General features: G+C 67.4%; 49 protein-coding genes and 1 pseudogene (1 of these 50 running past the window's edge). 24 read left to right on the top strand and 26 right to left on the bottom strand.

Annotated elements, in window-relative coordinates:
- The 10 genes from LFM09_RS44025 to LFM09_RS43980 form a co-directional block, all read left to right on the top strand.
- A protein-coding gene (locus LFM09_RS44025; protein ID WP_414102587.1) for a reverse transcriptase domain-containing protein crosses the window boundary here: on the top strand, positions 1–581 show its 3' portion. Its footprint begins 235 nt before the window's first position; the window shows 581 of its 816 coding nt (coding positions 236–816); its start codon lies off the left edge, out of view; the stop codon is at positions 579–581.
- 5 nt (positions 582–586) lie between these two features.
- Positions 587–1,144 (top strand): formylglycine-generating enzyme family protein, encoded by a 558-nt coding sequence (locus LFM09_RS44020; RefSeq protein ID WP_414102586.1) that lies wholly within the window; start codon positions 587–589, stop codon positions 1,142–1,144.
- On the top strand, positions 1,141–1,602 hold the full coding sequence (locus LFM09_RS44015) for a DUF6884 domain-containing protein (RefSeq protein ID WP_414102585.1): 462 nt from the start codon (positions 1,141–1,143) through the stop codon (positions 1,600–1,602). The genes LFM09_RS44020 and LFM09_RS44015 overlap by 4 nt, the downstream gene beginning before the upstream one ends.
- Positions 1,599–2,663 (top strand): glycosyltransferase family 2 protein, encoded by a 1,065-nt coding sequence (locus LFM09_RS44010; RefSeq protein WP_414102584.1) that lies wholly within the window; start codon positions 1,599–1,601, stop codon positions 2,661–2,663. Before LFM09_RS44015 ends, LFM09_RS44010 begins: the two co-directional genes overlap by 4 nt.
- Positions 2,660–3,652, top strand: coding sequence for a radical SAM protein (locus tag LFM09_RS44005; protein ID WP_414102583.1), 993 nt, complete (start codon positions 2,660–2,662; stop codon positions 3,650–3,652). The genes LFM09_RS44010 and LFM09_RS44005 overlap by 4 nt, the downstream gene beginning before the upstream one ends.
- Positions 3,649–4,212, top strand: a complete 564-nt coding sequence (locus tag LFM09_RS44000) for a phosphoribosyltransferase (protein ID WP_414102582.1) — start codon at positions 3,649–3,651, stop codon at positions 4,210–4,212. The genes LFM09_RS44005 and LFM09_RS44000 overlap by 4 nt, the downstream gene beginning before the upstream one ends.
- The gene (locus LFM09_RS43995; RefSeq protein ID WP_414102581.1) at positions 4,205–5,347 is read left to right on the top strand and encodes a glycosyltransferase family 4 protein; all 1,143 of its coding nucleotides are present in this window, start codon (positions 4,205–4,207) and stop codon (positions 5,345–5,347) included. Before LFM09_RS44000 ends, LFM09_RS43995 begins: the two co-directional genes overlap by 8 nt.
- Positions 5,347–6,201: a 5'-3' exonuclease gene (locus LFM09_RS43990; protein WP_414102580.1), complete on the top strand. Its 855-nt coding sequence runs from the start codon at positions 5,347–5,349 to the stop codon at positions 6,199–6,201. The genes LFM09_RS43995 and LFM09_RS43990 overlap by 1 nt, the downstream gene beginning before the upstream one ends.
- Positions 6,195–6,836 (top strand): PIG-L deacetylase family protein, encoded by a 642-nt coding sequence (locus LFM09_RS43985; RefSeq protein ID WP_414102579.1) that lies wholly within the window; start codon positions 6,195–6,197, stop codon positions 6,834–6,836. The genes LFM09_RS43990 and LFM09_RS43985 overlap by 7 nt, the downstream gene beginning before the upstream one ends.
- Positions 6,837–6,981: 145 nt before the next feature.
- Positions 6,982–7,281 carry a PadR family transcriptional regulator gene (locus LFM09_RS43980; protein ID WP_414102578.1) on the top strand — a complete coding sequence of 100 codons (300 nt, stop codon included), beginning with the start codon at positions 6,982–6,984 and terminating at the stop codon, positions 7,279–7,281.
- A gap of 46 nt (positions 7,282–7,327) precedes the next feature.
- Here the strand turns inward: LFM09_RS43980 and LFM09_RS43975 are convergent, their stop codons facing one another.
- From LFM09_RS43975 to LFM09_RS43955, 5 genes are all read right to left on the bottom strand, one after another.
- Entirely contained in the window at positions 7,328–8,713 is a 1,386-nt protein-coding gene (locus tag LFM09_RS43975) for a helix-turn-helix transcriptional regulator (RefSeq protein ID WP_414102577.1), read from the bottom strand.
- A 50-nt stretch (positions 8,714–8,763) separates the two neighbouring features.
- A complete protein-coding gene (locus tag LFM09_RS43970; RefSeq protein ID WP_414102576.1) occupies positions 8,764–9,663 on the bottom strand; it encodes a phosphotransferase enzyme family protein in 900 nt (299 codons plus the stop codon).
- A 1-nt stretch (position 9,664) separates the two neighbouring features.
- Positions 9,665–9,853, bottom strand: coding sequence for a hypothetical protein (locus tag LFM09_RS43965; RefSeq protein ID WP_414102575.1), 189 nt, complete (start codon positions 9,851–9,853; stop codon positions 9,665–9,667).
- 133 nt (positions 9,854–9,986) lie between these two features.
- Entirely contained in the window at positions 9,987–10,346 is a 360-nt protein-coding gene (locus tag LFM09_RS43960; protein WP_414102574.1) for a hypothetical protein, read from the bottom strand.
- Positions 10,347–10,360: 14 nt separating this feature from the next.
- A complete protein-coding gene (locus tag LFM09_RS43955) occupies positions 10,361–11,767 on the bottom strand; it encodes a helix-turn-helix domain-containing protein (protein WP_414102573.1) in 1,407 nt (468 codons plus the stop codon).
- Positions 11,768–12,184: 417 nt separating this feature from the next.
- Between LFM09_RS43955 and LFM09_RS43950 the strand changes: the two genes are divergently transcribed.
- The 6 genes from LFM09_RS43950 (at position 12,185) to LFM09_RS43925 (ending at position 20,779) form a co-directional block, all read left to right on the top strand.
- A complete protein-coding gene (locus LFM09_RS43950) occupies positions 12,185–12,370 on the top strand; it encodes an FxLD family lanthipeptide (RefSeq protein ID WP_414102572.1) in 186 nt (61 codons plus the stop codon).
- A gap of 202 nt (positions 12,371–12,572) precedes the next feature.
- Positions 12,573–15,557: a lantibiotic dehydratase gene (locus LFM09_RS43945; protein WP_414102571.1), complete on the top strand. Its 2,985-nt coding sequence runs from the start codon at positions 12,573–12,575 to the stop codon at positions 15,555–15,557.
- Positions 15,554–16,801 (top strand): lanthionine synthetase C family protein, encoded by a 1,248-nt coding sequence (locus LFM09_RS43940; RefSeq protein WP_414102570.1) that lies wholly within the window; start codon positions 15,554–15,556, stop codon positions 16,799–16,801. The genes LFM09_RS43945 and LFM09_RS43940 overlap by 4 nt, the downstream gene beginning before the upstream one ends.
- 25 nt (positions 16,802–16,826) lie before the next feature.
- Positions 16,827–18,953 (top strand): methyltransferase, FxLD system, encoded by a 2,127-nt coding sequence (fxlM, locus tag LFM09_RS43935; protein WP_414102569.1) that lies wholly within the window; start codon positions 16,827–16,829, stop codon positions 18,951–18,953.
- Between the two features lie 5 nt (positions 18,954–18,958).
- A complete protein-coding gene (locus LFM09_RS43930; protein ID WP_414102568.1) occupies positions 18,959–20,074 on the top strand; it encodes a hypothetical protein in 1,116 nt (371 codons plus the stop codon).
- 63 nt (positions 20,075–20,137) lie between these two features.
- Positions 20,138–20,779 (top strand): HAD family hydrolase, encoded by a 642-nt coding sequence (locus LFM09_RS43925; RefSeq protein ID WP_414102567.1) that lies wholly within the window; start codon positions 20,138–20,140, stop codon positions 20,777–20,779.
- A 74-nt stretch (positions 20,780–20,853) separates the two neighbouring features.
- On the opposite strand, the gene LFM09_RS43920 is transcribed toward LFM09_RS43925, so the two are convergent.
- Both LFM09_RS43920 and LFM09_RS43915 read right to left on the bottom strand, forming a co-directional pair.
- A complete protein-coding gene (locus LFM09_RS43920; protein ID WP_414102566.1) occupies positions 20,854–21,609 on the bottom strand; it encodes an abortive infection system antitoxin AbiGi family protein in 756 nt (251 codons plus the stop codon).
- Between the two features lie 115 nt (positions 21,610–21,724).
- Positions 21,725–23,005, bottom strand: a complete 1,281-nt coding sequence (locus tag LFM09_RS43915; RefSeq protein ID WP_414102565.1) for a helix-turn-helix domain-containing protein — start codon at positions 23,003–23,005, stop codon at positions 21,725–21,727.
- 439 nt (positions 23,006–23,444) lie between these two features.
- Between LFM09_RS43915 and LFM09_RS43910 the strand changes: the two genes are divergently transcribed.
- The 5 genes from LFM09_RS43910 (at position 23,445) to LFM09_RS43890 (ending at position 26,562) form a co-directional block, all read left to right on the top strand.
- Positions 23,445–23,930 carry a 6-pyruvoyl trahydropterin synthase family protein gene (locus LFM09_RS43910; protein WP_414102564.1) on the top strand — a complete coding sequence of 162 codons (486 nt, stop codon included), beginning with the start codon at positions 23,445–23,447 and terminating at the stop codon, positions 23,928–23,930.
- Positions 23,927–24,646, top strand: coding sequence for a 7-carboxy-7-deazaguanine synthase QueE (locus LFM09_RS43905; RefSeq protein ID WP_414102563.1), 720 nt, complete (start codon positions 23,927–23,929; stop codon positions 24,644–24,646). The genes LFM09_RS43910 and LFM09_RS43905 overlap by 4 nt, the downstream gene beginning before the upstream one ends.
- An 87-nt stretch (positions 24,647–24,733) precedes the next feature.
- Positions 24,734–25,258 carry an NUDIX domain-containing protein gene (locus LFM09_RS43900; RefSeq protein ID WP_414102562.1) on the top strand — a complete coding sequence of 175 codons (525 nt, stop codon included), beginning with the start codon at positions 24,734–24,736 and terminating at the stop codon, positions 25,256–25,258.
- Complete coding sequence (locus LFM09_RS43895) at positions 25,242–26,120, top strand: inositol monophosphatase family protein (RefSeq protein ID WP_414102561.1); 879 nt, start codon at positions 25,242–25,244, stop codon at positions 26,118–26,120. The genes LFM09_RS43900 and LFM09_RS43895 overlap by 17 nt, the downstream gene beginning before the upstream one ends.
- 268 nt (positions 26,121–26,388) lie before the next feature.
- Complete coding sequence (locus LFM09_RS43890; RefSeq protein ID WP_414102560.1) at positions 26,389–26,562, top strand: hypothetical protein; 174 nt, start codon at positions 26,389–26,391, stop codon at positions 26,560–26,562.
- A 44-nt stretch (positions 26,563–26,606) separates the two neighbouring features.
- Here LFM09_RS43890 and LFM09_RS43885 read toward each other — a convergent pair whose 3' ends face one another.
- The 14 genes from LFM09_RS43885 to LFM09_RS43820 all read right to left on the bottom strand — a co-directional run bounded on the left by LFM09_RS43885 (position 26,607) and on the right by LFM09_RS43820 (position 46,930).
- A complete protein-coding gene (locus LFM09_RS43885) occupies positions 26,607–27,098 on the bottom strand; it encodes a helix-turn-helix domain-containing protein (RefSeq protein WP_414102559.1) in 492 nt (163 codons plus the stop codon).
- Positions 27,099–27,111: 13 nt separating this feature from the next.
- Positions 27,112–27,591 carry a hypothetical protein gene (locus tag LFM09_RS43880; protein ID WP_414102558.1) on the bottom strand — a complete coding sequence of 160 codons (480 nt, stop codon included), beginning with the start codon at positions 27,589–27,591 and terminating at the stop codon, positions 27,112–27,114.
- A gap of 132 nt (positions 27,592–27,723) precedes the next feature.
- Positions 27,724–28,128: a hypothetical protein gene (locus tag LFM09_RS43875; RefSeq protein WP_414102557.1), complete on the bottom strand. Its 405-nt coding sequence runs from the start codon at positions 28,126–28,128 to the stop codon at positions 27,724–27,726.
- Positions 28,125–28,439: a hypothetical protein gene (locus LFM09_RS43870; protein WP_414102556.1), complete on the bottom strand. Its 315-nt coding sequence runs from the start codon at positions 28,437–28,439 to the stop codon at positions 28,125–28,127. The genes LFM09_RS43875 and LFM09_RS43870 overlap by 4 nt, the downstream gene beginning before the upstream one ends.
- Positions 28,426–28,665 (bottom strand): helix-turn-helix domain-containing protein, encoded by a 240-nt coding sequence (locus LFM09_RS43865; RefSeq protein WP_414102555.1) that lies wholly within the window; start codon positions 28,663–28,665, stop codon positions 28,426–28,428. The genes LFM09_RS43870 and LFM09_RS43865 overlap by 14 nt, the downstream gene beginning before the upstream one ends.
- Positions 28,666–28,687: 22 nt before the next feature.
- Positions 28,688–30,805, bottom strand: a complete 2,118-nt coding sequence (locus tag LFM09_RS43860) for a helix-turn-helix domain-containing protein (protein ID WP_414102554.1) — start codon at positions 30,803–30,805, stop codon at positions 28,688–28,690.
- Positions 30,802–31,671 (bottom strand): SAM-dependent methyltransferase, encoded by an 870-nt coding sequence (locus LFM09_RS43855; protein ID WP_414102609.1) that lies wholly within the window; start codon positions 31,669–31,671, stop codon positions 30,802–30,804. Before LFM09_RS43855 ends, LFM09_RS43860 begins: the two co-directional genes overlap by 4 nt.
- 251 nt (positions 31,672–31,922) lie before the next feature.
- Complete coding sequence (locus LFM09_RS43850) at positions 31,923–33,191, bottom strand: sigma-70 family RNA polymerase sigma factor (RefSeq protein ID WP_414102553.1); 1,269 nt, start codon at positions 33,189–33,191, stop codon at positions 31,923–31,925.
- A 585-nt stretch (positions 33,192–33,776) separates the two neighbouring features.
- A complete protein-coding gene (locus tag LFM09_RS43845) occupies positions 33,777–35,264 on the bottom strand; it encodes an N-6 DNA methylase (protein WP_414102552.1) in 1,488 nt (495 codons plus the stop codon).
- A complete protein-coding gene (locus LFM09_RS43840; protein ID WP_414102551.1) occupies positions 35,257–36,522 on the bottom strand; it encodes a restriction endonuclease subunit S in 1,266 nt (421 codons plus the stop codon). The genes LFM09_RS43845 and LFM09_RS43840 overlap by 8 nt, the downstream gene beginning before the upstream one ends.
- Positions 36,519–39,269 carry a DEAD/DEAH box helicase family protein gene (locus tag LFM09_RS43835; protein ID WP_414102550.1) on the bottom strand — a complete coding sequence of 917 codons (2,751 nt, stop codon included), beginning with the start codon at positions 39,267–39,269 and terminating at the stop codon, positions 36,519–36,521. The genes LFM09_RS43840 and LFM09_RS43835 overlap by 4 nt, the downstream gene beginning before the upstream one ends.
- Before the next feature lie 415 nt (positions 39,270–39,684).
- On the bottom strand, positions 39,685–42,366 hold the full coding sequence (locus LFM09_RS43830; RefSeq protein ID WP_414102549.1) for a pPIWI_RE module domain-containing protein: 2,682 nt from the start codon (positions 42,364–42,366) through the stop codon (positions 39,685–39,687).
- Positions 42,363–45,674 (bottom strand): hypothetical protein, encoded by a 3,312-nt coding sequence (locus LFM09_RS43825; RefSeq protein WP_414102548.1) that lies wholly within the window; start codon positions 45,672–45,674, stop codon positions 42,363–42,365. Before LFM09_RS43825 ends, LFM09_RS43830 begins: the two co-directional genes overlap by 4 nt.
- Positions 45,671–46,930, bottom strand: coding sequence for a hypothetical protein (locus tag LFM09_RS43820; protein WP_414102547.1), 1,260 nt, complete (start codon positions 46,928–46,930; stop codon positions 45,671–45,673). The genes LFM09_RS43825 and LFM09_RS43820 overlap by 4 nt, the downstream gene beginning before the upstream one ends.
- Before the next feature lie 476 nt (positions 46,931–47,406).
- Between LFM09_RS43820 and LFM09_RS43815 the strand changes: the two genes are divergently transcribed.
- Complete coding sequence (locus tag LFM09_RS43815; protein WP_414102546.1) at positions 47,407–47,550, top strand: hypothetical protein; 144 nt, start codon at positions 47,407–47,409, stop codon at positions 47,548–47,550.
- Positions 47,551–47,806: 256 nt separating this feature from the next.
- Here LFM09_RS43815 and LFM09_RS43810 read toward each other — a convergent pair whose 3' ends face one another.
- Positions 47,807–49,138, bottom strand: coding sequence for a hypothetical protein (locus tag LFM09_RS43810; protein ID WP_414102545.1), 1,332 nt, complete (start codon positions 49,136–49,138; stop codon positions 47,807–47,809).
- The gene (locus tag LFM09_RS43805; protein WP_414102544.1) at positions 49,135–50,055 is read right to left on the bottom strand and encodes a hypothetical protein; all 921 of its coding nucleotides are present in this window, start codon (positions 50,053–50,055) and stop codon (positions 49,135–49,137) included. Before LFM09_RS43805 ends, LFM09_RS43810 begins: the two co-directional genes overlap by 4 nt.
- Positions 50,056–50,384: 329 nt before the next feature.
- Between LFM09_RS43805 and LFM09_RS43800 the strand changes: the two genes are divergently transcribed.
- Positions 50,385–50,540 (top strand): hypothetical protein, encoded by a 156-nt coding sequence (locus tag LFM09_RS43800; RefSeq protein WP_414102543.1) that lies wholly within the window; start codon positions 50,385–50,387, stop codon positions 50,538–50,540.
- A 270-nt stretch (positions 50,541–50,810) separates the two neighbouring features.
- Here the strand turns inward: LFM09_RS43800 and LFM09_RS43795 are convergent, their stop codons facing one another.
- The 3 genes from LFM09_RS43795 to LFM09_RS43785 form a co-directional block, all read right to left on the bottom strand.
- The gene (locus tag LFM09_RS43795) at positions 50,811–52,847 is read right to left on the bottom strand and encodes an ATP-binding protein (RefSeq protein ID WP_414102542.1); all 2,037 of its coding nucleotides are present in this window, start codon (positions 52,845–52,847) and stop codon (positions 50,811–50,813) included.
- Between the two features lie 560 nt (positions 52,848–53,407).
- Positions 53,408–54,226: an abortive infection family protein gene (locus LFM09_RS43790; RefSeq protein ID WP_414102541.1), complete on the bottom strand. Its 819-nt coding sequence runs from the start codon at positions 54,224–54,226 to the stop codon at positions 53,408–53,410.
- A gap of 315 nt (positions 54,227–54,541) precedes the next feature.
- Positions 54,542–55,852 (bottom strand): IS4 family transposase, encoded by a 1,311-nt coding sequence (locus tag LFM09_RS43785; RefSeq protein WP_414102540.1) that lies wholly within the window; start codon positions 55,850–55,852, stop codon positions 54,542–54,544.
- A 1,104-nt stretch (positions 55,853–56,956) separates the two neighbouring features.
- Between LFM09_RS43785 and LFM09_RS43780 the strand changes: the two are divergent.
- Positions 56,957–57,671: pseudogene (locus tag LFM09_RS43780) on the top strand (transposase); the annotation flags it as partial.

The following is a 57,671-nucleotide window of genomic DNA, read 5'->3' as shown; positions in this document are numbered from 1 at the left end:
CCGGCAAGCCGATAACGGTGTGCGTGCCCACGATGATCGACCGGCTGGTGCACCGCGCGCTGCGCAATGCGATCGAGCCGATCCTGGAGACGCAGGTGCTGGCCGACTGGGTGTCCGGCTACCGGCCTCGCCGCAACCGCATCACCGCACTGCGCCACGCCGCGGCTCACGTCGCGGCCGGCTTGCGCGCGGTCGCCGACGTCGACGTGGCCTCGGTGTCCGAGGACGCCACGGTCCAGCAGGTCGTCGACTGGTGCGCCCAGCACGTCCACGACGGCAACTTCCTCGACCGGGTGCGCACCGCGCTGGCCGCGATGCCGTACCCGATCGCGCCGGGTTCCGGGCTCGCGCCGCTACTGATCAACCTGCGCCTGTCCCGTTCCGACGCCTTGCTGGGCGGGCTGCGGGTGGTGCGGTTCGCCGACAACTACGCCGCCTTCGCCGCCGACGACACCGAGGCCCACGCCGCCTTCACCGTCATCGCCGAGGCCCTCGCCCGATTCGGGTTGCGCCCCAACGAATCCAAAAGCCGCGTGCGGGCGCGCGCCAACGTCGAAGACCTGTTCCTGATCGGGGGCTGACCACCATGAAGATCGAGTGGGTCGAGGTACCCGGAGGGACCTGCCGGTTCGGCGACGATGCCCGGCCGGTCGAGGTCGGCACGCTGCTGTGGACGCGCACCCCTATTACCTGTGCCCAACTGCGCGGTGAGCGCGGTGTTGACAGCAGGCTGCACCCGGTCACCGGGATGACCCATGCCGAGGCCACCGAGATCGCCCGCGCCCTGAGTGGGCGGCTGCCGACCTCGGCGGAGTGGGAGTGGATGGCGGGCGGAACCGCCCGGCGACGCTGGCCGTGGGGCGACCAGGACTGGACGCCCGAGTTGGCGAACCTGCGCGACTGCGGCCTCGGCACCACCTGCCCGGTCGACGCCCACCCCGACGGGGCGACCCCGGAGGGGCTGCTGGACGTGGCGGGCAACGTCTGGGAGTGGACCGCCCGCGCCACGATGGGCGGCGGCGTCACGCTGCGCGGCGGCTCCTACGCCTCGCCCGCGCTGTACGCGCGCACCACCTTCCTCAACGCCGCGCCCGCCGAGCTGGCCTCGCCGGGCATCGGGATGCGGGTGGTGCGCCAGCCATGACTCCCACCAGCAGGCTCGAGCCCGAGCAGGGACTGATCATCGTCTCCTGCAGCCGGGAGAAGCTGGTCACCACGACCCCGGTCCCGGCCCTGGAGCTGTACCAGGGCGCGCTCACGCCCCGTCTGCGCGACCACGTCTCACCCGCGCATCGGGCACGGCTGCGCATCCTGTCCGGCGCACACGGCCTGCTGCACCCCGGCGACCTCGTGGGCACCTACGACCGCAAGCTCCGCACCCGCGGCGAAGCGCAAGCGCTCCAGGCTCGCGTATCCGAACGCCTGACCACCGACCTGCGGGACGAGGCGTTGCGGCACGTGCTGGTGGTGATGGAGCCGCTGTACCTGACCGCCGCCGAGTGCCTGTTCGACCACGCGCCGCCGCTGACCTTGACGGTGCTGCCCAACCCCCTCGACTGGACTGGGACGAGCGCCGTGTTGTCCGGGTGGGGCTGGCTGTGACCACTTCCGAGTTCGCCCCCGGCCTACTGCCGCTGCGGGAGGAGTTGCTGCGGCACGGCAACAACCACAGCTCCAGCACCCATGCCTGGGAGGCCCTCGCCGACGGGATCGACTGGCACCAGCCCACCTCGTCGGCCTGCTGGCTGGCATCCGCACGCACCGTCTCGGTAGTCATCCCCGCACGCCAGGTCGGCTACAGCCTGCCCACTGCCCTCGACGCCCTGGACGCCCAACACCACAAGCACGAGTTCGAGGTCATCGTCGTCGACGACGCCAGCACCGACGACACCGCCCACGTCGCCGCTCGGCACCGGGTGGTCGACCGACTGGTGCGGCTGCCGCAGCGGATGGGCGCGGCCACCGCCCGCAACGTCGGCACCGCCCTCGCCACAGGGCAGACCGTGCTCTACCTCGACGGCGACATGGTGATCCCACCGCACGTGATCACCGACGTCGCCACCCGCGCCACCGACACCAGCGTGCTGGTCGGCTTCCGCCACAACCTTCGCTACGAGGTGCACTCGCAGGACCCGGCGATCCTGGGCCGCATCCCGAACCTCGCTGCCGACCACCGGGTCGTGTGGCGGCCACCGCCGAACACCACCCTGCCCTACAGCGGGATCACGCTGCCCGAACCGCTCGACGGCCGTCCGCTCGATGACACCCATGACTTCATCGACCTCGGGTACGGCCAGTCCTACTACGACTGGGACCTGCCCCGCATGGTCGTCACCGCCCTGGTCGCCGTACCGCGCGCCGCCGTGCTGGACGTCGGCGGCTTCGACCCGGACTTCGGCCGCCTGGGATGGGGCATGGAGGACACCTACCTCGGCGCGTGCCTGATCGCCGCCGGGCTCCTGGTCATCCCTCTGCGCCAGGCCGTCGGGTTCCACCTCGACCCACCCGATGCCGCCGAACAGTGGCAGCACAAGCTCGCCGGCTGGCCGCACACGCTGGCCCGCTACCGCGACTTGCTGGAGCTGCCCGTGCCGCGAGGCCGCACCCACGCCTTCACCGCATCCATGTCCGAGCTGCTCACCCACTGCGAGGGACGCCCATGACCACGACAACCACGACCACGACAACCACGACCACCGGCCGCGCCTCGGCGCGCCGGATGGTCGGCTCCGGCACGCGCGGCGGGACCGGTGTCGTCTACGACCCGCTCACCGGCCTGACCCACCGAACCGGCCAGCCGATCCTCACCGGACGCACCGCCCTGACCCACGAGGGCATCACCTCGCTACCGGAAGTCCACCCCGGTGAGCTGGGCGACGTGATGCCGGTCAGCGTGTGCTGGTCGCCCATCGTGCGCTGCAACCTGGCCTGCCCGCAGTGCCTTGACGACAAATCTGTCCCGGAGCTCGGCCGCGGCGAGCGCGCCGAGGTCGCCGCCCGGATCGCCTCTTCCGGTGTGCTCGGCGTGGACGTCTCCGGCGGCGAACCGCTGCTCATCCGCGACCTGCCCACCCTGCTCGACGTGCTGGTCGACGGCGGCTGTGCGGTCAGCGTCACCACCAACGGCACCCACCTGCCCCGCCGTGCCGAAGCCCTCGCCCGCCGGGTCGACGCGATCCGGGTCAGCCTCGACGGCCCCGACCCCGAGAGTCACGACCGGTGGCGCGGCGAGGGCAGCTTCGCCAAGGCCGTCTCCGGCATCCGCGCTGCGCTCGCTTACGGCATCCCGACTCAGATCCAGACCGTGCTTATGCGCTCTACCGCTGCCGGGCTACCTGTGCTGGTCGAGCTGGCCGACCGGCTCGGCGTCCACGGGGTAACCGTCCTGCAGTACCTGCCCTTCGGCGAAGGCGCCCCACTCGCCACCGCCGAACAGGTGCCCGACGAAGACGCCCGCCACCTGGTCGCCGCGCTCGGCACGGCCCCGGTCCCGGTGCGGTTGCGCAACCGCGCCGACGCCGCCGGGTTCACGGTCGTGCGCGCCGACGGACAGGTCTGGCGCAACGCCCCGGACACCACCGCCATCGCCGCCCTGCGCCCCCTGACCGGGCCGGTCAGCCTGGCCGTGACCGGACGGGACGGTTCGGCATGACCCGCACCGCACAGCGCGTGTTCGAGCACCAGCGCATCTGGCGGGTCACCCCGGAGGCCCTGAGCGACGCCTGCCTGCTGCTGTTCACCGCCATCAGCCGCGACCACCCGAAGGTCGACTACGTCATCGGCATCGCCAACGGCGGCGTCGCCCCCGCCCGCATCCTCGCCGGCCGACTCGGCGTGAAACCCAGGAGCGTCCAGGCCCGGCACAACGCCGACGACGGCCTCTACCGGCAGGCCACCGGCAGGGTCACCGTCGACTTCGACGCCTTCCGCCGCAGCCTCGGCCACCGCAAGCTCGACGGGACCATCCTCGTGGTCGACGACATCTGCGGCAGCGGCGCCACCCTGCACAAACTCCGCAACGTCCTCACCCCGGTCCTCTCCCCGGACGCCAACGTGATCACCGCGACGTTGTGCCTGAACACCGGGGCGGAGACGTTCCCGGACTACTCGGTTTGGACCGTGTCGGACTGGGTCAGCTTTCCCTGGGAGAAGCGCCCCGACCAGCTGACCACCGAAATGCCCATCCCGCAGCGGGTGACCAGCCATGCCTGATGCCAGCAAACCGCTGACCGTCGCGTTCGTCCTGGCCTCCTACACCCACGACGCCCCTGCCGGGATGGAACGCGCCATCGCCGCCCTCGCCCACGGCCTGCGCCAGCTCGGACACCGCGCCCTGATCATCACCGCCATCGAGCCCGATCAGGCCACCAATGAGGAGATGGACGGGAACCTGGTGGTGCTCGGCTCAGTCGGGGTCACCTTCCCCGCCGACGACGATGAACTGCGCGAGGCAATCAGCACCCACGGCCAGGACGAGATCATTGCCGCCGACCTGCGCGCCCTCTACCGCCGCCACCGCGTAGACATCGCTGTCTACGTCGATGCCTTGTGGGGACTGGGACGCCTTGCCCCAGCTTGCAACGGGATGCGCACGGTGCTCGCGATGCACGTCGTCGGCCACGACCAAGACCTCGTGCCCGCCCTGGAACGCGCCGACGTCGTGGTCGCGCCGTCGACCACGGTCCTCGGACAAGCCCAGGACCGGGGCTACGACAGCACCTGCTGGCGAACCGTGCCCAACGCCCTGCTCGACGAACACAACGCGCCCGACACCCGCCAGCGCGAGGCGCTGAGGCAGGACGGACCGGTGCGGGTACTGGCCCGGCTCGGGCCGGAGAAGAACGTCCGCGCCCTGCTCGACGCCGGCCGCCTCGTCGACCGCGGCATCGAGGTCGTCCTCGCCGAAGCCGGGTTCGAGCACGCCGCTGGCGCACAGGCTGCCGAGTACCGCCGCTGCGCCCACTCCGCCGCCCACTTGCTCATGGGCAGCGTCTGCGACGACGGCCTGCCCTGGGACCAGATCCATCCGTGGCTCGCCAACGCCGCCGTAGTCATCGTGCCCTCGACCAAGGAGACCTTCGGCCTCGTCGCCCTGGAGGCCATGAGCGTCGGCACCCCTGTCGTCGCCTTCGACGTGGACAACCTGCCCGCCCTCATCGGCACCGGCGAAGGAGCGGGCGGAATCGTGGTGCCCCGCGCCCACGGCGAGTTCGGGCTGTGGGGTGCCGCCGAAGTCCTCCTCGACGATCCGCTACGCTACGCAGCGCTATCACGGGCTGCGTACTACCGCTCGCGGGACTATCTGCCCACCACAGTCGCCCATGACTTCCTCAAGGCGGTGCGGTGATGACCGATGTCCCACTTCTGCTGGTCGACGGCCATAATCTGCTCTGGCGCGGAGCCTTCGGCTTCCCCGCCGCGATCCACTCTCGCGACAAGACCCGTGACCTGACTGCCGAGTTCGCCTTCTTCGCACTACTGCGCGTAGCCATTCGCGAGGAGTTCGCCGAGCCGCCCGAGGTGATCGTGGTGTTCGACGGCCAGCACGGCGCTGCCGAACGCCAAGCCACCGACAGCGACTACAAGGCCAACCGCGTCCTCGATGAAGCCGCGCTCAAACCCATCCGCGCCATCCCGCACGTCCAGGAAGCGCTGACCGCCTACGAGCTGGCCTGGATCGAGATCGACACGGCCGAAGCCGACGACGTGATCGCCACCCTCGTCACCCACGTCCGCCGCGACGACCCCGAACGTCGGGTGTGGATCATGTCCGGTGACCGCGACTTCTACCAGCTCATCGATGACCACGTCCGGGTGCTCAACACCGCCATGAAGCGAGGCCGTCGCCACATCGAACCCGACACCGTGTTCGACCGCTACCAGGTCCAGCCGACCCAGTGGGCGGACTTCCGGGCCCTCACCGGCGACCCGGCCGACAACATCCCTGGTGTACGTGGCGTCGGGACGGGCACCGCCGCCAAGCTCCTGGTCGGCGGCCTCACCCTCGACCAGCTCGCCGACGCCGGACGGCTCACCGGCACCAAGGGCAAGGCCGTCGCCGAAGCCTGGGACCAGGTCCTCAGCTGGCGCGACCTGATCAGGATGCGCACTGATCTCGACCTGCCCCTGCTAGCTACCGGCCGAAGCAGCCGGGCGCTGCCCACGCCAGCCGAGGTCATCGACAAGCTCGGGCTGTGGTGATTCCGGTAACCGCGACCGCGTTCATCCCGCCTGGCTCGGTGTTGACCGTGATGGCGCATCCCGACGACGCCGAACTCTGGGCAGGCGGCACGCTTGCCCTCTGCGCCGCCGCCGGAGCCGACGTCACCATCGCCGTCCCACGCCACCCCGAGCCCCGCGCCAGCGAGGCCGCCGCAGGGGCCGCCATACTCGGCGCCGGGCTCCACCAGATCAACGAGCCCACCGCGGCGGCCGTACGCGAACTGCTGCTGGACACCCGCCCCGAGGTCGTCTTCACCCACCCGCTTCGCGACGTGCATCCCGACCACCGACGCATCGCCGAAGCCGTGCTGGAGGCACTTCCCGAGGTCGTCATCACCACCGGATGTCCTCGCCGGGTCTACACCACCGACACCTACAACAGCCTCACCCTCGACGGCCCTGTTCCCGCCCACACCACCGTCGACATCACCACCACCTGGGCGACCAAACAACGCGCCCTGGCCGCACACGCCTCACAGCCCATCGCCGAACACTTCGGGCCGATGGCCGAGAACCTCGCCCGGCTGTGGGGCGCGCGCATCGGCGTCGACCACGCCGAGAACTTCGTCCCGCTTCCCGTCCTCGGACGCCTGCCCGCCGCGGTCACCCTCTGACTCGCGGACCTCAGCTGGCTTGATAGTCGGCCGCCTTTCGGAGCATCAGCATGTCAACGCCCCTTGAGCAATACATCACCGGAACCCGCTGCTGCTTCGCGGCGAAGGTCGCTGACTTCGCAAGGGGCTTGGTTCGGGTGGACCCATGACCGCCCGGCTGAGGGTGACCGTCCACGTCCAGGCAGTGCTGCGGCTGCTGGTATCCGATCCGGACGTGGAGCGGTACGGCCTGGAGATCGCCGAATCGGCTGGCATGATGCCCGGCACCGCTTACCCGATCCTGGCTCGCCTGGTAAGCCTCGGTTGGGTCGAGGACCGGTGGGAGGAGATTGATCCACACACGGCGCGGCGCCCCAAGCGTCGGTTCTACAAACTCACTGACACCGGCCTGACAGCAGCGCGCGCGGCCCTTGCCCGAGCACGACAACCTCGATTGATCAGCTAAATGGCTGCCGCTCACCGAACCTGCCGCGCCGAAATGCGCACGCTCCTCAGCCAAGCAGGAGGCGTCGATCACGCCACGCCAGTCGCAGCAAGGTCAAAGAGCTGGCCGACAGACGCGGCTCAAGTCGGTCAATCGCCTCGCTGGTGAAGGGCATATCGGTTCGACCGCCCTCACCGACAACATGGCCTTCGTCGTTGGTTGCCACCAGCTCCGTGAACAAGCGATCGAAGATCTCGGCGTCCAACACGGCAACCGTACGTTGGCTTGCGCCAAGGGTGAGTGCGTCCATGACCAAGCCGTAGTGCCAGAGCCGAAATCGGCCGTCTGCACGAGCCTGCTCGAAGGAACGGAACGGCTCCTGCTCCGCATAGTCGATGGAGCCGGCCCCGGCCCCATCATGTTCGGGGTTGCCGAGAAATTCCTCGGAGTACTCCCGCATGATGTTGCGCCACAGGGAGAAGTCGTTGTGAACGTCGACCGCGGCGAGCGATGAGGGCTGAAATTCTCCGGAGGGCATGACGGTGCACATGCCGCCACCGTCGGCGACGGCGCGGCCGTCGCGCTGGTGCATCATGAACCGGTGCTCGCCCCGCCGGTCCTTGCGGATCGTCAGAGTGCTGATGCCGGGTGACATCAACATTCGGGCGGGGTCGAACGGGTCGCCGATCGTCGAGCGCAGCGGCAGTGCGCTCCAGTCTGGGACAGACCCACCCGATGCCAGCCAGGCGGCCTTGAACTCGTGAGCGAGGCACTCCTTGATGTCGAAGACGTCGAAGAACGTGGTGGTCCCGAACGTCAGCTCCAGTCCATCGCGCTGGGACACCTCCAGCAGCCGGTAGCTAAGTCGGTTCTCCAGCAGCCGAGGCCGTACGAGGTCCCGCACGGCCCGGCTGTAGCCGGCATAGCGCTCGCCGCGAGCGGTGAGCGGCAAAACGTGGTCCACCGGCTTGAGTTTCGACACCGGACGCGCGGCCTCGGAGAACTTCAGCCGCACCGAGTCCAACTCCACGGGCGTGTCCAGCAGCCAGCCGGGACCGGTCAAAACATGGCCGCCGGGTGCCCGTTGGCTGACCGGGTACAGCCATGCGGCCAGTTCCGCCAGTTCCCGCCCTCGTGCGCCCACAGCGCGACGGACCCGAAGCCACTCCTCCTGACTCCGATGGACATGTTCGGCGATCTCAGGACCAAGTGCGTTGCTCGCGTCAACCTGATTGGCAGACCGCAACGCCTCTCCGGACAGGAGAGCAGCGAGTTCGTCGGCCGATACCTTCAGTGCCTTCGCGATCTTGGGACGCATCCACGGTTGAGGATCCTGCGTCGCTCGTTCCCACCGACCGACCGTGGACAGCTCGACGCCAATCTCACGGGCGAGCGACTCCTGGGTGAACCCCAGCGCTTCACGACGCCTAGCCAGCCGCTCTCGCCGGTCCAACGTCTACCACCTCAGATGTTCGATGTACGAGTAAGTCAGCGGCCGTCGACTCAAAACGCCGACCACGACCAAGGCCGCTCGATTTCGCCACGCAGGCACGCCACCCGGTGTCGTACTTGTTGGGCTGCTTCCGTGCTGGTCTTGGCTTTACCAAGGACGAAGGCTGTCCAACGTAGTTCTCTGATCGTCGCCAGGGTGCGGTAACCAGACCACGCGGTCATGTCATAACCGCCGTAGGCGTCCACGAAAGCCTGGTAATCCGAGTCCGTGAGCCGGACGAAGTCGGTGTAGTCGACCGCCAACGAGACCAGGTCCCACTCGCGAAGTCCGAGCCCGACATGGTCGAGATCCAACAACACGGGGGTGCCACCCGCCGTAGGGACAACGACGTTGCCCTGCCACGCATCGCCGTGGATGACGCACCGCGACAGGCTCGGAACCAGCGCCGAGTACTCATCATGCAGCCGCTTTGCAAGATCTCGAAGCCAGGCTCGGTCATCCTCCGACAAGGAGGTACCGCCGTCGATTGATTCGCGCAGCCCTTCGAAAGGGTCGACAACGGGGAACGAAGGCGATTCCGGCACGGCCAGCGCGTGCAGGCGGCCCAGGACCGCGCCCAGTTCGGCCGGCGTGGCGTGGCGGTGATCAGGCAGCTGTACCCACCACGTCACGGGTCGAGTTCCAACAACCGTGGGCTGGTCGATGTCGTCGACGGCACGTACGACGGCGATCCCGACGTCAGCCAGCCATCGCGACGTCTGGATTTGACGGGCGGCGACTAGCTGCGAGCCTGGAGGGCCCACACGAGCCACGACACCACCAGCCATCTCGTAGATGACGTTCGTGCCGTCACGGATCAAGGTCGCTTCTGCGGTAGGCACACCGGCTTTCCTGGCCGCTACCGTCAGCACGTCACGCGGATCTCCAGACACGACCAGGCCCGTGTCCACATCAGACATCGGTTGCACCGGACTCCACGAGTTCCGAGAATTCGGCCACTTCGGGTATCGCACGATGTTGTTGGCACGCCCGCACCAGCTTGGCGAGTTCCTCGTCCATCCGTCGTGAGTGCAACATCGCGGCGTCGTCGACGGCTTGCCGTCCGAGAAGGACGGCTTCACGCGGATCCCCGATCGCCATGTGCAAGGTAGCCAGTCGCGAGCCGCGAACGCCTCGCATTTGTCGCCCACGCCGCTCACCTCGCTTGCCTGATTCAGACACCAGCCTGCCTGGCGAGTAACCACGCCGCATGTCTGCCGATGCCGTCACATGGTCAGGCGTCCTGTTCGATGCGTTCAAAGATGTCGATGTCCGTGGCCTTCTGCCAATCGGGCAGGTCGTTCCAGTCCGCGACGTAGGACGGCTTCGGGTCGGGGAAGTGCTTGTAGATCTGGCCGATCCAGCACAGCGCGACGAAGCGGCCTTTCTGGTCCGAGGTGAGCTTGGCGGTAGCGCCGTCGGTGGCCTTGATGAAGGCGAGGACTTGGTCGTACACGGCGGTCGCGGCGTCGCGTTCCCAGTCCGGGGTCTCCTCCCACGGAGCGATGTAGCCGGGCTTGGGCTCGCCGAGGTAATGCTTGGTGACTCCGGCGATCCACGCCTCGCGGAACACGCGGCCACGGTCGTTCTGCATCCTGTTGTCCTCCATCATGCGGCGCGGTTGCCGACGAGGTCGGTGATCTCAGCGTCGAGTCGCTGGATCTGCTGATCGGTGAGCAAAGGTGCTAGGTGCGGTTGTAGGCCGCGCAGCTTGCGCCCGATGACCCCAGAGCCGGTCTGGCGAGCGGTGGCCAGGGCAGCGTCGGCGTAGGTGACAACCTGGCCGGGATCGCGCCGATGCACTCCGATCATTGCCAGGTCTGTAAGCACACCGGCCTTCCGGCGAGCGGTCAGGTTGCTGGCCAGCGCATCGGTTAGAGCGGCCTCCGCGAGGTCGTAGCGGCCTAGGTTGACGTAACAGGTGCCGCGTTCCTCCGCCAGGCGTGAGCCGTCGAATCGGAGCCATCCACCGTTATGGACCGGGCCCTGCAGGTGCTGCACCTCGGCAGCTGTGTCAAGTGCGCGCTGGCAGGCGTCCAGGTCACCCAGTCCTGCGAAGGTCTCTGCCTGCACGGCGGCGATCCATTGCCGGGTCGAGAGGGTGGGATTGCCTCGGAGGGCCAGGTTGGCGGCCAGTTCGAGCAGCGGTGCCGCCTCAGCGAACTGACGCTCATATACGGAGATAAAGGCGTGCCGGGTCAGCGCGCACGACCAAAGGTCCGGCGCGTTGGCTTCCTTGCCCGCTGTCGCGGCCAGGGTGTAGCAGTGAGCCGCGTCGGTGTAGCGGTCACCGTCGAAGAAGATCTCACCCGCCAACTGGAACAGGTCGGCGGACAACTCGCAGAGTCGCTGCCGGATGGCCGAGGTCTGCGGGCGTCGCAGGCCCGTGGACAGGACATCGAGCTGTGCGCGGACGAGGGGGAGTACCTGGCCCTTGGCGGGCGCGAGTGTGTAGACCCGCCACAAGTGGCTGTTGAGCTGGGCGAATTCGGCCGCTGCCGCAGAATCCACCGCGCCGGTTCGAGCCACCGCAGCAAGCCTGTCCGCGTCGTGGACAACCGGTTCGACCGCAGGCAACGCCAGTACGGCACCCGTCATGGTGAACAAGCGCAGTAGGTCGCGACGGTTCATGTCGTCTGTCTCCGCGAGGTCGGGCTGGGCAGGGACGGCCTCCCTTCCGGCCAGCCTGCCACCCGCTCGTGGCACTGCTGCTTCGGAACGGGCTCGAGCACCATCGTGCGCGACGAGCTGCGTGTCGGATGTTCCTCCATCGTGTGGGGCAGCATTCGCTACTCGCGTCGGTGCCGCGGTCGTCGTGAGCAACGTACCCAGCTCTTCGAGGCTGATTCCCAGTGCCTTCGCGATACGTGGCCTTCGGTACGGCTGCGGAGTCAGGTCGCCGCGTTCCCAGCGGCCAACGGTGGAGAACTCAACCCCGACGGCTGTCGCAAGGCTTTCCTGGGTATGGCCCATCAGCTCGCGCCGCGCGGCGAAGGCATATCGCCGGTCGCCCATGAACACCACCCCGCCTCGATCAGTCCGCTGCCACGATAACCAGCTAGCGGTCAAGACTGATCACCCGCTCGGCGAGCTGCACCCGTTCGGACTACCGTCCCCGAAGAGGTATTTGTGCAGGTCAGAGGTAGTGACGCCTCATTGCCGCCTCATCGCCGCCCCGTCTCCGCTCTGGTTGTCGTTGATCACCGAGAGTTGACTGGGGTCGCTGCGGTCCGGGCGAGTTTCCGCTTCCGGCGCAGCCCGGGTACCTGGAAGCGCCCTTCACCAGAACGCGCCGCTGGGGATGCGCGGTGGTTGAGCCGCCCTCCACTTCGATGTGGATTCCCGTTTATGGGCGTGCTGGTGGGGTGCTTGATGCACCACGTCGGCCTCGACGCGCGGGACTCGGAGCGTGTAACCCATGAAGGAGGATCTGTGACGGTTCAGATGGAGTGGTCGCCGACCACGGTGACCGTTCCCGCTGCGGCGGGCGCGGCGGGCTCGGAGTTCGACCTCGACATCACGCTGGTCGAGGTGGTGGACCCGGCGCATCTGATCAACATGACGGATGACGGCTGCGGGCACACGTGCGAGAAGTCGACCTGCATCAGCGCCGCCTGATCATCACGAGCGATCGGACGTCGGCCCGCCTGGGTCGACGTCCGATCCCCGTCCACCACCTCCTGAAAGGTTCCCGGTGACAGCGGCCCCGCCCAACCGTGCCGACTTCCGAGCCGCCAGTGGTGCCTTGATTCGAGCAGTTGCCGAAGGTGACTTGCCGCTCCCGGCGTGGCCTGTGTTCCAGGCGTCCGAGGCTGAGGCTGTGACCGGATGGGTGGCCTGGCTGCGTCAGGCGTGGGAGATCGATATCGTCCGCGATGCCGTCGGCCACGCGAGCCCGATACTTGCTGACCGCGTCCGCACCTTGTGCGCTGCTGAAGACCCTGGCGGGCGCGACGTGCGGCGGGCGGTGTTGTCCGTGATGCGCTATCTGCTGCGGTTGACCGGCCGCCCAACGCCCAATGGCTTGTTCGCCGGCGTCGCCGCAGCCCGGTTCGCCTCGGTGCCATTTCAGCGTTCGGGCAGTAGTCACGAAGCCGTGGCGGCAGCTGACGCTGGGTGGCTCGCCGAGGTCATCGGCCGGGTGGAGAGCGAGCCCGCCGTCCTGAGCCGATTGGTCGTCATCGCCAACACGACGCTGATGGTGCGGGGCGGACGCCTCGTCGTGCCGTACCAGCCGAACACCACCAGCCAGGGCACTGGAGCTGTTGAAGTCGAACTCCGGTATTCCGGCCCGGTCCGCGTGGCGGTGGACGGGGCACGCGAACCGCTTCGCTTCGATGCCTTGCACGCCAGGGTCCAGGCGAGCTTTCCGCACGCCGCTGCGAGCACGGTGACCGGCTTGCTGACCGCCCTGGTCGCCCATCGGGTGCTCGTGACCAACCTCCACGCGCCGAGTACTGAGTTCGATCCGCTGGGCCACCTGGTGCGCGAGCTGGCGTCGGTCGGCGAGGCTGCGGCCGAGTACTACGTGGCTTTGAACGACCTCCGCGCTCGGTTGCAGAAGCATCGGCGCAGCGGCGTAGCGGTGCGGCGCACGGTGCGGGCGGATGCCACCGCTTCCATGACGGAACTGGTTCCATTGCGGCGGAACCCTGTCACGGTCGACCTGCGGCTGGATATGGATGTCGCGCTGCCCGAGACGGTCGCCCGCGAAGCCGAACGTGCCTCGCTGCTTCTGGCGCGTCTGACCTCCCGACCTGGGCCCGCAGCGAACTGGGCCGCCTATCACCGGCGCTTCTACCAGCGGTTCGGCACGGGGGCTCAGGTGCCGCTGCTGGAGGTCGTCGCCGACAGCGGGATCGGCTGGCCCGATGGCTACCCCGGCACGACGACGACCGCCGCTCGCCTTCCGCGGACGTCTCGGGACGAGCGGCTGCTAGCCCTCGCCCAAACCGCCGCATTGGACGGGCAGCACGAAATCGTTCTCGACGAGGCGTTGATCGCCGAGCTGGAGCAGGCGCCTCTGCGCTCGGTGCGGCTGCCCTCCGATCTGGAGCTGTGCACCCGTCTCGACTCCACGGACATGTCGGCCCTGAAGGCGGGGAAGTTCCGGCTCGCGGTCACCTCGGTATCCCGATCGGCCGGCGTCGTCACCGGTCGCTTTCTGCACCTGCTCAACCAGCACGAACATCAGACGTTGACATCGCCGCTGCTCGGATCAAGCGAAGACGAGGCGCTATCGGTTCAGTTGTCGTTCCCGCCGCTTGACCCCGCAACCGGGCACGTCGCCCGCAGCATCCAGGTCCTACCGACCGTCGTCAGCCTCGGCGAGCACCGCGATGCCACCTCGGGTTCGGTGCTCACCGCGGCCGACCTGGCGGTCAGTTGTGACAGCAACCGCTTGTACCTGACCGCTCCTGACCTCGGCGTCAGCGTGGAGGCATGGAGCCTGCACGCACTGAACCTGCGCAAGCACACCCCACCGCTGGCCCGCTTCCTGCTCGAACTCACCCGCGCACACTGCGCGGAGGTCACTGACTTCGACTGGGGCGCGGCGGCGACCCTGCCGTTTCTTCCCCGGCTGCGTTCCGGCCGCGTCGTGCTGTCCCCGGCGCGGTGGCGACTGCCTGCCGGTGACCTTCCCGGCCGGACCGCCGACTGGGCAGGCTGGAACGCCGCGCTGGCCCGGTGGCGCGCCCGCCGCCGTCTTCCGCAGGTCGTGCTCCTGGTCGACGGGGACTGGCGGCTACCTCTGGACCTCGCCGAGGACGCGCACCTGACGCTTTTGCGCGAGCACCTGGTCACTCATCCCCATGCGGTGCTGGAGGAAGGCCCCGCCGAGAACGCCTCCGGGTGGCTCGACGGCCGGGCCCACGAAATCGTCGTCCCCCTGGCCGTCCGCCAGCCAAAAGCCACAGGGCGACCGCCACGTCCAACGCGTCACCGCATCGTCCGGCCCAGCGAACACGGCCTGCCTCCTGGTGCGTCCTCATTGCTGTTCGCCAAGCTCTACGGCGACCCTCGACGCCAGAACACCGTGCTCGCCGAGCATCTGCCCGCCCTGATGGGGCAGTGGGGCGAGGACCAGCCGCGGTGGTGGTTCCTGCGGTTCCGCGAGGGCGACGAGCACTACCTGCGCCTGCGCATCACGCTGCGCAACTCCGACCCGACGCTGTTCGGCGAGGCCGCAGGCCGGATCAGTACCTGGACCGAGCGACTCCGCCGGCAAGGGCTGCTCCGTGAGGTGGTCTTCGCGACCTCCTACCCGGAGACCGGCCGCTGGGGCTCCGGTGCGGCGCTGACAGCCGCGGAGGCCGTGTTCACCGCCGACTCCCGCGCTGTGCTCACCCAACTCGCCCAGTCTCGGCGACCTCACCATCACGCCCTGACCGCGGCGAACCTCGCCGCCATCGCCGTCGCATTCACCGGTGGCACCGAGGCAGGGATGCGGTGGCTGGTCGACCACGTCCCGGCCAAGCAGTCCGCCGCCGTTCCCCGCACGGTGTTCGCCGAGGCGCGTCGCCTGGCCGACCCCAGTCAGGACTTCCAGGTCCTGCGTGGTGCGCCGGGCGGAGCAGCGATCGTGGAGACGTGGGCCGAACGAGCCGCGGCGCTGGCCGCCTACCGATCACAGCTGTCCGGGACCGACGCCGAAGGCGTCGACCCGGACGCCGCCTTGGGTTCCTTGCTGCACAGCCACTTTCTGCGGGCCTGCGGCATCGAGCCCGAGGATAAGGCGGTGTGCCTCTACCTGGCCCGGACCGCGGCCTTGGCCTTCGCTGCCCGCACGGGAGGAGCACGATGACCGTCGACCTCGCGGCAGATGCCGCGGTCGAGTTCGCGGTGGAGATCGCCGACCGCCTCGCCCGACCCGACGCCGCCGATCTGCCGACCGATCAGCCGTGGTGGCACCAGTCCCTGGCTCACGGAGCGCCCGGCGTCGCGCTGCTGCACATCGAGCTGGCGGCAGCCGGGATCAGGCCGTTCGACCGCGCCCACGAGTGGCTGACCGTCGTCGCGGGCAAGCCGGTCACCGCCGGGGCGAGCACCGGCGGGTTCTACGGCGCGCCGGCCGTCGCCCGTGCCCTCGCGGGCGCCGCCGCAGTCCACCCTGGCGCGTACCGGTCCGCACTCGCGCCGTTGGCACGGCAGATCGCCGCCGATGCCCATGCCCGCGTCAACACCGCACATACGCGCATGGACGCCGAGAAACGGCCGCAGATGGCGGAGTTCGACACGATCCGCGGCCTCGCCGGGCTCGGCGCCTACCTTCTGCACCACGATCCCAGCGGCAGCGCCCTGCGAGCCGTACTGGGCGCCCTGGTTCGCCTCACCCACCCGATGACGATCGCGGGAGAGGCGCTGCCGGGGTGGTGGACCCTCACCGGTCCCACCGGTCGCGTCGAGGAAGAGTTCCCCGGCGGCCACGGCAACTTCGGCCTCGCGCATGGCATCAGCGGCCCCCTGGCGCTGCTGGCCCAGGCCCTGCACCGAGGCATCACCGTGGACGGGCAGCGCGAAGCCGTCGAGACGATCTGCGCGTGGCTGGACTCCTGGCGCATCGACACCCCCGGCGGGCACCGCTGGCCCTACATGATCACCAGAGACGAGGCGCGAACGAGACCCAAGCAGGTGCGGCACAGCGGAGCCACTCGCCGCCCGAGCTGGTGCTACGGCGCGGCCGGGATCGCCCGCGCCCTGCACCTCGCCGCCCTAGCCCTGGGCGATGACTCGCGCCTCCAAATCGCCGAAGACGTCCTGATCAGCGCGGTGACCGACCCGGCCCAGCATGTGTTGGTCAACGACGCCTCGCTGTGCCACGGCTACGCCGGACTCACCCGCATCACCGCCCGCGCCGCCACCGACGCGACTGGCTCCTCCGCGACTCGACTCAACACGCTGGCCACCGAACTGCTCCGCCGAGCGCGTAGCCACCCCGTCCCCGAAGGCCCCGGCGTGCTGGAGGGCATCGCCGGGGTCGGCTTGGCCGTCCTCGCCGCCGCGACCGAGCCCGCGACGAGCTGGGACACCTGCCTGCTGATCACCTGACCTACCCGAGAGGAGACCCGCGCTGATGCCGCCGGACAGCCGCTGGCGCCACTACCTGGTCGAGTTCGCCGACCCGTCCACCGCCGAGCACACGGCCGCGACCTCGTTGGCGCCCGCGCTCGACCAGGCTCAGCAGGACGGTGAGATCGACACGTGGTGGCACCTGCGCAAGATGCCCGCCTGGCGGCTGCGCTACCAGCCGGCCAACCCTGACACGACCGTGGTCGACACGCTGCTGGCCGACCTGGCGGCCGACGGACAGGTCGCCCGCTGGACCCGCGGCATTTACGAGCCTGAGAACCTCGCCTTCGGCGGCCCTACCGGAATGGACATCGCGCACACGCTGTTCCACCACGACAGCCGCCACTGCCTCGCCCGCGCCCGCGAGCCTGCGCCAGCGGCCTTGGGGCAGCGGGAAACCACCGTCCTGCTGTTCAGCGCGATGCTGCGCGCCGCCGGGCTGGACTGGTTCGAGCAGGGCGACGTCTGGGCCAAAGTCGCGTCACTCCGGCCTGCAGCCCATGTCGATCACATGGATTCCCAGCGCACCAAGCGGTTGGGCCAGGCCGTGCGGCGGCTGATGACCACCAACACGCACCGGTTCTCCGATGTGGCACCCGACCAGGTGCCGCAGACCTGGTGGGCAGCGTTCGACCTCGCCGGCCGCCAGCTCGCCGAGCTCGCCCGCGATGGCCACCTCGAGCGGGGCCTGCGCGCGATCTTGGCGCACCACTTCATCTTCCACGCCAACCGCGCCGGACTCTCCGGGCCCGACCAGGCCACCCTGGCGACGCTGGCCGTCAACGCCGTCTTCCATGCCGATTCACCCAGCACGCCTACCCGGCAGGCACCAGCCGGGACCACCTCCAACACCGTTAGGGCTCCAGTAATGACGAGCACTGCCAGCAACGCCTCCACCGACTCCGCCGACGAACTGCGCGCCCAACTCGCGGACCGCCTCGTCAAAGACGGCACTGTCCGCACCGACGCCGTCGAGGCGGCGTTCCGGCAGGTTCCTCGCCACCTGTTCCTGCCCGAGGTCGGACTGGCCGAGGCGTACGCGGACGAGCCCGTCTACACCAAGCTTGAGGGCGACGGCACCCGCATCAGCGCCGCATCGCAGCCCAAGATCGTCGCCATGATGCTCGAACAGCTCGACATCCAGCCTGGAGAGCGGCTGCTCGAACTCGGCGCGGCCACCGGCTACAACGCCGCCTTGATGGCCACCCTCACCGGCCCGGCCGGACACGTCACCACCATCGACATCGACGAAGACCTCGTCGACGGCGCCCGTAAGCACCTCGCCGCCGCCGACATCAGCAACGTCGCGGCGGTTGCCGCCGACGGCGCACTCGGCCACCCGGAGAACGCGCCCTTCGACCGCGTCATCGCCACCGTCGGCGCCCACGAGATCCCCACCGCCTGGCTCGACCAGCTCAAGCCGGGCGGACGCCTGGTGGCCCCAGTGCGCCTGCGCGGATGCGCCTCGCGCAGCGTCGTCTTCGAACGCGAGCAGGACGGCTGGACCAGCCTCGGTAGCGAGATGGCGATCTTCATGCCGCTGCGGGGCCTCCGCGACGACGCCCGCCGCGTCCTCGACCTCACCGGCACCGGACTCAACCCCGGCGACGTGACGCTGCAAACCCACAAGGACAACAACCAGGCCACCGACGCGGATGCGCTCGCCGGGGTCCTCGACACCCCCGCCCGCGAGGTGTGGACCGGCGTGCACTTCGTCCCGATGGAGTCCTTCGAGTGGCTGGACCTGTGGCTGGCCTGCCACCTGCCCAACCCCCTCATGCGCATGGAGGTCACCCCGGCCGCCAAGGACAGCGGCCTGGTGCGGCCGATGTTCCCCAGCGTGGCAATGGCTACCACCGCCGCCGACGGCAGCCTCGCCTACCTCACCATCCGCGCGGCCGAGCCCGGCCCCGACGGCGGCCGGCGCTACGAAGTCGGCGTCATCGGCCACGGCCCCAGCGACCAGGACCTCGCCGACCAGGTTGCCGCCGAGATCGTCACCTGGAACCAGGGCTTCCGGTCGTCGACCGTCCGCTTCGCCATCCCCGACATCCCGCCCCAGCCGGACAACAACCCGGGCCGCGTCGTGCTGGACCGTCCCATCAAGCCCATGACCGTCATCTGGGAGTAACCGTCATGGACCCCGCCGGCCAGTTCGCCCGCCGCTTCCCTCTCGTCGCCCGCACCCGCCCGGCCTGCGTCCCGCTGGCCCGTCGTGCGGCCGAGCTGTGCGACCGCGCTCGTGAGGCCGCACGCACCGGCGACCTCACCGAGGCAGCCGCGGTGCACAACCAAGCAGCACTCGTCGCCTCCGACTGCGGCCTGCCCGACCTGGCCCGGCAGTGGTGCCACCAGCAGGTGAACCTCTACCTGCGCGCCCGCCCTTTGGGCGCGCAGGTAGCCCGCCTCGCTCTCGAACCGATCACCAACCTCGCCCGCCTCTACACCCGTGAGGGGCACGGCGAGCGGGCATTCACCATCATGGACACCTTGTTCACCGCGGTCTCGGCTCGCACCGAAACCGACGTTGATGGCATCGAGATCCCTGCCGACCTCACCGACTCCACCGAGACGCACCAGCAGATCCGCAGCTGGTTGTGGGCGGTCCTGCTGGCCACCGGCGCACGCGCTCTCGCCGCCGCCGGACGCTGGACGCAAGCACGCGCCCGGCTGGAGGACTACAAGGGCATCGGCCGCCGGATGCTCGACGGCCGCCAGATCGCGGTCATCACACAGGCTGTTTCCGGAGACACCGACGGCGCTCTCGCCGTCCTGGCCGACACGACGCCAGGAGAACCGTGGGAGAACGCCGTGACCGCGTGCCTGACCGTCCAGTGCTATACCGACTCGGACATCCCCGACCTGAACAGCCTCATCGAGAAGTACCGCGCCCTCGACATCTCTTCGCCTGGCCTTGCGGTGTTCCACACCCGCCTGGGCCTGTCCTTCGCGGAGGCGATCGGCTCGGTCGCCGAACCCCACGCGCGGTCCATCGCCCTCGACCTCATCGACCACGCGGTCGACAGCCGCGATGGATACGTCGCGCGCGACATCCTCCGCCACGACGGCTGTCACGAGCTGCTCACCCACTCCCAGGAGAAGAACCTCTCTGCCCTGATCGAAGCCTGCGCGCTGGACAGCGGGACGATGCCCCAGTACGCCCTGACCGCCCTGACCACAGCGCTTGCTCAAGCCGAAGAGGTCATCGCGGGTGCCTGCCCGGTGCGGCACCGGAGCAATGTCACCGGGTAGGCACGTTGCGGCGACGGTCCCCCTGTGTAGCGGCTTACCCGCTGGTGACGTAGGAGTAGGGGCATGGTGACCGCGGTGGTGTTCGACGTGGGCGAGACGTTGTTGGACGACTCGCGCGAGTGGGGTGCGTGGGCCGACTGGGTCGGTGTACCGCGCCACACCTTCTCCACGGTTCTCGGCGCCGTCACCGCCGCTGGACGGGACAACGCCGAGACCTTCCAGTACTTCAAGCCCGGCTTCGACCTAGCCCACGAACGCCAGCTGCGGGAGGAGGCCGGGCTGGGCGAGCGCATCGAGGACAGCGACCTGTACCCCGACGTCCGGCCTGGCCTGGCCGCACTGCGCGAACGTGGCTTGTGGGTGGGCGTGGCCGGCAACCAGACCGCTCGCGCTGCTGTCCTCCTGCGCGAACTGGGGCTCCCCGTGGATGCCCTTGCGACTTCGGGTGAGTGGGGCGTCGCCAAGCCGACACTCGAGTTCTTCGCGCGGGTGGCGGAGATGGTGCCCGACGGCCCCGCCCAGACGCTGTACGTGGGTGACCACCGGGACAACGACGTGGTAGCTGCGAAGGCGGCGGGGTTCAAGGCGGCGTTGATCAAGCGCGGTCCTTGGGGCTACCTCTGGGCGGACGATCCACTGGTGCGCCGCGACGCGGACTGGGTTATCGACTCTTTGTTCGACCTGCCGGACTTGGTCCGCCCCTAGCCCGACGCCGCCCGGCGAAGGATCCCACCGGCGGGCGAACTGTGAGTACCCGGCGAAGAACCGCGGGACGGCGCTTACGTGGGAAAGGGGCCTTTATCACGAACGCGGGCAAGAGCCGCAATCATGCGCTCCAGCCCCCATCGCGCATCAACGATCGCGGGAACGCGAAAGTACTCACCCCAAGATTCGATGGTGCGAAGCAAGTCATTGTGGTCGTCTTCGGGAGCGAATACAACCACGATGTCCTGTGGCGTGAACCCGAAGTGCCCTACGTGTCGCCATTCTCGTTCCCACCAGAACTCCTTCCGCACCCCGCTGGGCGTCCCCATCTGCTCCATGAAGGGCGTCAGCCGCAAGATCGGAGATGCGAGGAGGTCGTCGGTTGCGGGCCCAGGCGCACCAGGTGGAGTGGCATCGGTGACAGCTTGCTGCACGAGTTTGTTGACGGGCGTGGTCAGCCAGTCGTGTCCTGGGCTGATGTCGAGATACCAAACAGGGTTCGCGCCCTGCTTCCGCGTGAACGTCCTCGTGAACGCGAGGCCGTAGCCGTTGAACCTGATCTGGCGATTGTCGATGTCCTGGCACATCATCCACGCGTGTTCAAGCGGGGTTTCGGTGAAACACACCGTCCGCTGCGAATCGGCGACATCAGGATTCGTCTCTGCCAGGCGTTTTGCCATTCCATAGACGGTTCGGGCCTCGATGGTCTGGCTGTGCAAGATCGCTTCGAGGTTGTCCCGCCCGGAAGCTCCTCCGCCGTCCCTCGTGAAGTGGACGACGAACGTCGACAGGTCGGAACGACGATGGAGCAGTTCTTCGATGGCAACCACGTCGGCCACCTTGGCATAGCGCACCGCACGGCCGGCTCTCACCCCGGCAGGCGGTCGCTGGATCGTGATGCGCTTGGCCCGGCATCGTCAAGGAGAGCGTGACCAGTGACCGACCTCAGCTGGCGCGGGCCCAGGCGGCGAGGTCGACCAGTCCGGAGCTCGGAGCGCTGTGGGTGCGCAGCAAAGCCGAGAGGGACTGACGGACCTGGGGATGAGCGCGGGTGTGTTCGGGCGCGGCTTGACGAGCGGCCTGCAGGCACAGGTACGCGTCTTCGTGACGGCCGAGTGTGAGCTGGGCGCGGGCGAGGTCGATGAAGTAGTGGGAGCGGCGTTCCGCAGGCAGGCTGCTGGGCGGCTGCCACGCAGCCGCCCGTTCGATCCCTACCGGATCACGCAGTTCGACGGCAACTGCGAGCTCGTGGATGCGCAGGGAAGCGGGTCCGAATGCGGTGCCCCGGTATACGCCCTCGGGAACGACAGTTGAGGCGCGCCGGGCTTCGCGCAGGTGGTCGGCAGCTCGGTCCGGCTTGCCCGCGCGGCCGGCGACGACTGCGGCGCGCATGTGCAGGGCGCCGAACGCGGCCGAGGCCGAGGCGGTCTCGAGGTCGGGCACGCGGTCGGCGGCGAGTTCGAGGGCGCGGGCGGCGATGTCCAGGTCGCCGGAAGCGAAGAAGGTCTCGGTGCGCACGTACGCCACCGCGGCCAGCAGCAGCGGGTCCTCGGCGAGCTGGGCGGCCGAGCGCATGAGGTCGATCAATCGCGCTGACAAGTCCAGGTAGCCGAACTTGAAGGCCACTCCGTCGGCGGCCCGCAGCGCCAGGGTGAGCAGGGCGGCGGCGTGGCGGCGGTCGGCGCTGCCGCCGAGCTGGCCGACGCGGGCGAGTTCGGTGATGAGATCAGGTAGGCGGCGGACGAGGCTGCCGTAGCGGGACTGCAGCCGGTCGTCGCTGGCGCGAGCGATCTCGCCATACAGGCCGGCCGGGCTCCTGGTCGGCCCATCGTCGGGCAAGTCCAGTCGATCGAGGGCACGGCGCAGGCGCGGGATGGCGGCGTGGATGACGTCAACCTCGGCGGCGGGTTCCCGTTCGCGGCTGTCGCTGGCGGATGGTGTCGGCCCGACCACGTCAACAGCGATCGTTGGCGCATCCAAGATCACAGGCGACGCGGTTCGGCTGGAGCGTCGGACGGTGTGGCGCAGCAGGTCGTCCAGCTCCTCCAGGGAGACCTGCAAGGCGTGAGCCAGGCCGGGTCGCTGCCACGGCTGGGGTGACTGGACGCCGCGTTCCCATCGTCCGATGGTGGTGCGCTCGACCTTCAGCGCGAGAGCAAGGCTTTCCTGGGTGTAGCCGGCGGCTTCGCGAGCAGCGGCGAGCGGAGTGAGTGGTCGTGCTGCCATCGCGCGTCCCTCCTTCCGGTCCCTCCATAGCGCACAGTACTCGCCCGTTTTCGCAGCGTACGACGGGTGTCGCCTCATGCGTGCCTCGCCGACGCCCTGTAACCGACCGACCAGTCCACCCCCGTCGGCCACCACACTGCCGATCCATGCACTCCCTAGGGGCGTTGGAGATCTCGCCGAGGAAACATGCTGGTCAGGCTGGGTGCCGCCCCGTCGACGCCTCGCAACCGCCGCACGGTCGCTCTGGTGATCCAGGTAGTCAGCGCCGTTGACTGGGCCTCGGGGCCTGCGGTGGTCGACCCCCGACCGGCCACCGCAGGTCGTACTCGATCCGGCCGTCTGATACTGCGGAAAGTGAGCTTGGTTCAGTGCAGATGCGCGAGGTGATGCTGCCGCAATCGCCCCGGTCGATCCGCTGGCCGAGCACGGGGGTCTGCTGATGCCGCACAAGATCACCGTCGAGCACTCGTTCGAGACCGGGCACCGACTGCCGCACCTGGGTGGCAAGTGTGTGAGCCTGCACGGCCACTCTTGGTCGGCCGCGGTGACAGTGAGTGCCCCGGAGCTGAGTCCCGAGGTGACCGTTGTGGAGTTCGGCGCGCTCAAGGTGGGGCTTCGGCGGTGGATCGACGAGCACCTTGACCATGCCACGATGCTCGGCGCACGCGACCGGCTGATCGAGCCGTTACTCGCGGAGGGAAGCCGGGTTTTCTGCTTCGGGGTCGAGCGCCCGGCCGACGTCGCCGAACAGTTCGCCTACGGGTTGCCGTGGCCGACGGTGGAGGCGGTCGCGGTCCTGCTGGGCCGGGTCGCCGAGAGCGTTTTGGCTGGCCTTCCTTGCGCCGTCGGCGCCCGAGTCGAGCGAGTTCTGGTCCGCGAGACACGGCTCAACACCGCCGTCTACGAACCTCCGGTGCCGCGATGAGCACCGCCAGGTCGGACACAGCCGTGACGCTGGCGGTTAACGAATTGTTCGGCCCGACCTTCCAAGGCGAAGGCCCCAGCCAGGGCAGGCTGGCTCGTTTCGTGCGCTTGTTCGGCTGCCATCTCACCTGCGGCTGGTGCGACACCCCGCAGACCTGGGACCGGCGTCGCCATGACCTGACCGCCGAACAGCGGCATATCGCTGTCGCCGACATCCTGGACTGGCTGTCCGATGCGCCCGACGGCATGTTGGTGATCACCGGTGGCGAGCCTCTGCTTCAGCAACGCGCCCTGGAGCCGCTTCTGATCGCCATCAGGCAGAACAGCCTCGCCAGTGAGATCGAAGTGGAGACCTCCGGCACCATCGCGCCCAGCCCGGCCGTGGTCGAAGCCGTCACCCGCTTTATCGTCTCGCCGAAGCTGGCGCACTCTGGCTTGCTTGAGCGGCAACGCCTCCGTCCCGCCGCGCTTCGGCAGTTCGTGCTGTCGGGTAAAGCGATCTGGAAGTTCGTTGTTCAGTCCGTGCCGGACCTGGACGAGGTCGAGAACCTGGTGGTCCAGTATCGGCTCGATCCGGTGTGGGTCATGCCCGAGGGCACCGACAGCACCACGGTGCTGGACCGTTTGCGGTTGCTGGCTGACCTGGTGCTCGAACGAGGCTGGAACCTGACCTCCCGGCTGCACATCCTGTTGTGGGAGAACGCCCGTGCCCGCTGACCCCAACGCGCTGGCCGCCGAACACGGGCCCGCTCCACCCGACGTGCGCGTTTCGACAGCACTCCGTCCATCGATCGTGAGAGCACTATGACCACCACCCCTCCCGCTCTTGGCCCGCTCGTCGCGGTGTACGCCCTCGTCGGACACGACGAGTGCCTTCTCGTCGTCCGTGACCCGGACGCCACCACGTATCGGCTGCCGGGCGGCCTCGTACGAGCCGGTGAAGCTGTCGAGGACGCTTTGCGGCGCATCCTGCGGGAACAGGTCGACGCCCGCGCGGCCCACCTGGATTTCTGCGCCGTCGTGGAACTGCGCGAGCAGCACGCGGGCACGCAACCCACCGTCTTCGAGCTGGCCCTGCTGTTCGACGTGACTCTCACCGACCCCAGTGCGGTCCGGGTTGACCACGGCGAAGCGCGCTGGGCCACGACACCGAACTCGGCCACCTGGACCTGCGGCCGACGGCGCTCGCGGATCGGTTGCGCACCGGTGGACCGACCCGCGAACGGCCGTGGTGGCGCGCCCGGTCCTGACCGGACGTCCACCGCGTGTTCATCCGGCGCCATGCCCGCCAAGAAGCAACCCCGAAGGAACCATGTCGTCGGCACTTGACCTCACCGCCGCCCTGCCGGCGGCCCACGCCGCGATCGACCTCGCGGTCGAGCACGTGCTCAGCCACCCTCCACGCAACATCCGGTACAAGGGAGACCGGAATCCGGTCTCCGAAGTGGACGAGACCGTCGAACACCTTGTCCGGCAACGACTGAGCGCGCGCGGCCACGCCGAGATCGGGTTCGTGGGGGAGGAGACCGGAGCGGTCGGCAACCCGGACACCTACTGGGTGCTCGACCCCATCGACGGCACGATCAATCACCAGCACGCCAACCCGCTGTGCGCCATCGCGCTCGGCCTGGTCCACCACGACCAGCCGGTCCTAGGCGTCACCGCGCTGCCTTTCCTCGGCCACCGCTACTGGGCGGCCCACGGCCAAGGCGCCTACCGCGACGGCGACCCGATCAGCGCCTCCACCACCGACGTCCTCAACAAGGCCCTGGTCGGGTTCAGCGACTACGGCAGCGGTGCCGACGAAGGTTTGCGCGACGTGCTGTGCGCCGCCGTAGACCGCGAACTCACCGCCCGAGCTCAAGGGCTACGCCGGTACGGCTCCTCCGCTCTGGACCTGGTCTGGGTCGCCGACGGCACGCTGGATGCCTGCGTGCTGCTCGGCAACCACACCTGGGACACCGCGGCCGGCTCCGTCATCGCCCGCGAGGCCGGTGCCCTCGTGCTCGACGCCGACGGCAGTCCGCACTCGACCAGGTCGCGCTGCGCGATCGCGATGACGCCAGGGCTACGGGACGAGGTGTTGCCGTTCCTGCGGGTGCTGCGTGGTAGCCGCTTCTGGCCCGACCAGAACGAACCCGATGGCTTCGACCACCGGACCGCTGCTCCCAGAACCGAAGTCCTGGCGTGAACGGGAGTACGTCGTGGTCATCATGGAGCGGGATACTGATGGCGCGTAGCGAGCAGCGACGGCTGCGCGAGCGAGGACACCATCCAGTTCGAGGACTTACCGGTCTTCGGGGAAACAGTGGACATCGTCGACCTGCTCCTCGACGTCACCGACTCCGCCCAACCGGGGTGCGCTCGGGCCGAACCGGTCGAGCTGTGGAAGCAACGAACCCCAGACCTGCTGGACTGCGCGGCAGCGGAGGTCACCGCTGCCAAGCAGAAATGCAGCTATGCCCACGCACAGACTGCGCAAGTCCCTGCTGTTCCTGGAAGGACCCGGAATGATCACCCGCGTCTCCGGAGAAGCGAGCGCCGAGGTGGTGGTCACCGACCGGGCACGGCTCGTCGACTGCGCTGGCGATGGGACGAGCAGCAATTCGGCCTCCACGAACCTCGCGCCCTGACGGAGCGGCGTCCGAGTCGGCGCGGTTCAGGACTGTTTCGGCTGTCAGCCGCAGGTGCGCGGCGACAGACGGTAGACCTCGAAAACGCGCTCCTGCTCCTGGGCCGTGAGATGGCACCCGGCACAGGAGCAGGAGCACTGCGGCGCGCACCGGCACCCGAAGCCCTTGCTGCAGCACCAGTGCGCGAAGGACATCGCGGAAACCGGAGACCCAGCGAAGGCAAGCACAGCGGCCAGTTCGTGACGACCGGGCACCTCGTCATAGTCAACCGGGAGCAACTTTCCTTGCGCTGCAAGGCATGTGTCGTAGACCTGCTGGAGCGTCGCAAAGACGTTGACGTCGAGCGCCGCACAGAGGCGGACGAGCGACTCCATAGACGGCACCATGTCGGCGACAATGAACTTGCCGAGTGCGCCCGGCCCTAGGCTCGCACGCTTCACCGTCTCGGTGTAGCTCAGGCCAGAGCGCTCCAGGAGGGTCTTTAGCGTGTCCGCCATCGCGCGGCGGTAGGAGTCTCGGCTAACGTCGTGGTACACGTGAGGACCTTCGTCAGTCGCTGGTGGACACCTGATGCGGATCGTTGTCCGCCGGTAACGCCAGCTTGTTCAGAGGCGCGGGCCGCGGTAGCCACGTCCGGAGCAAACCCTGGCGTTGGCGAAGGCTGAGATGGCAGCCCTCGCACTCGCAGGAGCAGTCAGCACCGCATACGCAATCGAGTGGCGTTCGGCAACACCACTGGACAAAGGCCAGAGTGGACGTTGGCAGGCATACCCACAGGTACGCCATCGCAACGCCGAAGACGTCTCGACTCTCCTCGAACGCCGACGGCGGAAGCTTTCCCTTCGCCTCCAGCACGTACCGATAGCTGTCGCAGAGCAGGCCCCACATGTCGACATCGAGGAACTCACACAGCCCGGACAGGTCGGTCAGCGAGACCCAATGACGTCCGGACTCAAGGCCGACGACCTCGTCTACGGGAATGCTCCACGAGCGAGAGTGCCCTTGGATGTACACATCTTCGACGTTCACGCCCCTGCGCTCTCGGTGAGCACGTAGCTCCACGCCGACCTTGCGCAACCACGCGGAGCGCTCCGACTCGTTGACCTTTGTTAGCGAACGCACAACTATCCCAGGGGAGAAAGGTATGTCCAGAGTGGACGACTACTCGGCCGCGTCGCCGTTCTGCTCGGGCCGTGGGGTGACATCGACGTAGGTGCCGATGGCTAGCGCTAAGGCGTCCTGGTTACCGCGCCACATGACGAGTGCCGCGGCGCTCAGCGCGCCGGTTCCAGCAACCAGTGCGACGACCGACCATGGCGAGCATGCGCCGGTAGCGACGTACAGGACCGCAACGACGTTCAGCGAAAGGCCGAGGGACAGAAGTACCGCCGCACGACGCTCCGCCGTCGCCCAACCGCGAACAGCCTTGCTGCCGGGCGAGAGTACGCGGACCACCTGCGTCTGTGCAGGGCCGTCAAGGAGGTCGGCTTTTCTGGCGAGGTCGGCGAGGCGCGTCGTGGCGAACACGGCACGCACGTCCGGGAACTGGTCGAAGTCGTCACTCACGACGTCCAGGCCCCTTCCGGCATGTCCTCCAGCAGGTCCCGGAGCCGCGCTTGCGTCACCGGGACCTGCTTCTGAAGCTTCTGCGCGATGTACGCGCCGTATGCCAGCTTGCACTTCTCGCACTCCGGCGTCGTGTCACTTGTCGACCCCAGCTGGTCGACGCCGTATTCCGCGCCGCACTCCGTCCTGCGCGTCTCCCCGACGTAGTCCATCGGGAAGGCATGGCTTTCGTAGCCCTCGGTTTCGAGCAGGATCTCCAACGCAGCCACGGTGATCACCGGCTCGTCCTGCCGAGCTTCAACGCGGAGCACGCGCGCGCCCTCGGTTGGAATCGGTCCGGGTAGCGCCGCCACGGCCACGCAGCACCACTCCGGACTCGGTCAGGATCCGGTGTACGAAGCCGTACGAGCGGTCCGTGGCCTCGGCCAGTGCGCGGATGCTGGCGCCCATTTCGTACTTCTTCCTCAGGTCAGCGGCCATCTTGACGCGGGCTTCCCCGGTGATCCGCGTCCCCTTGGCCGTGGTGCGTGTTGTCATGCTGGTCGCTCCTCTTCGCGGTTCAGGCGGTCGGTTGGTCGAGGGCGGCGCGCCGGTCGATGACGGCGGCCTTGCTCTCGTCGGCGCCGGGGCCGGCGGCGGTGTAGTAGTCGATGGCCTGGCCGTAGCGGCGGTGGGCCTCGGCGGTGTCGCCGAGCGCGGCGTGGACCTCGCCGAGCACGGTGCACAGGTCGGCCAGGTAGCCGACCGAGCCGTAGTCGCGCACGGCCTGCTCGATCGCAGCCAGCTCGGACACCGCCTCGGCGGCGTGCCCGTTCAGCGTCAGAGCCCGCGCCAGGTGCAGGACGGTGCGGGCGTGGCCGATGTCGTCGCCGATGCCGGCGAACATGCTCGCCGCCAGCCGGAGGTGGTGAGCCGCGAGCCGAGCGTCGGCGATCTTGGGGTGCAGGGCGGTTTCGCCGAGGCGGCGGTGCCGCAGCGCGATGCTGCGGGCGTCGTTCATCTCCTCAGCGATGTCCAGCGCCAGTTGCAGGTCCGGCAGGGCGGCGTGTGGGTCGTCGGCCTTGAGGTGAGCACGGGCGCGAGTGGACAGCGCGCCGGATCGCAGCCACGGGTCGCCGACTTCGGCGGCGCGCTCGACGGCGATGGTGCAGATGGCGACGGCGGCCTCGTGGTGGCCGAGGTTGGTCTCGCCGAAACCCTGCCGGGTGCGGCAGACCACCTCCAGGATGTGCCCGGCGTCGGCGGCGGCGTTGGCCCCGAGGAACTGCGAGCTCACCAGCTCACCGGCGGTGTAGTTCGGGCGCAGTGGGTTCCACAGGACCTCGCCGAACTGGTACACCAGCTCCGTCCAGCCCTGATCGGCGGCGACCTGCTGCGCCGCGAGGAGGTTGACACGTTCGGTGTCGGCCCAGTCCAAGGCGACCTTGGCGTCGTCGAACATGCCGGTGTCGAGGTCGGCGTAGACGTCGCTGAACCGGCGGGGGAAAGGGTTGATGACCTTGTCGGCTTCTGCTGCGCGCCGCAGGTACCACTCGATCATCCGGCGACGGACCGTCTGCCGCTCGGTCTGGTCGTCCTGGTCGGCGAGGGCTTGCACGTGCTCGCGCAGGACGTCGTGCAGCCGGTAGCGCTCGTCGCCGGTCTCGGTGACGAGGTTGGCCTCCACCAGCCGTCCGAGTCCGCGGTCGACCTCGCTGACCGGCACGTCGAGCCCGGCGGCGAGCGGCTCGGCGGTGAACTCGGCGCCGGGGTGCTCGGCCAGGCCGCGGTAGAGCCTGGCGGTGGTGGCGTCAAGGTCCTCGTAGCTCATCTGCAGCACTCCTTCGACGGACAGCTCGTGCGGGTCCGAGGCGGTGGCGGACGCCTCGGCGAGGTGGGTCAGGCGGGTGATCAAGCGCGCCGGGTCGCGCCGGGGATGTGCGGCGAGGTGGGCTCCGGCGATGGTCAGGGCCAGTGGGTGCCCGTGGCAGCGGGCGGCCAGGGCGTGGAGCAGGTCCTCGCCGAGAGGTTGCCGGTCCTCGTCGAGCAGGCCGGCCAGGAGCGCGGCGCCGGTAGCAGCCGGGAAGCAGTCGAGGTCGAGGTGGCGGAATCCCACGACGGCCAGCCCGGCAAGGCGGTGGCGGCTGGTGACCAGGATCGTGCCGCGCGCTGTGGCCGGTACCAGGGGGCGCACCTGCTCGGCGGAGCGGGCGTTGTCGACCAGCACGGCCACCGCCTTGTCCGAGGTGACCGTCCGGTACAGCGCGACCAGTTCAGCCGCCTCGCCTGGCAGGTCGTCGGCGGCGACACCGAGCGCACGGAGCCATCCGGCGAGAACGTGCGGTGTAGACGGTGGCGGATGGCCGCTCCAGCCGTTGAGGTCGACGTGCAGCACGCCGTCGGGGTGGCGGTCGTGGTGTGCGTCGAGCCAACGCACCGCCAAGCCGGTCTTGCCGACCCCGCCCAGCCCGGTCACCACCACGCGGGTCGGGTCCGCCGTGGTGAGCAGACGGTCCAGCCGCTCCCATTCATGTGCGCGGTCGACCCAGGTGCGCGCGGGCGGCGGAAGCTGCCGAGGCACCGGCACCCGGTCCTGGGGAGCGTGCAGGACGATGGTGTCGGCGGTGACCGTGTGAGCTTGCAGCACCTGGCCGTGGACCGATCCCGACACGGTGTTGATGTGCTCGGCTTCGTTCATGCACGCTCCGCTGGCTCGTGGCGGCGGCCAGCGAGCACGGCGTTGCCCCACAGGCACTCGCGCCGGACGAGGGTCAGGCCGTCCGGTCGCCACAAGCCGATCGGCGCCACGCCGTCCGGGTGCGGTTGCCACGGTCCCAGCAGGTCAGCGAACTGCCGCCGACTTCGGTGGACGAACGTGATCCCGGCCCTGGCGAGACAGTCCTCGACCGCAGCGGCCGACTCCAGCCCGAGGACGATGCGGTCGGCGTGCGAGGCGGCCAATAGCGAACCGGGTGCCAGCCGCTCGTGGTACCCGGCCAACGCGGCGGCCGGGTCTTCGGCGTCGGGCAGGCAATGCAGCACCGACCCGGCCACCACGCCCACCGGGCGGGTCAAATCGAGAACCCGAGTCGTCACGGCATGGTCGAGTACTTCCTCGACGTGCCGCAGGTCGGCCTCGATCACCCCGGTGCTCGGATCGTCCTCGCGGACGACCAGACGGAGACCGGCGATAGCTACGGGGTCGCGGTCGACGTAGACGACGCGGGCCTGGGGCTGCTCGGCCTGGGCGAGTTCGTGCACGTGGCGAACGCCGCCCAGGCCCGCGCCCAGGTCGAGAAACTGTTCGATCCCGGCGGCGAGCATGTGCAGCACCGCGCGACGTACAAAGGCGCGGCTCTCGCGGACGAGCACGTCGTAGCCCGGCACCAAGGCCATGATCGCGTCGGCCACCGCACGGTCGGAGGCGAGGTTGTGCCCGCCGCCGAGCAGGTGATCGTAGATCCGGGACAGCGACGGCACGTTGACATCGGCCGGCACGCCCCACTCGTGCGCGCCCTCCTGCGTCGCCATCACCGTGTCGTTCTCCCCGCCCCGGCTCGTCATCACGAGCCCGATTAGCCGCGCACCTTGGCCGACTCCGGCAGGCTGACGGGTAGCGGTTCGCCCGCTGCCTGAAGTCGACCGAGTCGATTGGTGTCGGCGATTAGACCGGCGGTAGGAAGATCCGAACCAGAGCGGGACCAGGGCGCTCGTGAGGCGTTGGTGGGGCGGCACCCCACCTGAGCACCCTTTTTACCTCGGCCATGATCACTCGCATGGGTGACACCGAGCGCGGCCGGGTCGAGCTGGGTGGGTCAGTTCTCGTCGAAGTGCGCCTCGGCGGCGCGGCGGATCTGTGCGAGTCGCTTCGACACAGCGCTGTGGTTGGCGTAGCCGAGCACGTCGGCGATCTCGGTCTTGTTGGTGACGCCGCTGTTGAGCAGCACGACGATCTGCCGGTTCCGGCCATCCAGCAGCGTGAGGAAGTCGTTGGTGACCAGGTTGCCCAGCACCTCGCTCTCCGGTCCCTGGACGGGGACGGTGTCGGTCAGCTCGACGAACTTCACCGTCACCTTGCGCCGCTTCCCGTGCAGCTTGCGCTCGAAGTCTTCGCGGGCGTACGACCAGTGGCTGGAGAAGTCGTCCTCGACCCGGTGGGAACGAACCGCGTCCAGGATGCCGCGCAGCCGGCCGGTCCGGTCGGCGGCCTCCACGGTCTCGACCACGGCGTCGCGGGCGTCGTCCTCGCCGAACCACACTTGTCCGCCCATCCGCGGGTTGCCGGCCACGGCCCCGGCGAGCACGCTGCCGTCCTCCAAGGTGACCGGGCCGGGCGTCTTGCCCTTGTCCACCTCGGGAAAGTCCCGCAGGCGCTCCTGGATGGTGGCGGTGACCGCGGGCACCCAGAAGTCCAGGTTGTGAGCCAGCAGCCGGATCGGGTCGTCGGCCGAGAACGCCTTCATCTTCGACCCCGACACCAGGTGCGGCCACACCGTCCACGCCCACGCGCGGGCCAGCCGTTCCTCGAAATCGAGCGGCAGGAAGTCGTCGATGCCCGACCAGTCGGCCATAAACGGCCACTGGCCGCCCCGCAGCAAGGGCAGCCCGAACATGTCCAGGACGCGCTTGGGCAGCAGGTGGAACAGCGGCGCGTACTCGAAGTACCGCGCCCGTGTCCGCGGCACGAAGGTGACGTTGACGTCGCCGAGATCGGCGATCCTGGCCATCGGCTCTGGCAGGTCGTCCAGGTCGAAGAAGCGCCGCCGGAACTGGGCCGCATCCCACAGCATGTTCCACTGCGCGATCGCGAGAAACTCTTCAGGCGAGGTGTAGGCGGCCGGGAGCGTCACATACTCCGGCGGAGCCGGTTCGAGCGGCCGGACCACGCCACCGAAGATGAACCCGGCCGAGATGTTCCGCAGCTGCGGGTACTCCTCCGGACAAGCATCCGCCTCCGGGAGGAACACGTCATCACGGCGCCACTCCAGCACCTCGGCAGGGGTCGGCTCCTGTTCGCCGCGCACCTCGCCGTCCACCATCTGCTGCTCCACGCTGTGACCGGTCCGCTCGTCGATCTGAGTCATACCCCCATCACGACAGTCTCCGCCGGATTCGTTCCGGACACGCCCGGCCCGAGTGCTTCTCACCTCCGGCGTGACCGACCAAGATAGCCAGGCGCGCACGGTGCATCCGCACTGCGGCGAACCCGCCAGATTCCAGGCGAGTCGAACATATGTGCGAGCACGGTGGTAGTTTGCCGACGTGACTCCACCGCCTTCACCCCCCGCGCCGGACGGCGCACTGCGCTACCGAGTCGACCAGGACGGCACGACGATCGCCGTCCTGCCTGCTACCTGCAAAGGCGGGCGCCATGTCTTCGTACCCGGAGTCGGCCGGGCAACGTATGTGGAGGGCGAGGTTCATGTGCACTGCCCTGCCTGTGCGGCGACGCCCGGAGTCGACGCGATCTGGCGCTTGACTAGTAACCGTCCAAGCCCCGATCGTGCCGAACTTGACGACGAACCCTACGGCGATCTGATTCGCCGTCGTGTGCGGACAGCTGTCGGCGCGAGGTAGGTCAAGCCGCCTGACCAACGGTGATCCACGTCGTGGAGACACACGTCGTGGATCACCCGTATGGCCGACGGATTTCGGTGTCGAAGCGGGGTTCAGTCTGACGTTCCGACGGATGACGGCTCAAGCGCCGCGGCGACGGCTTCGAGTTCGACCAGCGCGGCGGTGAGGTCCTCGATGATCTCGCGGGCAATGAGGTGCGGTGCCGGGAGATTGTCGGTGTCTTCGAGTGACTCATCACGGAGCCATGTGATGTCGAGGTTGACCTTGTCGCGTGCAATAAGGTCGTCGTAGGTGAACGGCCTGAATCGTTCGGACTCGATGCGCTCGGAGCGCGGCTTTCCCGGTGCGTAGCGGTCGACGAAGTCATCCAGGTGTTGACGGCGCAGCGGGTTTTGCTTGAGTGTGAAATGTTGATTGGTGCGCAGGTCATAGATCCAGAGCTGGTCAGTCCAGGGACGCTCGGCCGCCGGCTTCTTGTCGAAGAACAGCACGTTCGCTTTGACGCCGTGGGCGTAGAAGATGCCGGTCGGCAGGCGCAGCATGGTGTGCAAGTCGAAGTCGCGGAGCAACTTGCGCCGCAGCGTCTCGCCTGCGCCGCCGTCAAATAGCACGTTGTCCGGGAGTACGACGGCCGCGCGGCCGTTGATGTCCAGGATCGTGGCGATGTGCTGAAGGAAGTTGAGCTGTTTGTTCGACGTGGTGACGACGAAGTCCTGGCGTTCGATCTCGCGGTCTTCGCGGGCCTCCAGGCCATCAGCTCCCACCATCGTCAACGAAGATTTTCGGCCGAACGGAGGGTTGGACAGGACAACCGACCAACGTTGGCTGGGGGCCGCGATCAGTGCGTCACGCACCTCGATCAACGAGTCGCCGGCTGGGCTTCCGATGCCGTGCAGCAGCATGTTCATTGCGGCAAGGCGTGCCGTTCCGTCGACAAGTTCGTAGCCGTAGGCGAAGTCGTGTTGGAGGTGGTCCCTCTCGGTGCGGGTCATCGACTCCGACCCGCGGGAGGCGTACTCGTGCGCGGCGAGAAGAAAGCCTGCCGTTCCTGCGGCCGGGTCAACCACGGTGTCCTTCACCGTCGGCTGGACGCAGTCGACAATCGCCTGGATCACCGAGCGAGGGGTGAAGTACTGGCCGGCACCGGACTTAATGTCTTCTGCCCCTTTGGACAGAAGTGCCTCGTAGGCGTCGCCCTTGATGTCGGTACCGGTAGCCGACCAATTCTCTTTGTCGATGAGGTCGACGATGAGCCGCTTCAACTTCGCGGGGTCTTGGATCCGGTTCTGCGCCTTGCGGAAGATCGTCCCCAGAACACCGGGCCGCCTCCCGAGTTCTTCCAAGATGTGCCGGTACTGGGTCTCCAGCGCATCGCCCTTGGCGTCGAGCAACGTCTGCCAGGAGTACTCCGGGGGAACGATCTGCTGTGGATTGAGTTTGCGGGTGGCACGTTCGTGCGCCATCTTGAGAAAGAGTAGATAGGTGAGCTGTTCGACGTACTCAATCGTGCCGACGCCGTCGTCGCGCAACACGTTGCAGTAGGACCACAGCTTGTCGACCAACCGGCGCGCGTCAGACACCAGCAAGCTCCTCGATGTTATCGGTCAGCGTTCCCGAGTATGCAGCAGTCAACACGGCGCGGCGGAGCGCTGCCACACGCCGTCGTCCAGAATCTGCAGCTTGTTCGATTCGCTTGATTTCCAAATCGCGCTCAGCATATGCCTTCGCCAGCCAGCGCTGGACATCCGGCTCGGCTTTGGGCAATCGAACGCTTAGCAGGGACTTCTGTGAAATGTTCCGCATGGAGTCCTTGGTGCCGGTGGCAGCCGCCGAGATTTGGCGCCTCGCACTGGGTGCCTGAAGGGCCCTCCAGAGCCACTCGGGGTCGACCTCTGCCCGTAGCTGGAGCCGCAGGCTCTTGTCACTGAGCAGAAGATGTCGGCGCACCTCACCCACAAGGACCGGCGCACCCACGTACTCGCTCGTGTTGGCGCGGCTGACGAGGAGGTCACCAGGCATGATCTCGAAGTCCGGGTTCACCAGTGATTTGGGTACCGCCTTGTTCTCCTGTGGGCGGAACTCGCCCCAGGTCATCGCGCTGACCTTGACGATCCCCCACTCGTTCTCCTGGGCAGGCGGGGCAGAACCTCCTGCGGATCGTCCTGCCTGAATGCCCGTTACCAGATCGCCGAGCGTTACGGTGTCACCGTCATTCAGGCCGAACTTGGCGTTGAGTTCCGCCTGGCGAAGGCGGGTCAGGCGTTGGATCGTGGCCGTACATGTCGACCGCACAAAGTCGAGGCGGGAGATGTGGTTTTCAAGGATCTCCACGAGCCGCTGCTGTTCGCCAAGTGGTGGAAGTGGCACCGGGATCTGGCGGATTACCTTCAGTCCCAGTCGCGGTCGCCCCACACCGTGGCGATGGTGTTCGGCCCATTGGCGGACGGCTGGACGCTGAAGCGAGTACATCACCCAACGCGGGTCGACGTCGGGAGACAAACGGACTCGGATGCAATCCGCTTTGACGATCGCTGCTCCGAGCGACGGTGGGGCGAGACAGCCTCGAGGCAGAGTCTCCCCGAGCGACGCGATGAGGAGGTCGTTCGGAAGCACCTCGTGGTTGCGGAGCGTTTCGAAGTGGTCCTGGGAAATGTGAGCCTTCGCGTCGTTGAAGACGCCGTCACCGATGTTCTGGAGGCGGACCACTCGTGGACCTCGGTCGGTGTAGTGCGCGCTGGTGAGGTTCGAGCCAAAGGGGCCATCGGTGATCGCGCGGGGCTCGGACGCCTGCAGAGAGTCGAGTGGTACGACCGTCCAGCCGGCGGGAAGGGACGTCACGCGGTCAGCTCCGAGTTGAGTTGATCAATCAGTTTGACTGTCTTGTCACCGAGGTCGCGGAGGGCACCGTCGGCACCGCCGCGCTCGATGAAGGGTGCCTGGTCGAGGTCCCCAGGAGTGATGCCCGCTGACGATGCGACTACTTCGACCATGCGATCGAGCCACCACCTCTCGGTCTCGCTGAAAAAGACACCGGCCTGCTCTTGCTGAACAAGCCACGCAGCGTAGCGCTCACGCACGCGGTCGGCGTATGGGACCAGCTCTTGGTCTTCGCCGATGGTGAATCGCATGAGGGACACCAAATCGGTAAGGGTGTGCCGGGTGCTGCGCCGGACACGGCCAGCCTCAAGCGCCTCGTACGCGGCCCAGATCACCTCGGGGGTCCAGTTGTAGGGCGGGCGGCTGATCCGGTCGGCGAGTTCCTGGATGTCATCGAAGGAGATACGGCGTTCGCGTGCCTCAGCCATCAGTTGGATCGCGGTGATCTCGTCGCGGTGCTCGGCGAGGTACCGCGACCAGCTTTCGACAAGGGACCGAGCACGGTCGGTGTCAACCACGCCGTGTGCGTCCAGGAGCACGTCCACACTGACCTCGTCGATGATCTGGTCGTGAGCGCGCCGTAGTTCGAGGATCCGGTTGCGCAGTTGGGGATTGGCCGCCAGTGGCTCGATCGCACGATCGAGGAGTTGCTGAATGGCGGCAGCCGGGTCGGCGGCCCCTTGAACGGCGTGGGCTTGCTTATCCGGATCGACCGCGTCCACGAGGCCACGAACGATCGCCTGGACGGAGGCGCCGGCGACCTGGTCCAACTCGGCCCGCTCTGCTGGCGTGAGCTGCAACTCCAAAGCCGCCAGGCGCGAGGCGAGGGTCGCGGTCTCGTCCTCGGTGAGGGTCAGCGTGGCCACCTTGTCCAGCAGCTTCTTCAGACTGATGCCTTTCTGCCGGTTCAGGGGCGGGTCGACGAAATCGTGCTCGGTGACACCCACGGCGTCGACGATCACGAACCGGGTCTTCTCGGTGGCGTCCGGGGTAACCGCACGGAAGTCGGCCGAGGAGATGGTGCGCGCGCCGCGACCCTTCATCTGCTCGAAGTACTGGGCCGAGCGCACGTCGCGCATGAAGAACACGCACTCCAGCGCCTTGACGTCGGTACCTGTGGCGATCATGTCCACTGTGACCGCGATCCGCAGGACCGTCGAGGTGCGGAACGCCTGGAGCTGCCCCTTGGGGTCCTTTGCGTTGTAGGTGATCTTCGCAGCAAAGTCATTGCCTTTGCCGAATACCTCCCGCACGGTGGTGACGACCTCCTCGGCATGGTTGTCGTCCTTGCAGAAGATGAGAGTCTTGGGCACGGCTGAACGACCCGGGAAGATCTCGGGCAGCTTATCGCGGAAGGTCTCCAATACCAGGCGGATCTGGCTGGTGGAGGTCACTGCGCGGTCCAGTTGCCTGCTGGTGTAGACGAGGTCCTCGTCGAGCGCCTCCAGGCGTTGCACACGTGTGCGGCGGTCGACCATCGGAACGACCGTGCCGGCCTCGATCGAGGAGCCGTCGGCGGTGATGTGGGTCTTGATCCGGTACAGGTAGAAGTCGACGTTGACCAGGTCGGCCACGGACTCGGGATAGGTGTACTCGGAGACCAGATTCTGGCGGAAGAACCCGAATGTCTGCTTGCCGGGCGTGGCGGTGAGGCCAACGACGTGGGCATCAAAGTACTCCAGGACCCCTCGCCAGACGCCGTAGATGGACCGGTGCGCCTCGTCCACGATTACCAGGTCGAAGGTCTCCGGCGGCAGCAGCGGGTTGTAGGCGACGGTGACCGGCGCATCGGGGACGTAGCCGTCCAGGCCAGGGTCGTCGCCCTCGATGACGTCCTCGTTCTTGAGTGCCTTGTACACCCGCTGGATCGTGGAGATCACCACTTGGGTGGAGCCGAGCATCCCCGCGCCCGTGAGCTTGTCGACGTTGTAGATCTCGGTGAAGCGGCGACCGTCGTCGGGCGTGCGGTAGTTCTGAAACTCCGCCATCGTCTGATCACCGAGGTTGTTGCGATCGACGAGGAACAGCACCCGGTTGAAGCCGCCGAACTTCAGCAGCCGGTAGGACTCGGTGACCGCCGTGTAGGTCTTGCCGGCGCCGGTGGCCATCTGCACCAGCGAGCGGTCGAAACGCTGCTCGGCCAGCGACTTCTCTATCCCGCGGATGGCGGCGACTTGGGCCTTGCGCATCGGTTGCTCGTTCAGCGCTGGCAAGGTTCTGACCTTGGCCCGCCAGGTCGGCCGGGCCGGATCGCGCTCGGCGTCCCGCAGGATGCGGGCCAACGTCTCCGGCTTGGGGATGTTGAATAGCCGCCTGGACCGTGGTTGGGGGTCGTATCCGTTGGTGAAGTGGGTCTCGGTGCCGCTGGCCTCGAAGACGAAAGGCAGGCGCCCGTCCACCGTCAGCGCCTTCAGTCGCACCTCGGGGGGCAGTCCTTCGGCGTACATGGCGGACTGCCATTCGACGCCGGACAGGGTGGTGCCCACCGGCTTGGCCTCGATGACTCCAACTACCCGCTTGTCGACGTAGAGGAGGTAGTCGACGCGGCCGTGCCCCTTGGCCATGATCATTTCGCGAACCGCGACGCCCAGCCCGGCGAACAAGTTGATGTGCTTCCGGTCCTGGATCAGCCACCCGGCATCAGCCAATTGCTGGTCGATGAGCACTCGCGCGCGCTGCTCAGCGGCCAGCCTGGGATCCTCCGTCACCCCGCTGCCTCCCCTGCACCGTGTTGACTAGCAGAAGTATCTTCCACCACGGGTACGACAATTTGCGTGGCCCGGCCCGTCGTCGCAGGTCATGGCGGACTGTTCCATCACGATGAAGATCGCCGGACGTCGTGCTCGGGTTACTTGACGAGGTGAGTTCAGCCCCCAGGCGAGATGTTGCCTCAGTCGTGACCTGAGCAGTTCTCGCCCGCTATGACTGTGTGGCTTGCGCAGCCTTCGTGCATGAAAAGCTAGGAGGGTCGACGCTCGCCCCCGTTGTACCCCTTGCAGCCGCAGACGGGCGTGGGTGCAGCGGACCAACGATGGGATGGAGAAGCTGCAGGCCGGATTCGACAGTGAGCAGCGCGTGGGTGTGCCGGGTCATGTACGGCCGGCACACCCACGCGGAGTGCATTCAGATCAGGTACTCGTCGGAGAGGCTGGCCTCGTGCACAGGGAGTGGCATCTGGGTCGCGATGGTGGTGTGCAGGTGGGCTCGCCGCAGCATCTGGACGTACTCGGCCATGTGCAGGGCCTCGTCGTGCGGCTGGAGGAACGCGGGAATGATCTCCAGCGGGTTGGGGTTCCAGCCGGCCTTGATGGCGTTGCGGGGCTTGTCAGGATCCAGCTTGGTCAGGTTGATCGGAGTCTGGGCCTGGTCGGATCGCGGCGCGATGCCGTAGAAGACCCGATCGCTGAACGGGAAGACGCCGCTGATCCTGGCGAGTTTGCGGACCTCGACCGCCTCGGCATCCGGGCCTGTTTCGGTGTGGATGCTCTCCATGTACGACACGAACGCGCGTGACACTTCGCCGCCGGTAGTGCGTTCGCGTAGCCGGACGATTCGCAGGCCTGGAAGGTCTCCAGGTTTGAACGGGGTGTTGGCGGTGTCGGCGGGGTCGACGCCGGGGAGCAGCAGTTCGTCGTAGGAGATGTGCTGGTCTTGCAGCCAGCCCCAGCCGCGGTTGCGCAGGTTGGCTGAGCGCACCATGACGATCCGGTCGTGCGTGGCGCGGGGATTGATGGCGCCGATGAGGAACTGTGCCAGTTGCTCACGGCTCGTGGCGTAGTCCTGGTCCAGGCGACCGTGACCGGCCACCAGTGCGGCCGGCAAGTCGGCGTAGGCGATGTCGCCGACGTCGACCAGTTGGGCGCGGATCTCGCCCGTGGTGGTGGCGCGCACGATCAGGGGGACCCATCGTCCGGAGTGGCGTTCGAGCCACACCCCGGTCAGCTCGCACGGGCCGTCGATGCCGGGAGGTTGGGGCAGCATCGCGCTGCGGCCGACCTGCCGGAGGCTGTCCAGGACCGCAGCCGCGGCGCGCTTGATGTCACCCTTGAGGAACGGGGTTCCCTCCGCGAGCTTGCGGGCCTGCTCGTCGTCGGTGGCCGGTGGTTGTTCCTGGATGGGGTGCAGGCATTGCGGAAGCCGGCCGCGTTTGGCGTAGCCGGTTTTGATGGTCTGGTACGGGTCGTGCTGGTTGAGCCGGGAGAACATGGCTGGCTGGTCGATCTCGACGATTGCGGCGACTCGCCGCGAGCGCGCGGGCAGCGCGCTGATGATGTCGCCGAGGCGTTCGTCGCGGGCGACGCGGACCGCGAGCTCGGTGCGGGGATCGTCGTCGCTGGGTTGCGGGGCCTGGATCCCGGCGGCTAGACCGCCGACGGTGTGGCTGGTCACGGTCAGGGAGTAGTCACCGGTGAACCGCAGGGTGTCTGCGTCGTCGCTCGGTGCGGGGGTGAGGCCGAGGCCGTAGGGGTGGGTGATGGCGGTCAGGATGGCTTGGTGGGTGGATCCCGGCTGATGCCACAGCTCGAGGTGGTAGTCCTGGTCCGGCGGTTGGTGGCGGGGGAGCCGCCGGGTGACCGCCTTGCTGGTCTCACGCGCGAGCGTGGGCGTTGACCGCAGTCCTGTTGGGGCGAGCAGCGCCTGGAGTTGTTCGTGGACGTCCATGTGGTCGACGGGCTGGAAGCCGACCCCGGCGGCGTGCGTGACCGTCTTGGACTTCTTGTCCTCGCCACCCGTGGCCGGCGTGTTCGGGACGGGGCGCTGCATCTTCATGCCGGTGCGGTACAGCACCAGCGAGGTGATCGAGTCCTGTCCGCGGCTCTGATCACGTGGTGCGCCGAAGTGCGCGGGGTCGGCCAGCACGCCGTCGGCGTCCGGGAACGCGCGTGTCGTCAGATGAGCCAACGCCCGCGACAAGCCGGCGTCCCATGCCCACCGCCACTGGCCGTCGACGTGACGGCGCATCGCGGTCGCCGCGAGCAGGGTCGGCCTCTCCCGTGAGCGGAGGAACCCGTTGCCGGCGTGCATCCACAGTGTGACCCGTTTCGGTTTGCCCGGCACATAGCGCACCGGGAGATAGGCGAAGCGGACGACGCTCAGCTCGGCGTGGATGCGGGGTGCCGGGTGGCCGGGGATGGTCTCCACATGGAAAGTGATCTTGTAGGACCACAGGGCATCGCCGGTGGCCTTGTCCGGCATGCGTTCTGGTGGCCAGGACACCGCGCCGCGTTCGCCATTGGAGTCCAGTGGCCCGAGGACGAACGTGCGGTGCTTGCCTTGGATGGTCAGCCCGTCATCGACCACGAGCCCGGCGAGGTAGGCGGGCAGCAGCTGGTAGGTATGGGCGGCGAGCTTGGCGGTGCCGTTGGGGTGGGTGTCCCACTCGGCGAGGGTGATGTCGTCACCGTCCCACTCCAGGGTCGTGCCGCCGAGCATGGCCTCCCAGTCCAAACCGGGTTGCTTGGGAGTGATCGCGGTCGCCGCCCAGGCGGCCACCGCGGCCAGCAGCACGTCGTCGTCGACATCGTGGTGCGCGCAAATCCACCGCGGGTCTTCGAGATCGCGTCCGATCGCGAGGATGTCGGCGTCCAAACTGGACACCATCTCGACCAGCGAGTAGGTCGGCAGGTTCTTGTGGCGGTGAGCCGGGTCTGCGTACCACTGCTCACGCAGAATCCGCAGCCACCCGGCGGGGAATGGGGCGGTGCGCAAGCGCAGTACTGGGCCAGGCGCGCCGAATTCCAGAGCGGTGAAGGTGATCGAGGTCTTGTCGGCGCTGCTGTCGGTCTGCGGGGAGATGGGGGTCACGGGTTCCGCCTGTTGTCGGGCCACCTGATGCTGCTGAACAGGTGGTGGGCCAGTTCGTAGAGCGTGGTGTCGATGACGTGGTCACGCCGCCGTGTCAGCGGCGCGTCGGGTGGGGGATCGGCGAGCATGTCCGCCAGTTGCGCGGCGATGGCGACGAGCAGACTGGTGTGGACGGTGTCGGAGGTGGTGTTGCCGCGCTCGGCGTTGCGGGGTGAGAACGCCGCGTCACAGAAGTACACCTGGGTGGCGGTGCCGCCGCGGATGGTGCGCCCCATGGTCTGGTAGATCGAGGCGAACGCGTTGGCGACGAAGGCCCGGTGAGCGCGACCGCGTAGCCGCCGGAAGATGACCTGTTCGCCGAGCAGTTCGTGCCAATGACGGCGCAGGTCGCGGCGCAGTTCCCGTCCGGCACCTGCCACCGATTCCGGGTTGGTGACCGGTGTCAGCAGCGCTCGCATCGCGTCGCGGTTGACCAGCGACAGGGGGAAGGACAGGTCGGACGCTGGTGGGTGGGGTCGGGCGAGATAGAGCAACGCGCCGAGCGCGGCGACGCGGTCGGTGTTGAGGATGTTGTGCCCTCGCTGGATAGCGAGTTCGGCGGCGATCAGGACGTCGACGTCCAGCTCGCCGAAGGTGTGCACTTGCCGCAGGTGCAATCCGTATTCGCCCGGCTGCAGGTTGTTGGGGATCACGTGTCGTGCGGTGTAGCTGGTGTTGCGGTTGGCGTACAGCGCGGAGGACTCGGCGTCATCGCCGCTGAGCGTGGTGAACAGGACCTGCTGGCGGTTGGGGGCCAGGCCCTGCCGGATTTGATCGAGCAACGGCGTTTGCCCTGGACGTTCGCGCAGCAGATGTGCTGTGACGCGACGCAGCGCCTCCTCACGGTCGTCACCTTGCCGTCCGGACACGAACACCGGCCTGCCTGTCGCATCGTGGGACGGCAGATATTCCATTGTGGAGAGTCGTAGCGCGGCCCTGTCTTCCTCCGGTTCCCGTAGGACGCTGGTGGGCGGGATGTCGATGTTGTACAGCGAGGAGTTCCGCATCCAGCTGGTCGCTGAGGTGAGCAGGACGTGCGGCCCTTGGATGCCTTCTGGTTCCAGCAGGTCGTGCAGATGGTGGATGAGCCAGCGTCCGACGCCGCGAACCCACATCAGGCGCAGGTCACCGGTGCTGCCGGTGCGCTTGCGCGTCCACTGCAGCGCCATCAGGTTGCCCATCAGAGCTTCGGGCACGAGTGGTTGGTAGTCGGCTGGCGGCTGGTCCTTCCAGAAGGTCTCCGCGTCGGGCAGGTCCAGCATGTCGGCGACCGCCGGGTAGAGGTTGGACATCTGCAGGAACAAGGTCGTGATGCGGCTGCTCCACAGCGCGGATTGGAACAGCAGCCGCAGGTGGCCGAGGTTGTGTTTGACCGCGAGCTGGTTGTCCGCTGGCGCGTGGTCCAGCAGCCAGGCGTCCAGGGCATCGAGGTCGTCGTTGACCCGGTAGCGGCCGATGACGGCCTCGGTGACCTCCGTCAGGTCGTCGGAGGGGCGGTCGAGGGGCCGCAGCGCGAGGTCTTCCAGGTGTTCTCGGAAGAAGTCCTCGGCGGCCTGCTCGTGTTCGGCTTCCGTGCTTTCTCCGTAGGGCAGGCCGAACAGTGCCCAGGTCAGGCGCCGCAGCAGGCTGTAGCCGGTGAACGGATTCTTGTCTAGCGTCTCGCGCAGCCGCTCGTGCCCGCCGTCGGGGTCGTCGCTGACCAGCAGGCTGTACAGCTCGTCGACCGCTTCCAGCAGTTCGCGCCCAAGGCGGCAGAACAGCCGGACTTCCTTGTGGCGCATGGGAAGCCGGTCCTGCCGATTCAGGCCCTGCAACGAGCGGATCAAGGTGGCATCCGCCCACCCGCGGTCTGCGGCGACCAGCAGCTCCGACTGCACGAAATGGTCGTCGAAGACCTTCTGTACGCGATCGGCCTCGTCGACGATGATCAGATCGGTGTGGTGCTGGCACGCCTCCAGCCACAGCATGCTCTCCGTCGCCGGGGACGCCTTGCTCCGCAACAACCCCTGAGGGGTGGTGACCCAGACCTGGGCGTCGACGATGTTGCGTTCCGCGAGCTGGTGAGGACAGACCGAGATCAGCGGGCAGTCCGCGGGCTTGTCCGGCACGTCCGAGGCCAGCGGGCGCAGACGTGACCGGCAGGGGAAGTCCTCCGGTTCCAATGGTGCGTAGTCCGGATCGACGATCTGACGGTGCGGATCGAGCAGGCACGCGGAGTTGACGAACGCCGCGGCCGGGTCAGCTGTGGTGGGGAACGTGGTCGGCGAGGTGGACAGCGTCGACTGCCAGTAGGCGCCTGCGTGATGAGACCGGCCCGACCGTCCGACCAGCGGCACCGCGTTGATGCCGAGGTGCTGGAGCAGGGAGACCATCTCGTAGGTCTTCATCACCGACTCCAGCACGAGGGTGACGTGCTGGCCGGCGTGGACGCGGTTGACGGTCAGGATGAGCGCCTTGGTGGACTTGCCGCTGTTCATGAGGCCGACCTCGTGGGTCACGCCGTCGAGCAGGATCCGCTGGGGTTTGGTGACCAGCTCGGCGCTGTCGAGGTCGAGCACGCAGTCGGTGATCTTGGTGTCCCACCGGCCGAGGTAGTTGCCGTTCTTGGGGGCGCCGGGTGTCGTGGCGAGTTTGTGGTCGATCCAGGCGGCTGTTGCGCGCAGATCGTCGCGATCGATGCCGACCGCCTCCCGTACGCGGGACTCGACCGCGATGAGGGGTGCTGGTGGGGGCGGAACCTCGATGTCGGGGATCGTGACGGTCTCGGTGCGACCGTCGCGCCGGCCGAACGTGTAGCTGTGGCCAGGCGTTGCGGGCTCCCGCACGACTACAGCCCGGTATGGAACGGGATCGGCCAGCGCGTCGCGGTAGGCGTCCCATCGGTCTCGGCACAGGCTCGGGTTCTGACGGCAGAACGTACTGATGTCCGTGACTCGTCGGATCGGATCGTCGGTGCGCTCGAACCCGCGGATCCGCGCGGGTGCGCGCCGGTACTTGTCCAGACACAACGGGAAGAAGTTGCTGCGGCCGATGTCGCCCATCAACAGCCGTAGCCTGCGCACCACCGGCTCCAAACCCGGCTTGCAGGCGACGTAGCCCGACATCAGCGGCCACAGCGCCCCGATCGGCTCGTCCGGGTAATGCTGGCTGAGGAAGTACAGGCCCAGCTCGACGGAGAAGAACTCCTTTGGCGTGATGTCATCGGGCAGCAGATCTGTGGCCTCGATCTCGGTGGCCACCTTGCCGTACCAGTTGGACGTCTCCCTCATGCGCCACCACCGATCTGCCGGGCACGGGCGATGACTCGGCGCACGAACTCCTCCTCGTCGATGACCTTCACACCGTTGTCGCGGCCTTCGAGCTCGGTCTCCAGGTCGCGCACGTACCCCAGCTGCCGCACTCGATGCATGGGCAGGACCAGGAAGCGCCGGTCGCACCGCGGGTTGTGCTTCCACCGGAACCCGATCGCGAGCAGGCTCGGGCTGGCGTGGTCCTTTCCGTCCGCGCCCCAGACCTCAACTGGTCGGCGAGGATCGGGATCGGCCGGGTCGAGAAAAGCGACGAGCAGGTCGAAGGCATCGCGCCCCGGCCACGGCTGCAGGAACACGACCCGCTCGGACAACTCGGCGCGCAGCGTGTCGTACAAGCGCACCTCGAGCAGACCGGCATCGTGGATGTAGCGGCGCACACCGCGGTGCTGCACGAAGTAGGCGTCAAACACCCGCAGCTCACGCGTCGTCGCGGTGCCCGTACAGCCGGCGGTGCCGCAACTCGTGCTGTCGACAGCCAGCGGGTTGCCGCAGCCACCACAACAGCGCACGGTCACTGTCGGCGCAGGGGAGTGATGACGCTCGTAGGCGGTGTCGATCAACGACTGCACATACGGCTGCCCGCTGGCCCCTGGCGCGGGGAAGCGGCGCATCAGGTCGCGCACCTGCTTGTCGGAGATCACCGTGTGATCGATCAGGAACCGGCGCAGCAGCTCATAGTTGGCTTGAGCCTGTTCGTCGGTGGTCGCGTTCATCGCGGCCACGGCTTTGAGTACGGCGAAGCTCTGCTCCTCGACGAAGTCTGCTTCGGCATCGCGCACGCCCAGCTTCGCGGCCTCCCGCGCCAGCTCGCTGAGCTCGTCCCCGTCCAGCAGACTCGCTTCACGGTCGGTGTCAGACAGCTCCAACGGCAGATCCCACTCGACGAACGGAGCGCGGCACAACTCGAACAACGTCAGGTCGTCCTCGGGCGGCACAAGTCCGGCTTGCAGGAAACGCCACCACAAGCGGGTAAACCCGGCCCGCCACGGCGCCGGCAGCAGTTCAGGACGCGACAGCTGACGCGTGCTGACCACACCACGATCGGTGTCGCGCCGAACCTGGTTCGCCTTGATCTGGGCCAGCCCGGTCGACAACAGGGTCACGATCAGATAGTCGCCTGTGGTGTTGGTGGGGTCCGAGGGAGAGAACGTCTCCTGCAACGAGCCAGCGCCGCCGCGATCGTCGGCCTCCAACGACACATCCGAAGCGGTCACGATCGGCCACTCGCTTCAGCTTGTCGGGCCTCCATATCCAGATGGCACGGACAAGCGAATGGGGCGTCCCTGCTCTTGCGTACAACAACACCCGATCGGGTGATGCCTATCCACGCATCGGCCGCCCGCGGACGGGGTGGGTTCGGCATGTCAGCGGGGCGCCGAGGCCGACAACAACGCCTGCAAAGCCCTGTGCCAGAGGTCGGCCGTTCGGTGCTCTGGAGCTGACGTGACCTGCGGCGACGAGCGTCGCGGGTGGGTACGCACGTGTGCACCCAGCCTGTGGCGGCACGGGTTGTGGTGAACATGGCACGCACCGTAGAGGTACCCACCGACAATTTCGGGAGCCCCGTGCGGACCTCGACTACCTCAGTGCGTTCCGCCGGTGGGCTGCGAGAGCCGCGGAGGCACCCGACGATGCGATCCAGGAAGACCTGGCCCAAGAGGGCGATCACCTGTGGACGCTTTCTCGGGCGTTGTCGATCACGTTTGCCGAGTGGCTGGTTCGTGTGCCGCCGATCACCGCAGCCATCAGCCAGGTCATCTCGCGGTGGCCGAACGCGGGCGGGTTCTGGGGCGAGCTGTACACCAACGGCCAGATCCGCTTCGGCACCTGGTGAACTGACCCCTCACGTGCCCGGCGCCACCAATGGCGCCGGGCACGCACGTGCTTGACCTCGTAGCTCAAAGGCGTCTTTCTAAACACAAACCCTCATTTCCGACTGCTGCGTCGAGAGCTCCGCCGTTGAAGGGCCTTGGGCGTTGTGTGGCGCGCAGGAGGCCGCCGTCTCGCGGAACCGGTACCTGTACGTGTCAACGGTCGTTGCGGGCGGTCCGGGAATCGTTCGTCGCCCACATTCGATCCGTTGTGGTTGTTCATCGCCGTCCCTTACTGATGAGGTTCGTGAGGATGTGACGGCATGTGGTGCTGATCGGAGCCAGATTCTCGGTCATCCACTTCGTCAACGCGCGAGCTTGCTCCTCGTCGATCTTCAGTGCTTTGGAGAGCACGATGAGCTTGCTCTGCTGCTCTGCGGTGAACGAGGTGGTGCTGAGCAGACGCAGCACTACCTCGCCCCGATCCGTTCCGGGCTCTACCAACAGCCATCGCCGAAAGGCCTTTATCCCCAAGGTGGTGAGCTCGTACCGCCGCATGGTGCGGGCTCTGCTGGTGGGTTGGATCAACCCACCTTCGCGCAAGGTTCGCAGAGCACAGCACACACTCGCGTGAGTGACATCCGGCAGCTTGAAACGCTGATGTACCGCCGATACGAGAACGCTGCTGGTTTGCGAACCCTCGTGCATCAGCCCGAGCAACGCTCCAGAAAGTGGAGTGACGACGGAAGTTTCGCTGCCGCACGGGCGACCCCACTGCGCCCATGCACCAGAAGTGTCGCTGTACCAACGCACGGCGAAGCGCTCAATGGTGACAACCAAGTCGTCGAGCATGTGGTGTGGCCCGACCAGCCGTGCGTCGAGACTCCCGGTCCCGATCCGCGCTCGAATCTCATTCGAGTAGTAGCGGACAGGCGGTTCCAGTTCATCGCCCTGGTCGCGTGCTGCCCCTTCCGCGGCGGGGCACGTTTTGCCCCGGAGTCTCGGAGGCTCTCGCAGTTCGAGCCCGCCCACCCAGTCCGTGAGCGCCGGCAGCGGGCGTCGGCAGGTCAGCTCCTCGATGACACCGCTGCGGGCCAACGTGCTGTGCAGCAGCAGGAACTGCACGGCGTGGGGAGCGTGTTCGTTGCGGAACGCCAGGTCGAGCACCGACCTGGCTACATCACGCCGTACATGCTCGAACACGTTCGCCTCAGCGAGCCAGGCGACCATCGCGACGACCGTGCTCCAGCTCTCCGCCCCCTGAGCCAGGAAGGAGAACCTGGACAGGACCGACCAGCGCGCGGCCGGACACACTTCCCGGCGCCGGGGGTCACGCTCGTCAGGAACGGTCGCACACCGCACGAGGTCAAGGAGGAGGTCGTCCACGTCACCCTCGTCCCTGGCCGAGCCGACGCCGCCAGGCTCCTGGTCGATGCAGTTCTGCACACGTTCGACGAGGTCCGGGCTGGTCATCGCCTGGATCGCACGAGCATTGGGCGTCCCCAGGCTGGACTGCTCGAGCAGCTGATCGAACTCGTCCTCGAACGTGGAGTCGACGTCGCTGGAAACGGGTGGGACTCGATGATGAATCTCGTTGCTGTTGAAGGTCATGACGACCTCCCCTCGTCCTCGGAATCGCTGGAAGCGTTCGGCGGCCGGAGCTTGCGGCGCTGGGTGTGGAGCCTGCGCTCGACGGCCTTGGCGGTCAGCCCGACCTCACTGGCGGCCGCGGCCTGCGTCATCCCCTCCATCCGCATCACCAACACGTCACGGACCTTCGGGTCGGTGATCTTCGAGTAGGCGCTCGCCGCCTCGGCGCGCAGCACCGTGAGCTCGGCGGGGCCCATCCCTGGGTCCACGACGTACTCAGCGAGGTCGATGTCGCCATCGCCGTCGACCAGCTCGATGCGGGGACCGGAGTGGATGAACGCCTCCGTCAGCTGTTCCTGCTTCCACCGGTCGTTGCAGACCTTGGCGAAGCAGCACACGCACGCACCGACGAAGTAGGTGGCCAGGGTGGCACCGCGACGGTGGTCCCACTTGCCCTTGCGGAGCCCGTACTCAAGAAAGAAGTCGACTCCGCGTACCAACGTGTCCAGCACGGCCTCGTCGCGCTCGGACTTCGTCCACAACCTGGCTGCCGCAGTCGCGGCGGGGCTGATCCGGCCGCGGTACTTCAGGCACTCGCCGAAAATGCGCCCGTCGACAACCCACAGCCCGATGATCGGGTGGGCGTAGCTGATCATCCGGCCGCTCAGCTTCCGGAACGCCTTCTCGAACCTTTCGCCCTCGTACCCGGTCGACGCCAGGAGCTCGACCATGCGGCGGTCGACCTCGATCTGCCCGATGCGTTCCTTGTCCGAGCTGACGACTGCGTCCGGACCGAGCAGCTCCGCCTCGGCCCGTGACACGTCCTCGCTGGTCACCGCCTCGGCCACGACCTCGGAGAGCTCCTCGTCGGACAGCATCGCCCAGGCCTCGGCGTGGTGATCGTCCTCGGGATCTCCCGGTTGTCGTACGTCGGTCATGCCGTCTCCCCGTTGACAGGTGGCGTCGGGGGGTTCCACCCGCCTGAGCGAGTTCTAGGCGTCGGCCCTGTGCGTCCCCCCACGAATTCCGGAAGATTTTTCTCTCACCTCGGGGCGGCCTTCAGCAGGGGGGAGGCCTTGAACCCGCTCCTAGAACTTGGACGACACACCAGCCCGTGCCGAGGAGCCAACCGATGTGCCCCAACCCCACCACCCCTGGCGCCAACTGCACGTGCCCTGCCAGCACGCCGCCCGCCAGCACGCCCCCTGCCAGCACGCCCCCTGCCGCCCCGCCCTGCGACTGCACCACTGAGAAGCCGCTGCTGAGCGTGCGCAGCCTCTTGGTGTTCGTCTTCGCGCTGTTCATCGCGGCCGGCGCCGGGTACCTGACGCTCAAGGCGACGGGCAGCATGCCGAGCGCGATCCTCGCCGCGATCCCCGCGTTCGCCGGCGCCGTCTACTTCGCCGACAAGTTCACCGAGTAGACGGCCCTGGCTCCCCTGCCAACAGGGCCCCGTCGCTCGACGGGGCCCTGTTTCGTTTCGCCGATGCACCCGAACTAGGACCACAGGATCTGCTCGGTCCCTACGTGATCGGTGCGCACAGCAGATCCAGCATCGACCGGGCCGCCGGGTCGAGTCGTCGGCGGCCAGCACGACTCCCGACCCGCTCGTCCGCGCCCTCCCGCAACTCCTGGGTACAAAGCAGAAACCGAGCTGCTGACGGCACCTAAGACGGGTTGGGGAGAGGCAATGCTATGTAGAAGGCAACCCCAGCTTGTCGAAGAACGCGCGGTTGCGCTCCGTGGCGGACTTCACGAGCCGATCGAAGGACATGACCTCGATGTAGGCCTTGTGGGGCTCATTAAAGCCGAAGTAGCCCATGCCGTCGTAGGTTGGGCGCAGGCTGGCGTACTCGCACCGACTCACCATTGTGGGGGTAAGGTCGGCAAGTATGTAGCAGAACGCGGGCTGGTCATGCGATGGGGGAATCGGACGTCCGGCTGATGTGCGTACGCCGCCATTACGCACCCGTTTGATGTAGTCGAGGCACTGTTGGATGGGATCCTTGTCCTCGGAAGCGTCGTTTCGCATCGGCCGCTTGATCTCAACCACAACGATCGAAGGCAGGGGCAACGACTCTCCCTCAGCGGCCAGAACCGGCGATCCAACCAAGCGCGTCGCAAGGATGTCTGGTTCTTTCGTTGAATCTGAGCCGGTGATGGGCATGCTGTTCAAAGTCTTGTCCGAGGCGAGATAGTCGTGGAAGGCCAGTCGTTCGTCAACAATCCACAGGTTTGACGCGTCGGGACCGAGCTCGTTCGAGTCAGTGCGCATGGGCATGAGCAACGAGTGGATGGCGTCCTCGCGGGAGTACTTCCCTTGCTCGTTGGTTCGGATCATCTTGGCCAGTGCATCGAGGATCGCGCGGCGGCGGGAGACGTACGCCGCGAGGTCGGACTGGTTGATTTCCGTAACTGTCTCCAGATACTTGTTCAGCCGGTTCTGGTAGACCTCCGGTGGTGTGGAGTCGGCCTCGGCGAACACTGCTTGGCCTTCGGCGATTGCATCGGCTTCAAGCTTCTGGAGGTTCCGGTGAAGGAGGAGCTCAAGGTCCTGGTCCTTGATGGACGGGTCCACCGTTACGCCGAGCGCTTCCAACCGCGAGAGTACCGGCCGGTACCGCGGTGCCTGGTTGCTCACGAAGTCACTGACCCGTGCCTTGCCCGCTTCGCGGGCTACCGCGAGTGGCTCGGTCAGGAGTTTCTCGATCTCGTGCAGGACGGCCGTCCGGATTTCATCGAGCGAGATGCTGTCGTCCAACGTCGAGCCCGAGGCCTTCTCGGCGATGTCGAAGGCCGTGCGGTCGGCGCGAACGAATGTATCGAGGTAGTCCGACGAGACGTAGCAGGCGTAGGTGAACTCGGCTGAAGTTTCGTCCTTCAGACGTCCGTACAACCCGGCGATCTTGCCGGCCAGGTTCTCTTCGGTGACGACCCGGTTCGCCGCGCACCAGTACATGCGGGGTACGGGATTGCGAGTGGACGACCGGAGGCAGAGGTTGACCATGTCGAACTTCTGTCCCTTAACTTCTACCGTCGTCGCGGGCAATGCGGGGGAGACGAACTCATCCATGAGGCGGTTGAGCGACACCACCACCTCGTCGTCGATGATCGTCACGTCAGGTGCGCCGCCCGGCCGGAGAAAGTACCAGATGCAGTGCTCGAACACCTCGCGGGCGATGGCTTCGGCGGTCTTCGGCGCATGCTGCTGGAACGCATCTTTGAACCCATCGAGAAGAACCGCCGTGCCTGTCTCGCTGAAAACCTCCGGAGGGCCGGCGTGTTCGACTTCGCCGACGATCGAGAACTTGAACTGGCGGGTGACCAGGGTTCCGTCATCCGCCAGGTACGCGCTCCGAACCGAGACCTTGTCGAATGCCTTTAGCCAGAGCAGCCGACCGACGCCACGGCACCCAAGGCTGGCTTTGAAGTCGGTGTCTAGAGTCTCGAATGACCTCATGTTGTCGGGAGTGAATCCGACGCCGTTGTCCTCCACGACGAAGCCTACAATCGGCTTAAGCGGAGCACGAACAGGGCCGGAGCCGAAGTCGGCGGCCTCTTGAGCGCTTCGCTGGATCGTGACCTTCAGGCGTCCGTGCCCGATGTCATCGCCGCGAGCATCGATCGCCTGGAGGCCATTGACGACAGCTTCCAGGAGCGGCAGAAGGGCGTGGCTTTTCGGCAAGGTTGTGTTCCTCACCCGACCGGCCAGCGACGTCGTCAGCGCCACGCTGCCCTCCCTTCGATGTCCAGACGTCCAGATGTCCGACTCTAGCGGCGAGCTGGGACAGGATCCGCTTGGGCACGCGCGGCACATTCGGCCCTTCGGGGTGCAGCTCGTGCTTCGGAGACTTGCGAGGGCCACGGCGGTTCCCTGCCGCAGCGAAGCGTGATCTTCTTCCGACGCCCGCGCAGCTCTGCCGCCAGCCTGTCTACCGCCGGAGGCACGGACCTGGGCCGCTCCAGGATGCTCACNTCGGCCCTTCGGGGTGCAGCTCGTGCTTCGGAGACTTGCGAGGGCCACGGCGGTTCCCTGCCGCAGCGAAGCGTGATCTTCTTCCGACGCCCGCGCAGCTCTGCCGCCAGCCTGTCTACCGCCGGAGGCACGGACCTGGGCCGCTCCAGGATGCTCACCTATGCGGCGGGCACTGGCGTCTGGCCGATGGCCGGATCGTCAAGCGACCCCGAGCAGGCAGCGTTCGCGCCATGCGCGGCGGCCTGCCTGGTCAGGCAAAGCGGCGCAACCACGCGGCCGATGATCGTCATTCGCGCGCGGCCCTGGTGCCGTCTCTAATCGTCGATGTTCTGGTCCTGCAAAGTCTCCAACGCGAAGTAGCACCACGCCATCGCGGCCCGCACGGTCAAACGCGCGTGACGGGACTCGACGGAGGTGTGCGCCCGGACGGAGCCGTGGCCGTCGCCGAAGTCGTTGCGCAGGGTGCCGACGAAACTGGACAGCTCCTTGAGCAGGCGCATCGCCTGAGCCTCGGGCGAGTTTCCGGTGGGGTTGGGGTCGAGGTTGAGTGTCCGCAGAGCGGCGTTGACTGACTTGTCGAAGCTGTGTTGGGGAGCCTGCTGGCCGTGCGCGGCCAGCACTGCCTTGGCGGTGGCCTCCACGAGGTTCTTGGCCTTGCCGACGGCCGCGCGCAGGTCGCTGCGCAGCAGATCGGGCAGTACCCCCAGTTCGACGCGGATGCCGGACGGATCGTCCAGCGCGTCGTCGGCGACGGCACCGAGATCGTCGAGCTCCTGGGTGAGTGCACCGTTCTGGGCTTCATCCAGCAGTTCCTGGAGGGCGTCGCGGACCCGGTCGGTGATCTGGGCGACGTAGGTCCGGCGGCCGGCGTAGTTGCGCGGGAACTTGACCTTGGATGCTGCGGCCCATTCGTCCAGCGTGCTCCAGCGGAACGGCGACTTGATGTTCGCGCGGACCAGCAGGTCATTGAGCTGTCGGCGAAGACGCAGGTACTGCCTGGGGTTGCTTGGTTGGTCCGTCGCGGCGGCGGCCAACATGCCGAGCATGGTGTCCACCTGATCGAGCCCCGTCTCCAGCTCGTCGATGCTCGGCGGCTCGTCGTCGCCTTCTAAGTCGTCTGCTGACCAGTCCACCCGCTCATTGTCCGATGTGGCGTCCACTCGGTTACGGCAGCAACGAGTTCGCGACGAACACCTGCTAGCCGGTGGCTGGTGACGTTGACGGCCGCGAGCACGCGGTCGACGTCCGCCTGAGCGTAGTCGTCGCCCTTGATGGGATCCGGCCATGGCGTTCCACGGGACAGCTATCGCAACCGATCCGGTCGTTCGTCCCTCGTCGCGGTCGGGTCGGGCTGGCCGTGAAGTTCGTGATCTACGCCTGCAGTTCAGCTCCCGTGTGGCGGCAGGATCTAGACCCAATGCCGTGTAGCTAGGCGTTCGTGGTGGTTGTCAAGGTTCTGCTGGGGCGAGGACGTCGATGCTGATGGTGGCTTTGTAGGTGGTGCGGTCGACGGTGCCTTTGGCGTTGTATTTGGAGATCGCGCGTTTGACGACGCGTGGTCGGGTGCGTAGTCGCCGGTCGGGCATGAGGTTGGCCAGCAGATGAGTGCCGATGGTGCCGACGAGGGTGACCACGGTGTCGGCGATGACGTCCGCTGCCAGGACGAGTTGGTCGCGGGCGGTCTGCAGGGCGATCGTGAAGCTGGCCCGGTCCGCAGTCGTGCCGGGCTGACTGTCGGTGGCGTCGGTCATGGTGGTGCGCAGTAGCTGGTAAGTAACCAGCAGTGCGCAGAGTTCCTGGGTGATGCCTTGCGAGGTGCGGGCGCGCAGGACCCGGCCGCCCAGGATTGTCGACTTCAGCTCGAGGTAGGCGGTCTCGATCTCCCAGCGCTGGTGATAGAGCGTGACCAGTTCGGTAGCTGGGTGGCGGTGATGGTCGAGCAGAGTGGTGACCAGCCGATAGACACTGCTGCGGCGGCCTGTGCTGGTGGTGATGACGATCTCGGCGTCGATCACACGCACCTTCGTGGAACCCAGTGTGGACAGATAGGAACCGTCGGAGTGGCGGGCCAGAACGGGAAAGTTGCGGCGGTATGTGTAGCGCACCAGGACCTCGGCGCCGGCCGCGGCGAACGCGGCGATCAGCTCGCAGGAGACGAAACCGCGGTCGAGCAGGACGATCATTCCTGGGTGCATGGAGCGGGCCAGCCTCGGCGCGTAGGCGAGTTCGCTGACGCCGGCGGGCCCGGATTCGACATCGATGAGGGTGCGGGTGCCGCAGGCGAGCAGAGCGAGCAGCCGGATCTGCGGGTAACCGGAACCTCCGTTGTTGCAGCGGTGTTTGGCATAGGTGCTCAGGTTGGACGGGCTGTCCGCGACGCTGAGCGTGGTGCCGTCGATCGCGCAGATGAGCAGCCCGCGCCAGCGAGCCGAACCGGCAGCCGGTCCACGCAGCAGGTCGAACAGCCACTTCAGTGGCGCGGAGCCGAGTCGGCGGCGAGCCTGGCACAACGCGCTCGCTGTCGGCGTCGCTGGGCCGATGCTGGTCAGCGAAGCGGTGAGTTTGCGCCACACGCCGGCGTAACCCAGCTCGGGGAACAGGCACGCGGCCAGCAGCAGGTAGACCACGACCCGCGCAGGCAGGTCACGGACGCGGGACTGCGTCGTACGGGTCTCGGCGAGAGCTTCATCGACCATGTCGAACGGCACCAGCTGGGTCAGCTCGCCCAGATGCCCTGGCGCGAACGGCCCCTGAGCCACAACGACTTCATGGGTACTGACAGACTGTGTAGGCAACGGAGTTCTCTGCGGATAGCGATCTTGGTCGACGCTGTTCTAGCAGGAACTCCGTTGCCCGTTTCAGCCGCCTTGACAGCCAGAGCCGAGCCTTAACTACACGGCATTGGATCTAGCCCCTCACATCGAGCTAACCAGCTGAAACAGGCGAGCGGCTGGTGCTCACACCTTGAAGGTGTCTTCGAGTACCAGCCGCTCGCCTGTTGATGTTGCCCATGTTTTGTGTGCCCCCGGCAGGACACGCAAGACATGGGCAACATCATCACCAGATGCCGGTCAATTCGCGGCCGTGGTTGTCGCCCTGCGCTCCATCACGAGCGGTACTCGGGCCGTGATGACCAGTGGTTTTGCGTGTGTTTGTCGACTGGTAGTGCCCGTTTTCGCAGGTCGCGTGACCGTGTGCTTCCTGTCGGAGCCGCACCGGGGGCACTAGGTTGATCAAGCGTTTTCGCAGGTCAGAATTAGTGTGTTCCAGCCACGAGTCGAGATGCTGCTCATGCCTCGCCGCGACAATTGATGGCTCAGCGTTGCTGCTTCTCCTGTTCTCTGGACCTGGCCCGTTTGATGGAGGCCTCTGATCAGGAGCTTTGCCAGGGAGTTCAAGGCGGAGATCGTTGAGCAGTGCCAGCGTGGTGACTGCTCGATCACGCAAGTCGCAAAGGACTTCGTCCTGACCGAGATCGCTGGCCGCGAGAGCGCCGGACAGCCTAGCGTGACGCGGGATCCGCGATGACGGGGTGGAGCAGTGACGAGAAGCCAGAGTTGGCCACGCTGATGTGGGAGAACCGGCGGCTGCGTGTGGACGTGGACATCGTCACACGGGACTGCTTTCTTCACGTCAAGGCCCCGGTGAACGTCTGCCGTTCATAGAGGCGGAGAACCCTGGCGGTAGCGGCAATGTCACGCGTGCGTGACGGGTCGAGCGTCTCCATGAGCCTGACTCGGCTGCGACCGCCTGGCCGACCTGATCGAGCGGGATTTCGCCTGCAGGTGAAGCTGGTGTGCATCAGCTGTGCCTCGCTAAAGGTTGTCCCGTAACGCTGTCTCGGCGTGATCGATGATCTTGGTGTGGATCAGGTGATCAGTGCGGAGCGGCCGGAGTGGGTGCCGGTGTTCCGCACGCTCGTGCGGATCGTGGCCCGTCGGGGTGGTGAGCAGACCGGCACCGGCCGGCGGTGGGGCCTGTCGCTGGCGGATCGGGTGTTGCTGGTGGCGGTGTACTACCGGACGAATCTGACGTTCCGGCAGGTCGCGCTGCTGTTCGGGATCTCGAAGTCCGCCGCGAACCGTGTAGTGGACCACCTGGCGCCGCTGCTGGCGCTCGCGCCGGTTACCCGCCGGCACAGCCCGGACACCGTGCTGATCGTGGACGCACTCTCGTCCCGACCCACGACCGGTCCATCTCCGCGTCGTCGAAGAACTACCGGTACTCGGTGAACATGCAGGTCGTCATCGACGCCAACACCCGCCTGGTCGTCGCGATCGGCGATCCCACACCCGGCAACCGCAACGACTGCCGCGCCTACACCGACTCGGGCGTCGGCGAACAATGCCGGGGCGCGAAGGTCATGGCCGATGGCGGCTACCAGGGCAACCCCGAGGTGATCATGCCCTACCGCAAACCCGGGAAGGGACAACCGCCGCTGCCGCAATGGAAAGAAGACTTCAACACCGTCCACAAGAGCGTCCGTGCACGGGTCGAGCACGCTCTGGCGCACATGAAGTCCTGGAACATCCTGCGCAACTGCCGCCGCAAACGCGACGGCGTCTGGCACGCCACCCG

The organism is Lentzea alba (assembly GCF_047445655.1).
In the GTDB taxonomy this organism is placed as follows: domain Bacteria; phylum Actinomycetota; class Actinomycetes; order Mycobacteriales; family Pseudonocardiaceae; genus Lentzea; species Lentzea alba_A.
The sequence above is the reverse complement of the archived record's forward strand: the minus strand, read 5'-3'. Positions and strand labels throughout refer to the sequence as shown.

Excerpts from the sequence above, each read along its gene's own strand:
- LFM09_RS43995 (WP_414102581.1), top strand. The coding sequence starts at position 4,205 with ATGCCTGATGCCAGCAAACCGCTGACCGTCGCGTTCGTCCTGGCCTCC.
- LFM09_RS43990 (WP_414102580.1), top strand. The coding sequence starts at position 5,347 with ATGACCGATGTCCCACTTCTGCTGGTCGACGGCCATAATCTGCTCTGG.
- LFM09_RS43930 (WP_414102568.1), top strand. The coding sequence starts at position 18,959 with ATGGACCCCGCCGGCCAGTTCGCCCGCCGCTTCCCTCTCGTCGCCCGC.
- LFM09_RS43810 (WP_414102545.1), bottom strand. The coding sequence starts at position 49,138 with ATGACCTTCAACAGCAACGAGATTCATCATCGAGTCCCACCCGTTTCC.
- LFM09_RS43960 (WP_414102574.1), bottom strand. The coding sequence starts at position 10,346 with ATGCAGAACGACCGTGGCCGCGTGTTCCGCGAGGCGTGGATCGCCGGA.
- LFM09_RS43980 (WP_414102578.1), top strand. The coding sequence starts at position 6,982 with ATGACCGCCCGGCTGAGGGTGACCGTCCACGTCCAGGCAGTGCTGCGG.
- LFM09_RS43805 (WP_414102544.1), bottom strand. The coding sequence starts at position 50,055 with ATGACCGACGTACGACAACCGGGAGATCCCGAGGACGATCACCACGCC.
- LFM09_RS44005 (WP_414102583.1), top strand. The coding sequence starts at position 2,660 with ATGACCACGACAACCACGACCACGACAACCACGACCACCGGCCGCGCC.
- LFM09_RS43825 (WP_414102548.1), bottom strand. The coding sequence starts at position 45,674 with ATGAGGGAGACGTCCAACTGGTACGGCAAGGTGGCCACCGAGATCGAG.
- LFM09_RS44020 (WP_414102586.1), top strand. The coding sequence starts at position 587 with ATGAAGATCGAGTGGGTCGAGGTACCCGGAGGGACCTGCCGGTTCGGC.
- LFM09_RS43910 (WP_414102564.1), top strand. The coding sequence starts at position 23,445 with ATGCCGCACAAGATCACCGTCGAGCACTCGTTCGAGACCGGGCACCGA.
- LFM09_RS43925 (WP_414102567.1), top strand. The coding sequence starts at position 20,138 with ATGGTGACCGCGGTGGTGTTCGACGTGGGCGAGACGTTGTTGGACGAC.
- LFM09_RS43955 (WP_414102573.1), bottom strand. The coding sequence starts at position 11,767 with ATGGGCGACCGGCGATATGCCTTCGCCGCGCGGCGCGAGCTGATGGGC.
- LFM09_RS43965 (WP_414102575.1), bottom strand. The coding sequence starts at position 9,853 with ATGGCGATCGGGGATCCGCGTGAAGCCGTCCTTCTCGGACGGCAAGCC.
- LFM09_RS43850 (WP_414102553.1), bottom strand. The coding sequence starts at position 33,191 with ATGACTCAGATCGACGAGCGGACCGGTCACAGCGTGGAGCAGCAGATG.
- LFM09_RS44000 (WP_414102582.1), top strand. The coding sequence starts at position 3,649 with ATGACCCGCACCGCACAGCGCGTGTTCGAGCACCAGCGCATCTGGCGG.
- LFM09_RS43860 (WP_414102554.1), bottom strand. The coding sequence starts at position 30,805 with ATGAACGAAGCCGAGCACATCAACACCGTGTCGGGATCGGTCCACGGC.
- LFM09_RS43890 (WP_414102560.1), top strand. The coding sequence starts at position 26,389 with ATGCCCACGCACAGACTGCGCAAGTCCCTGCTGTTCCTGGAAGGACCC.
- LFM09_RS43900 (WP_414102562.1), top strand. The coding sequence starts at position 24,734 with ATGACCACCACCCCTCCCGCTCTTGGCCCGCTCGTCGCGGTGTACGCC.
- LFM09_RS43865 (WP_414102555.1), bottom strand. The coding sequence starts at position 28,665 with ATGACAACACGCACCACGGCCAAGGGGACGCGGATCACCGGGGAAGCC.
- LFM09_RS43895 (WP_414102561.1), top strand. The coding sequence starts at position 25,242 with ATGTCGTCGGCACTTGACCTCACCGCCGCCCTGCCGGCGGCCCACGCC.
- LFM09_RS43915 (WP_414102565.1), bottom strand. The coding sequence starts at position 23,005 with ATGGCAGCACGACCACTCACTCCGCTCGCCGCTGCTCGCGAAGCCGCC.
- LFM09_RS44015 (WP_414102585.1), top strand. The coding sequence starts at position 1,141 with ATGACTCCCACCAGCAGGCTCGAGCCCGAGCAGGGACTGATCATCGTC.
- LFM09_RS43940 (WP_414102570.1), top strand. The coding sequence starts at position 15,554 with ATGACCGTCGACCTCGCGGCAGATGCCGCGGTCGAGTTCGCGGTGGAG.
- LFM09_RS43855 (WP_414102609.1), bottom strand. The coding sequence starts at position 31,671 with ATGACGAGCCGGGGCGGGGAGAACGACACGGTGATGGCGACGCAGGAG.
- LFM09_RS43905 (WP_414102563.1), top strand. The coding sequence starts at position 23,927 with ATGAGCACCGCCAGGTCGGACACAGCCGTGACGCTGGCGGTTAACGAA.
- fxlM (WP_414102569.1), top strand. The coding sequence starts at position 16,827 with ATGCCGCCGGACAGCCGCTGGCGCCACTACCTGGTCGAGTTCGCCGAC.